The sequence below is a fragment of the Brevibacterium oceani genome (assembly GCF_017948325.1).
GTDB classification, from domain to species: Bacteria; Actinomycetota; Actinomycetes; order Actinomycetales; family Brevibacteriaceae; genus Brevibacterium; species Brevibacterium oceani.
Genome location: NZ_CP072846.1, coordinates 632,719 through 690,389, shown reverse-complemented (window position 1 = coordinate 690,389; position 57,671 = coordinate 632,719). Strand labels below are relative to the sequence as shown.

Below are 57,671 nucleotides of genomic sequence, written 5' to 3'. Positions count from 1 at the left end.
GTCCGCCCGAGCACGGAGGTTGCGCCGGCAGCCTTGTCAGTCGAAATGTGCACGAAGGAATCGACATCATTGGCCACGGCGGCGTTGAGGAGATCGAGGCTGGCTCCCACATTGGTGCGCACGGCCTGTTCCGGGAAGCGTTCGAGGAACGTGAGATGTTTGAGCGCCGCGGCGTGGAAGATGATGTCCGGCTTCGCCTCTGCGACGAGGGCATCGACGAACGCGGGGTCGCGCAGGTCTCCGAGGACGAGATCGTCGCTGGTCAGCAGCGCGGACCCTTCGAGACCGAGTTCCGTGGCGTGCAGACCGGATTCGTCCCGATCGGTCATGACGAGTCTGGCCGGGTCGAAGCGAAAGACCTGGCGGCACAGCTGGGAGCCGATGGAACCGCCGGCGCCGGTGACGAGAACGACCTTGCCGGTGATCGCTGTGGCGATGTCGTCGATGTTGGTCGAGATCGGTTTGCGTCCGATGAGGTCTTCGAGGTTGACGTCGCGGAATCCGCGATGGCGCAGGCCGGCCACGTCATGAGAGTCTGGTTCGGGCCGGGAGACTTGGGTGTCCGAGAGCTTCGGCATGATCTTGATCTCGACCGGGCGGGATTCGAGGTTCGATGCGATCCGAGACAGTTCTTCCGGCGGGAGGTCCGCGATGGCGATGATGACCACGCCGGCACCCGTGCGGTCGACATGTGTGCCGATGTCGCTGATCGGCCCGAGAACGCGGGTGCCGTTGTAACGCAGGTGCCGTTTCGCTGGGTCGTCGTCGAGGATGCCCACGGCAACGTATTCGTTCCGGGTGTCCTGCGCGATCATGTCGAGGGCAAGTGTCCCCTGATTGCCGGCACCGACGACGAGAGTCGGCCGTGAGGACCCCGATGACGTGAGAGTTCGCTGCCGCAGATTTCGGCGCACCCAGTTCTCGAGGCTCTTGCCCACAATCATCAACGCACCGGCGGCGATCGGCACACTGGTAGGGATGAGCAGGCTGCTGGCGAAGGCGAATTCGGCCACCCACATGAGGCCCACGCCCAGGGCAACCGTTCCGACGATGGCTGCGAACTGGTCGGTCGATCCGCGACGGTAGCGGCCGCGGTAGATGGCCAGCGGTCCGCCGATGAGGAAGACGACCAGAGCGATCGCCGAACAGACGAACATCCCGGGCGCATTGACCATGTATGTATGGAAGTCGTATCGCACCAGTGTCATCGCCACGACGAGGAAGGCGAAGACGAAACCGTCGATGAGCGAGAGCGCCAGTGCCCTGCCATGACGTTTCATTGGGGTCCGTGAGGGAATGGGCTCAGAATTGCTTCCCACTGTCCTCTTTTCATCCGTTTCCCATGACCTGGCTCGGTGCGTGCGCCACACAGCGCGAACTACACCGTCGGCAGTTCCTCTGCCGAGTGCAACGTCACGATTGTACTATTGGCCCTAACAGGATTCACACATCAAGAACGATGCGAAGATTAAGAATTGATTGCGTTTTCAACAGCCTGAGGCAAGGTTCTCTGTCGTTTACCTGCGAGCCTCCATCAGGTCGTTCGAATGACATACTCTGTGTTTCGCGGCCGAGTCTCTGATCTGTTCCCTGGCCCCCGACTGCTGTTGAGAGGACCTGTTCGTGCCCCGTACACCGCTTCGCACCGTGAGGACAGCTCTGTGGCACCTGCGCAAGGGCGGCCTTTCCCAGATGTCACAGTGGCGACGTCGCCGGTCGATCACTCAGGGTGCAGCGGACACCTCTGCCGAGGTGGCAACCGGCAGCCTGTCGGCAGAAGTGCTTGCCGAGCTGTTCCCTCCCCTCCCGAAACCCCACCGCACGCCCGTCTTCGACCGACTCCAGGTCGGTGTCATCCTCGATGAGTTCTCTGCCGAGAGCTTCGGCTTCGAATGGTCGACCCGACCGCTGTCGCCGACCGGGTGGGCAAACGAGCTCGACAGCCTCGACTTCGTCTTTCTCGAATCGGCGTGGAACGGCAACGGCGGGCTGTGGAAGTTCAAGCTCACAGGCCCGTCCGGCCCGAGCTCCGAGGTCACCGAGCTGTTAGACGAATGCCGAAGCCGGGACATTCCGACGGTCTTCTGGAACAAGGAAGATCCCCCGCATTTCGAGGACTTCCTGCCGCTGGCGGCTCTCTGCGATGTCGTGTTCACCAGCGATGTCCGGCTGGTTCCGGAGTATCAGTCGCGGCTGGGCCACGACCGTGTCGCAGCTCTGCCGTTTGCGGCGCAGCCAGCGATTCACAATCCTTCTCGTCCCTCTCGCGATGTCGCCGCCCGCGACATCGCCTTCGCGGGTATGTACTTCGCCCACAAGTACCCCGAGCGCCGAGCACAGATGGACCTGCTGCTCGGTGCTGCCGAGGCCGTCTCAGGACGGATGCAGCACGGACTGGAGATCTTCTCCCGTTTCCTCGGCAATGACGAGCGCTACCAGTTCCCCGGAGCGCTGGCCGATCGGGTCGTGGGATCGCTGCCGTACCGGAATCTGCTCACCGCCTACAAGCACTTCAAGGTCTTCCTCAACGTCAATTCTGTGACCGACTCCCCCAGCATGTGCGCCAGGAGGATCTTCGAGATCACTGCCGCAGGCACTCCCGTCGTCACCACACCCAGCGCGGCGACACGGGAGTTCTTCCCCACCGACGAAGTACCGCAGCCGGAAACGAAGGAGGATTCGGAATGGGTGCTTCGCGCCTATGTCCGCAGCCCGGAGCTGCGCGATCGCAGCGTCCACCTGGCTCAGCGGCGCATCTGGGCCGAACACACCTACACGCACCGGGCGATGACGGTGATGGATTCGCTCGGTCTCGACTATGCCCAGCCGTTCCCCACATCGGTGTCGGCGGTTGTGTCGACGAACCGGCCGGACCACCTCGGCGAGGTTCTGACTACTCATGCCGAACAGCTGCACGCGGACAAGGAACTCGTCCTCGTCGCGCACGGCTTCGAGGTGCCCGCGGATCTGCGGGACCGGGCGGCGAGCGCTGGCATCGAGCACCTGCAGATCGTCGAAGTCGACTCCTCACAGCCGCTGGGCGTCTGCCTCAACCGCGGCATCGAGGCGGCCTCCGGCGAAGTGATCGCGAAGATGGACGACGACGACGTCTACGGCGCGCACTACCTCGGCGATCAGCTCGCGGCACTGCGCTACTCGAATGCGGATCTCGTCGGCAAGCAGGCGCACTATCTCCACATCCGTGGCCGCGACATCGTGATCCGTCGGTTCCCCGAACGCGAGCATCGCTTCACCGATCTCGTCATGGGCCCGACCCTGATGACCTACCGGTCGACGCTGCTGGACAATCCCTTCGCCGAACGCACCCTCGGCGAGGACACAGAACTGCAGCAGCGGCTCGTCGCTGGTGGCGCGCGCATCTATTCGGCCGACCGGTTCAACTTCGTCCAGGTCCGCGGGGACCATGCGCATACGTGGAGTGTCGATGACGACCTGCTGCTGGCGAATGGGGACGTCCATGCGTTCGGATATGCACCAGGGCACTACTGCTTCTGAGCGCGCCTGCGGAACTCTTCGTATGCGGCAGGTGAACGGTTGGTGAAATAGGGGATTCCGTCCTCCGGCGCCCAGTAGCGTGACCTTCAAGCTGTGAAGTTTTGTCAGTGGAACGCCTTTGATTCAGAAGGTTCCGCTGTGCACGTTGGACAACTGGAGCCCACTTGAAGACCACCCCGACCGGGACCGAGGATATCGGTTCCGTCCGCGACAATGTCTCTCGCGTCATCGATGAGACCGCATCGCTCAATGCCGACCTCGCCCAGGAGCTCATCAGTGCCTATGACCGCGAGTCGAAGCTCCTCGGCGGCATCGGCAAACGCGAGAGGGAGATCGCTCGGCTGAAGATCGAACTCGCGAAGCGGGATGCGAAGCTCGCATCGGTCAATGAGCGGCTCGAACGCCTGCTCGGGTCGAAGGCGATGCAGGTTCAGCGTGCGTACTGGCGTCTTCGCCGTCCCCAGCGTGGCGACTCGCAGCAGTCAGGGGGTCGACGATGAAGCAAGCGGACATCAAGAAGCGGCAGGCCGAGCTCGATTCCCGAATCAAGCAGCTGAAATCGACCCGCACGCGGCAGAAGTCGCTGCACGTGCACACGCAGTCGGACTACTTCCTCGACGGACTTCTCGGGCGGCATCCCTACATCGACCTGGCGGCGGACCGTGACGAATATCTGGAACGCCAACGTGCCTTCGCCGCTCCGGTCGAGAGCAAGATCTCTGCCCTCATGGCAGAGGCCGAGCAACTGCCCACGACCTCCGGCCAGCATTGGGATCCTCGCCGGAAGCTGCGCATCGGGATCATCGCCGACAGGTTCCTCTTCGATTCACTCAAAGACGCCGCCCACGTGGTGCCGATCGACCCTGAGACCTATGCCGACGACATGGCAGACATCGACCTTCTGCTCATCACGTCTGCCTGGCGCGGACTCGACGACGAATGGTTCAACGTCGCACTGTCCGGTTCTCCGGCACGTCAGACCCTCGAATCAAAGGTCGTGCCCTTCGCTCGTGAGAACGATATTCCGATCGCCTTCTATTCGAAGGAGGATCCGCCGAACTACGTCCAGTTCGCGTCCTTGGCGAAGTTCGCCGACCACGTGTTCACCAGCGCCGTCGAATGCGTGCCGAAATACCGCAAGTATCTCAACGGCCGAGTGCCGGTGTCGGTTCTGCCTTTCGCGGTGAACTTCGTTCATCACCACCCGCTCGGGAGCATGCGCCATACCGGACGCGAGTTCGTCTTCGCTGGATCCTGGTTCGAACACAAATATCCGGAACGGAAGTCGTCGGCCCAGCGGATCTTCGACGGACTCCTGTCCGCCGGGGCCGATCTCACCATCGTCGACCGCAACCTCGAGCTCGACACCGCCAAGTTCGCCAAGGCCGAGCGCTACCTGTTCCCCGAACGGTATCTGCCGCATCTGCACCGGCCGATCGAACATGAGGCGCTGCTCGACCTGCAGCGGCTCCTGCCGGTGGGCATCAACCTCAACTCGGTGGTGAACTCCCAATCGATGTATGCCAATCGCATCATCGAGCTGCAGGCGATGGGCACCTTCGTCGTGTCGAACTACAACGCCGGAGTGAACTCCCTCTATCCGCAGGTGTGTATGCCCGACTCGTCGCTCGACATGCAGCAGACGTATCGGGCTCTGACCCAGCGCAGCATCCGCGAAGCTCAGGTCGCGGGTATTCGCGCCGCCTTCACAGCGAACACGGCCTTCGACCGCATCGACACGATCGCCGAGGCGATGGAGCTCGATTCCGGAGCTCCCGAACACACTGTGCACATCGCCGGACTGTCCGAGCCCGGTTTCGAGGAGTTCCGTTCGACGCAGACCTACACCGGCCCGATGGTCGCGCTGGAGGACGACGACAGGATCGTCGACAGCGACGGCGACGTCGTCATCGATCTCACCGGGCACTCCGGTTTCGGCCCCAATCTCGTTCAGGACGCGGTGAACGCCTTCCGCTACACCGATGTCGACGAGGTCCGGATTCTGCCGATCGATACCACCGAGGCTGTCTACGAATACGTCGATCCGATCGACTCCGACCAGCAGATCACTGCCACATGGCACCCTGCCGGCAGCCGCCTCGGCGATGGTGTCGGACCTGAACGAACCACGCTCGCGATCGCCTCCGACCTCGTCCTCGAACGGATCGAGACGATCGAGGTCACAGCCGAACCCGAGATCAGCGTGATCGTGCCCGTGTACAACAACGGTCCGCATCTGAAGTTCAAGTGCTTCGAATCCCTGCGCCGGTCCTCGATCTTCGACCGCAGCGAGATCCTCCTCATCGATGACGGGTCGACCGACATCGCAACGCCCGCGATCCTCGACGAACTCGACCGTGCCTACCCCAACGTTCGAGTCCACCGCTTCCCGGCCGGCGGGTCGGGCAGTGCCTCACGTCCGCGGAACAAGGGTCTCGAACTCACGCGAACCCCGTACGTGACCTACCTCGATCCGGACAACGAACAGACGAACGACGGTTATGCACTGCTGCTTGAGATGGTCGACGAACACGGCTTCGACTTCGCCATCGGAAACATGGTGCGGTTCAAGGACAAACGGACCATGATCAAGAACGCAGGCATTCTGCGCCCCGTCGTGGGCGAGGACGGTCTGCTCGAGGACAATGCTCTGTCCCGAGTGAAGTTCCAGCCGATGAGCATTCAGGCACTCGCGGCGAACACCGAGTGGTTGAAGGGCCTCGGCATCTATCAGCCGATCGGGGCTGTCGGACAGGATTCCTACTTCTTCCAGCAGATGCTCTTCCACGCCCGGAGGATCGGCCTGTCCTCGACACCGATCCACACCTACTATGCGGCGGTGACGAACTCGACGGTCAATGCGATCGGTCCGCGCTTCTATGAGAAGTATCTGCCTCTGGAAGAAGACCGGTCGGCATGGCTGCGGGAGGTCGGCCTGCTCGAGGACTACAACGCCAAACGGCTTGAGCCCTTCGTCAAGGGATGGTTCGTCCAGAAGCTCGCCTTCGCCGCTGACGAGGACATCGACGAGTGCAAGAACCTCATCCGCCGACTCACGCAGTTCTACGGCAAGACGACGTGGACGGACTCGGAGCTCGCCGAACTCCATGCCGTGACGCATGTCTGAAGCTCTGCTGACCGAAGGGCCCCATGTACAGACGGATGCGAATGGGACTGTCGAGGAACCGCCGTTCCAGAGACTGGGCACACTGCTGCCCGGAGACCGCATCGAGCGTCGTCCCGGGGTCTTCCAACGCTTCGATTTCCACGCGGGCACGGTTCGGGTTCCCGCGCTGCTGTGGTCTCGGAAAGAGGCGACGAACCGGCTGGTCATCGCCTTCAATGGAGCCGTCCGACGCTCACCGGAGAAGGACCCGCAGGAGGTCTTCCAGCGTCGAACCTGGGTCGATGACATCGATGCCGACGTCCTCTTCATCGCCGATCCGACCCTGCGCACCGACAATCGGATCAGCATCGGGTGGGGGCAGGGGACACCGGGACGCTATGCCATTCCCGCCATGGCTCAGACCGCTCGCTTAGTTGCGGAATGCCTCGGAATACCCGCTGCCGCACGCTTGTACTTCGGCACCAGTGCCGGAGGGTTCCAGGCGCTTCAAGCCGCGGCCCGTGACGAGGACAGCCGGGCGTTGGTGAACAATCCGCAGATCGACTGGACGCTCTATATGGAGAAGTTCGTCGGAATGATCGCCCGGTACTCTTACGGGGATCGACCGACCGAGGACATCGCCGTCGACTACCCGGACAGGACCTCGGTCGCCCACGCTTTCGCATCGTTCGGTCATATTCCGCGAACACGCTGTCTCATCAACGCCGCCAGCAGAAATGACGCGTTGGCCCAGTTGCCGGCGCTCGTCGACGCATTCCCTGCACAGAAGGGGGAGCTCTCCTGCTTCGATGTGTCCCTGTATTCCGATGCCAGAGCCGGTCACAATCCCATGCCCAGGCTCGCCACCACCACCGCGATCAACACCATCCTCAGAGAAGCCATTGATGACTGAGACCATCAGGATCGACGCCCCTGAACCTGTCAATGCCCCCGAATCGAACTCCTTGGTGTCCGGGCTCGAAGCCGCCGCACGGACCCTGACCGACCATGCCGACGATATCGGGACGGCCGCGCGGCGAGTCTGCGCCGAGCTCAAGGACCTCACAGGCTCTGCCACGGTCAGTCGAGCCCTGTTCCATATTGCGGTGGCCGAGGGATCGTCGTTGAGGTCACGATTCGTAGCGGACCATCTTTCCACCCACGGTGACCGCCGACTGGCCCGCTTCGTGTCCGAGCATGCGCTCGCCAACGGTGCCAAGCGCTGGCAGAAACTACGCTTGGAACCGTTGCTGGAGGAAGCGCCGAGCAGCGATTTCGGTGAGGGGGTCCGTACGAGGTTCGACCTGACCGTCACCACCGACGGCGTCGTCACTATCCGCGACCCCGACCCTTCGTCGCCTGTGGAGGCCGACGCTCACTGGTTCAACACACTCATCAGCCACCTCGATGACGCTCCGGTCGGCATCCACCATGACGTCGTCCGCATCCGCTGCGCTTCGACTGCGACGGCTCATGCCTCACTGAGGTCGGTGCTCGAGCGTCTTGCGGTCCTGCCCGTCGTTGCCGCCGTCATCGCCGAATCGATCGATGCGGCGTCGGCGATCTCCGAGCTGGTGGGAGCGACATTGCTCGATCGGGCGCGGACCGTGCTGCTCACCCCGAACCGATCCGGTCAGTATGCGATCGTCTCCGTTCGCGGTGTCGAACTGCTCGATGCAGGTCCGACCATCGGCTTCGTGCTCCCGACGGACACTGCGATCACGGCTCTGGCCGCGGCTCTCGGACTCGTGGCAATCATCGACTCTCCGGCGTTGAACAGACACGTTCGAATCGTCGTCGATGCCTTCCGCGTGGAGTCGTCCCGCCTGCTGCCGCTGTCCTCGACCGGCCGCTTCTTCACTTCGCTGCTGCGTTTCCGAGGGACTCGAGGTCAGACGGCAGAAGTGAGGAATCTTCTGACCGGCCATCTTCTGGCCGCCGGCTTCTATGACGAGGCGTTGGGTCTTGTCGAGATTGCCCGTCCCTCCGAGCGGGAAAAGGTCTTTCGGGCGCGGCGGGTTCGGGCGCTCTACGGCACAGGCAGGTTCGACGAGATCGCCGCTGTTTCCGATTCGGCCACCGCTTCGACTTCAGACAAGCCTCTCATCCGTGAGGCGACGGCGGCGTCGGCGATGTTGGCTGAGCTCGCCGAGGTGGCCGAGAACACTCGGATCCCGTTCTCCCCCGTTCCGGAGAAGGTGCTCACCATCCTGCACGCAAGTGTGCCCGAGCAGAGCGGTGGCTATGCTGTTCGCGCCCACAGCGTCCTCAAGACCATCGCCGCCTGCGGCTATACCGTCACCGCGCTCACCCGCCCAGGGTTCCCAGAGTCCACAAATGTTCTGGAGCCGGGCTCCGTCACCGAGGCGGCTCACGACGGAATCCGTTACCTGCGAATGGGCAGCGACAGCTCCCGAGCAGACGGTGAGTTCGCGTATATGCACGAATCCGTCGACCATTTCGCTGAAGTGATCCGACGCGAACGTCCGTCAGCGGTACATCTGCGCTCGACTTATGTGTCGGCGCTTCCGGGGCTGATTGCGGCCAAACGCTTCGGGCTTCCCGTTGTCTACGAGGTCTCTGGTATGTGGGAACTCGTCTATGAGGCCGCGAACACCGATCGCATGGAAGGACGTCGTGCACGCACCGTGGCGTTGGAGAATGCAGTGCTCGAGCACTCGGATGCCGTCGTCACGATCACAGATGCGATGCGCGACCTCATTGACACCCGGGTCCGAACGCGCAGCCCCATCGCAATCATGCCCAATGCAGTCGACACCTCGGCCTTCGCCGCCCGGCCGAAAGATCTCGGTGTGCTCTCACAGTTCGGCTGGGGCGCCGACGACCCGGTCATCGGGTACATCGGTTCGTTCGTCGGTTACGAAGGACTCGATGTCCTTGTCCGTGCGATCGACCTCGTTCGCCGTCGCGGCCTCCCTATGCGTGCACTGCTCGTCGGGGACGGTGCCGAGTCGACACGGGTCCGCGCCCTGGCAGCCGATCTGGGTCTCGACGAGTCGACCCTCGTCTTCACCGGACGGGTCTCACATGAGCAGGTCGCCGACCTCTATTCGGTCATCGACGTCTGTGCCTATCCGCGGCTTCTCACTCCGGCGACCCGTGCGGTCTCCCCGCTCAAACCGTTCGAAGCGATGGCTGCAAAGAAGTCCGTCATCGTCTCCGACGTTCCGGCGCTGGCGGAGATCGTCGGATACGGCGAGCGCGGACTCGTCGTGCCCAGCGGAGATCCAGAGGCCCTCGCCGAGGCGATCACGGCCGCCATCGTCAATCCGACTGCGACCCAGCACAGAGTCGAGGCCGCGGCCGCGTGGACGGAGTCGGAACGAAGCTGGGAAGCGGTCGGAACGGTCATGGACTCGGTGTTGGCTAGGCTGACGTCATGACACGGACGATGTTGTTCTACGGGCATGTCGCCTCGAGCTGGGGCGACCTCGCCATCAACGCCGGAGCACTCGAGCTGATGCGTCGGGCCGATATCGACGTCGAGAACTCGACGGCGGTTCTCCTCGCTCCCTCCGACCAGTTCCGCAGACAGTCGAGCTTCACCCTCAAAGGGATGGAATTGACGACGGTCCCGACGGATGGCACGTCGCGAGGCGGTAAGGACGAGATCGAACTGCTCATCGACTATGTCGCCCATCCGCAGCGGTTCGCCGACGACACCGGCATGACTGATGTCGACCTCGTCGTCCTCAACGCCGGTGAGCATCTCTTCGAATCTGCGACCGGCGAGAACCTCGTCGACCTGGTCTGGCGCATCCTCCCTGCACTCGCCGCGCGAGAGCTGAACAAACCTGTCATTCTGCTCCCGTCGACTGTCGGGCCCTTCCGCACGGCGTTCGGAACCGCACTGGAGGAGTTCCTCCATCAGGGACTCAACGCTGCGGCGTTCCGCGATACCGAGTCCCGACGGCTCGAATCGACACGATTGCGTCCCGAACTTCCGGTCCTGCTCGACCCTGGTTTCTTCGTCCCGGGACTCCGAGCGCGGGCCGAAGCAGATCGGGACACGGATGTTCTCGGAATCGTCGTGCGCCCCGAGGACATGGGGATCCGACCGGGATCACGACGATCCGCATTCGTGCAGAACAAGCTTCGCGGATCGCAGTTCCAGCACTCCCAAGCATTCCAGCTGTTCGCCTCGGTCGCTGAAGCTCATCTGGCTGACGGCGGGCGGGTAAAGGTCATCGTTCAGACTCGAGCCGACCGTGAGATCTCCATGGCCCTCATTGATCACCTGATCTCGGTCGCAGGATCTGAACGTGTCGACCTCATCGACCCGCAGGGGTTCCGGACCTTCATCGACGAACTCGGCCGCCTCGGCGCATTGGTGACCTCCCGGTTCCATTCGGTCATCCTCGCCTCCGCTCAGGCCGTCCCGAGCGTCGGAGTCTATTCGGAGACTCATGGACACAAGATGCCCGGACTCTTCGAGCTCCTGAAATTCGCCGAATGTGCCGTGCGACTGGATGATCGAACCATTGCGTCGGTACGACAGGAGGTCGACGCTGCGCTGACAACTGCGCGCGGGGGCATCGACGAGATCCACAACCGAATCAGAGCGAACCGAAGTCTGGCTCGCCGGTGGTTGTCCGAGGCTCTGGAACCCGGTGGGTTACAGTCATTCGACTCTTCACCGCTTCAGATCGAAGCGTTGGCGCTGCTCTACCGGGAGGGCTTGCGTCGAATGGAGAACGGTTTTGTGGCTCAGGCGCTGCAGGCCATCGACAAAGAGCCGAATACATGATCGTACCTGTCTTCTTGGATGAAGCACGCCATCACGACGAATCGCTTGGTGCCGGTTCGCGTCAGTCAGCTTAGGACGTAGGTCGGCATAGGACGTCAGTCGGCGTAGGCGACGTCGGGTGCGAATTCCGCAACCCGTTCGCCGACGCCGAGCAGCGATTCGATGGCAGCCACGGACCGCTCGGCGGCGCGTCCGTCACCGTAGGGGTTGACCGCCTTCGCCATGGCTTCGTAGGCCAGGGAATCATCGAAGAGACGGGACACCTCGGCGACGATCGCGGTTTTATCAGTTCCGACCAGTTTGACGGATCCTGCGGTGACGGCCTCGGGGCGCTCGGTGTTCTCCCGCATGACGAGGACAGGCTTACCGAGGCTCGGGGCTTCTTCCTGGATTCCGCCGGAGTCGGTGAGGACAACGTCGGAGGCGGCCATGACGGTGGTGAACTCGCCGTAGGACAGCGGCTCTGTGACGAGCACATTGTCGAACTTCTCGACGCGAGGCAGGACTGCTTCGCGCACGAGCGGATTTCGGTGGGCTGGGAGCAGAATGAGCAGGTCGGGGCGTGCCGCGGCCAGTTCGGCCAGAGCATCACCGATGTTCTCCATCGACGAGCCGAGGTTCTCTCTGCGGTGAGTCGTCACCAGCAACTTCGGGCGATTGGTGGCGACATAGTCAGCGACGACCGGGTCGGTGGGAGCGACGTTCATGTCGACGGCGATATGGAGGGCATCGATGACGGTGTTGCCGGTGACGACGACATCGGCGGGGTTGATGCTCTCTGCCAGCAGGTTATCCCGCGAGCGTGCGGTCGGGGCCAGGTGGAGAGCCGAGATCTGACTGGTGAGCTTTCGATTGGCCTCTTCGGGGAAGGGACTGAGCAGGTTGCCCGAGCGCAGTCCTGCCTCAAGGTGAATGACGGGAATTCCCCTGTTGAAGGCAGCGATGGAAGCACCCATCACGGTAGTGGTGTCTCCTTGGACAAGCACCGCCGCTGGAGTCTCTTCGGCCAGCACTGCGTCGAGTTCGCCGATGACCCGGGAGGCGATTGCGTTGAGTGTCTGTCCCTGCGCCATGATGTTGAGGTCCACGTCGGGGACGATCCCGAACAGGTCGTTGACCTGGTCGAGCATCTCCCGGTGCTGTGCTGTGACGACGGTGCGGGAGCGCAGGGTCGAGCTCGATTCGATCGCCCGGATGAGAGGGGCCACCTTGATGGCTTCCGGCCTGGTGCCGAAAACGGTGAGGACTGTGGGGGTCACGCACAAACTCCTGGTCGGGAGAACCGCGGGGGCCGCCTCGGCGGGTGGGGTTCTCGCATCAATGCCGATGTGGGTAATGGTATGCAGTTCCATCGAACTTGGACACACCATCTCCGGCTATCTCATCATGGCCGGTCCACTGCCTCTGACAGAATCCGCAGACCTTTACGACTCGTTCACCCAGAATTGATGTCGAGGTCACATGCACGGCGACTTCGTGGGTCATTGTGGTCAGGTTGCCCCGAGTCATCCTCGGGTAACATCAGAAGTCGTTCATCTTCAGTTTGGAGCACCGCACACATGCCGCCCACCGCTGCCTCACAACGCCCCTCGGTCGCCGTCATCGGCCTCGGATACATCGGCCTGCCGACCGCAGCGGTCCTGGCCAGTTCGGGCGCGGATGTGGTCGGTGTCGACATCAACGCCGATGCCGTGGCGACAATCAACGAGGGCAAGGTCCCGTTCGTCGAACCGGATATGGCGACCACGGTGGCCGGCGTCGTGTCACAGGGATATCTGCGGGCGACGACCGAGACCCCGCATGCGGACAACTACATCGTCGCAGTGCCGACGCCGTTCAAGGACGGTCACGAGCCGGATCTGTCGTACATCGAAACTGCCGGCAAGCAGATCGCTCCTCTGCTCGAGGGCAATGAGCTCATCATCCTCGAGTCGACTTCTCCTCCCGGGGCCACAGAGTTCCTCGCTGAGACGATTCTGTCGGCTCGACCGGATCTCACGCTCAAATCGGGCAGCGCTCAGACGATCTACTTCGCCCACTGCCCGGAGCGAGTCCTGCCGGGTCGCATCATGATCGAGCTGCGCACGAACGACCGGATCGTCGGCACGCTCAACGGCAATGCCGGCGAACGTGCTCGAGACCTCTATGAGCTGTTCTGTGAGGGCGAGTTCCTCATGACCGATGCTCGCACCGCGGAGATGGCGAAGCTGACCGAGAACGCCTACCGCGACGTCAACATCGCCTTCGCCAACGAGCTGTCGGTGATCTCCGACGGGCTCGACATCAACGTGTGGGAGCTCATCAAGCTCGCCAACCACCACCCTCGCGTGAACATCCTGCAGCCGGGGCCTGGCGTCGGCGGCCACTGCATCGCCGTCGACCCGTGGTTCATCGTCGCCACCGCGCCGGACCAGTCTTCGCTTATCAGGACCGCTCGCGAGGTCAACGATGCGAAGCCCGGTTTCGTGCTCGACAAGCTGCTTCCGCAGGCTCGCCGCATCGCCGACGTGCAGATCGCGGCGCTCGGGCTGGCGTTCAAGCCGAATATCGATGACCTCCGGGAGAGCCCTGCCCGTCAGATCGTCGGTCAGCTTGCCGACGAGCTTCCGCAGGCCAATATCATGGCCGTCGAGCCGAATATCGACCAGTTGCCTTCGGAACTCGAGGCACGCGACAATGTCACCCTCACTGAGGTGAACGAGGCCATTCGCGCCGCCGATATCGTGCTCCTGCTGGTCGACCACAACGAGTTCACGCGGATCGACCGGACTCTGCTCACGCAGAAGATCGTGCATGACACGCGTGGCGTGTGGGGTTGAGGCTGATCTATCTTCCTATCGGCTACGTCGCTGAGAGTTCTCAGCGGCGCAGCTACTTTTCAGGTGGCCGAAAGAGTTTTCGGTGTTTCAGACGAAAGCTCCACTGGGGCGCCGTGAAGTGAATGCCCTCAAATGGAATGCACTCACCACTCCATTGACTCGATTGGGTTCAAGTTCGCAGGGCTCACCGTCTCTCGTGGCTATCCTTTACTTAAACGGCGCTTGACCGTCTACTGTCAAAAGTGGCCGTCACATCACGGGCCGTCAGCCAATCTTCGTAAATTTCGTCATACCTTGCCACTCTGTCTGCCCTCGGCTCGATCAAGCTGAAACGAACACATAATCTGTCTCGCGCTTCATCCAAATCGCCGACAACTCCCGCAGCTATAAGCGCAAGTCCAGCCGCACCGACTAGCGTGACATCGGGGTCATTCGCGACAAGCAGAGGTCGACCGAACGAATCCGCGCGCATCTGCGCGACAGCCCGTGAGCGAACTGATCCACCAGCGATCTTAACCGGGCGGGTTCTCGATGGATCAAGCAGGTCAAGTCCTTCCCGCACCGCGAAACACGCCGCTTCCTGTGCAGCACGAAGCAAATGAGCAGGACCATGGTCGAAGTTGCGACCGAGGACGGCGCCTCTAGTAGCCGGATTCCAGCGAGGAAAGCGCTCTCCAGACATCGCTGGCAAGACACGAAGACCATCGCAGCCGGAAGCAATAGCATTCAGCTCTCCCTCTTCTACTGATCCGACAAGTGACCGCCAATTGGCTACGGCACCGCCGGTCAACCCTGTGGGACCGCCGATCGTCCAGCGTCCAGGGACAAGCGACGGGTTGATGATCGCAGCGCTCGGCTGATCCTTCGCGTCGTCGACGAGCATACCCAGGACATCCGTGGTACCTGCGATGTCAGCGATGCTCCTCTCGTCGCTGCCCAAGAGTAGCCCCAAGCCCACAGAACCGTCGGGCCCTCCAGCAATGACAGGAGTCCGTGCTGGCAATCCGCAGGCGAGCCCGCCCTCAGGACTGACGACGGCAACAACATCGGACGGCTGAGCTACCGCAGGGAATAGGGACGGAGCGACTCCGAGCCGAGCCAGTGCGTCTTTCTGCCAATCTCCAGATCGGATATCAAAGGCAAGCGTGTATGCGGCATCAACGATGTCGGTGCACAATTGCCCCGTCAACCTCGCGATGACGAAGTCTTTAGGACTAAGCAGCACGTGCATCTGATCGCCCAGGCCCTGCTTATAGAGGTCGAGAGCGAGCGCCAGAGCACTGCCCGCGGTGACAGGACGACCGGAGGAACTCAGCATCCGGCCGACCAGTGCCTGGTCTTCAGCATTGAGACTAGCCAGACCCCGCACGTCGGCCCAGCCCCCTCCATTTGCCACCGGCATCAATGTTTCGTCGACAGCGACGGTTCCGATGTGCGCCGACACTGACACAGAGGCAATATCCGTATCAGCAACTTCGAGAGAGCGGAGCGTCGATCGAACATCACCCCAAAGCGCTTCGGCGTCGAAGAACACGCCTCCGAGGTCGGTGGTCCGCGGTCGCCTCACTGCGTAAAGGGACTGACCTTCAACAGAGAAAAGCGCCGCCCTCACCGCTGAGGTGCCGATATCGACGGCGATGACTGGTGAGTCCTCACAGCTCATTCAGCATCGATCCTCAATAGGAGTGGGAAGTCCGGCAGGGTCCAGCCTCGCGTGTACTCCACCGGTTGCCCACCGGCCGAATAGGTCGTGCGCAGACCGTAGAGGGCCGCGACTCCCGGAGTAGTGCCGAGCAGATCGGCCTCCTCCTTCTCGAGCAGAGTCGCCGTCATCGACTGATCGGCCCAGCGCAGGTCCACACCGTGCTTCTCGGTCAGCGTGCGGTACAGGGAATTGTTCACCAGCGGATCGCGCACGATTCCCGGTGCAACCGCGTAGGGGATCCATGCGTCCTGCAGCGCGGCCGGCTCGCCGTTGACCCGACGGACTCGAGTGAGCCTGCTCACGGAATCGTCGGTGCCGAGAGCTAGAGCGGCAGCGATGTCGGAAGGAGGATTGACCAGTTCGGCCCTGACAACTTCGCTCGACACATGCTGCGGAGAAGCCGCAAGCTCCTCGGAGAACGAACGCAGACGATTGAGACGTCGTCCGCGTCGCGACTGTTCCGAAACAAAGGTGCCGATCCCCTGTCTGCGAGAGACGAGGTCATCGCTGACCAGGATATCCAGGGCCTGCCGCACGGTCATCCGACTCACTCCGTATTTTTTGGCCAGCTCATGCTCATTGGGCAGCTGTTCACCTGCGGAGAGCTGACCCGCATGGATCTGCGTAGCCAGATCCTCGTTGATCACCCGGTACATGGGTCGCCGCTGCATCAGATTGCTCCTTGTGCTCTCAGTTCCGCAATGTCATCGTCACTGAGACCAAGGATATTCCGATAGACGCTCTCGTTGTCCTCGCCGGCGCTCGGCGGGGCCTTACGAACCGTCGGAGGACTCTTCTCCATGTGAATGGGGTTCGCGGGCATTCGAATTCTGCCGTACTGAGGATGCTCAGCCTCTGCGATCATCCCTCGCGCCGCGATCTGGGGCGATTGAGCGACCTCGCGAACGCTCGCGACCTTCGCATACGGCACTCCGGCCTCATCGAGTCGGCGGGCAATCTCGTCCCGCGAGCGCCCGCCCACCCACTCCTGAATGATCCCCTCCAGGTATTCCTGCTCGCGCATCCGCCCCTCGACGGTGACGAACTGCTCGTCTGCACTGAGATCCTCGCGATCCATGACCCCACACAGCTTCGGAAACAGCGAAGCCGTACCGGCTTGGATGTAGATCGGCCCATCGGCGGCTTCGTAGACGTTGACCGGAGCAGTGAGCAGGTCACGCGACCCCGAGCGAGGCATTTCAAGACCCAACATGAGCTCTGCCACGAGCCGGATGCCGAGAGCGGAGAACATCGTGTCGAAGCTGGCGATGTCGACCAGCTGCCCCTCGCCGGTCCGGTCCCGGTGCATGAGCGCCGCCATCGCGCCCATGGCACCCTGATAGCCGGTCGTGTAGTCAGCGATGTAGGTTCCCGACAGCGTCGGTTTGCCGTCCGGCTCCCCTGTCATGCTCATCAGTCCGGAGGAAGCCTGGGAGATCGCGTCGAAGAGCGCTCGACGCGAATCCGGTCCCGTCTGACCGAAACCGGAGAGGGAGACGAGGACGACATCGGGATTGAGCTCCTTCATCCGCTCGTAGCCGATGCCCATCTTCTCGATCGTTCCCGGCCGGAAATTCTCCACCACGACGTCCGCCCACGCCACCAGTTTCTCCAGGATCACCAACGCCCGTTCGTGACGGGTGTCGAGAGTGATGGCCTGCTTATTGCGATGGTAGAGGAACATGTAGATGCTCTCGCCCTGCCAGTACGGACCGTGGTGACGGGAATCCTCTCCGTTCGGCCGTTCGACCTTGACCACCTCGGCACCGAAATCGCCGAGGATCTGGGCACACAGCGGTCCGGCGATGAAGCGGGAGAGATCGAGGACCTTCACCCCGCTCAGTGGCCCGGACTGGGTCGTATCCTCGGTGGTAGGTGAATCAGCCATGAAGAGTTCTCCTTCGATCTTGTATCGGCAGGATGCGCACGAGCAGCGCTCAGCCCTTATGCGGCTCGAACGCGGGGTAGGTCCACGCATTCGCAGCACGGTCGAGGACGACGTCGATGACGACGGGTTCACCGGCAGCGAAGCCCTTGCGCACGGCATCGACGAGTTCATCGACCTCGGTCACTCGTTTCGCGGCCAGGCCCATGCCTCGCGCGACAGCGGCGAAATCGACACCGAGGAAATCGACGCCGATCGTGCGACCGTCGAAGTGCAGCTCCTGTTCCTGCCTGATGTTGCCATAGCTCGAGTCATTCAGCACGATGACGACGGCGGAGCCGCCGACGCGCTTGAGCGTCTCGAGTTCGCCCAAGCTCATTCCCATCGAGCCGTCGCCGATGAGAGCGAGCACGGGCAGCGACGGATCCTCGGACACCGAGGCGATTGCCGCCGGCAGAGCGAAGCCCATGTTTCCGAAACCGACGGGCTTGATGTACCGATAGGGCACCGGCATCTCCCAGAGGAAGGACCACACCCCAGGGTTCCCGGCATCGGGAATGAGCACCGTGTCCTCGGGCGTGACGTCGCGGAGCGCGCGGACGACGACCGCCGGAGAGACGGTGCCTGCGGTCTCCGGTTCGAGGTCGGCCGAGAGCTCCCACCAGTCGACCTCGGCCCTCTGCAGCCCCTCGACCCATCCGCTCCGTGATTTCCGCGCCGGCTCGGCTCGAGGAGCCGTCGCAGTCACTAGGTCTCGAGCAAAACTGCCGAGATCCCCGACCACGCCGGTGGTCACCTCGGCGTAGTAACGTCCGATCATCGTCGGATCGACATCGACCTGGATGACCTCGGGCAGTTCCAGACGCCACCTCGAGGTCGAGACTGCGTTGAGACTGTTGCCGAGTGCGAGGACGAGATCCGCCTCCTGAATGATCCGCGTCGTGAGGTGGGTACCCATACGGCTGAGCGCGCCGAACACGAGCGGGTGTGTGGTCGGAACTGCGCCCATTCCATTGAAGGTAGTGATCACCGGGATGCTGAGCGCCTCGGCGAGGTCGAGCACCGCTTGCGAAGCCCGACCGCGATTGCCGCCGTTGCCCACCCAGATCACCGGTTTGTGTGCCGAGAGAACGCGTTCGGCGATAGCGGAAATCGTCTCGGATCCGGCGACCGGACGGTTGCTCACCCAATCACGCAACGGATGCACCGAAGGAACGGCAGGGGGGTTGTCGACAGGCAGTTCGATGGTGTCCCGTGCGAAGTCGAGGTGCACCGGTCCAGGATTGCCGGTCATGGCATTGACATAGGCTTCCTCCATCGCCTGTTTGATGCTCGAGGCATGGGCGACGAGGCGCGCATACTTGGTGAACGGCTTGAAGATCTCCACATGGTCGGCGTTCTGAGCGTCGTCCTTGTGGATGTTCTCACCGTTGTTGTTGCACGTGATGATGAAAGCGGGACTCGAATCCCGAAAGGCCCCGCCCACTCCGGTGAGGAGATTGGTGGCGCCCGGGCCAGTGGTCGAGATCGCCACGGCGGGCTTCCCTGTGAGACGGCCGTACGCGTCGGCCATCACTGCCGCAGCGTTCTCGTGGCGTGTGTGGACGAACTCGATCGACGGAGTGTCGATGATGGCGTCGCTGATCGCCAGCGTCTGACCGCCCACGACGCCGAAGACCTTGGTGACACCCAACGATTCGAGCATCTGGACGACCAACTGACCGCCTGTGACTGTCCCTGCCATTGCTTGCTCACTTTCTCTGTGACTGATTCGGATCGGGCAGCGGCATCTCCGCCCACCCTGCGGCGCTCAGGGCACCGTCTGCTCTGCGGACCCAGACCTCGAGGTCGACATGGTCCTCGTCCACTCCGGTGACCACTCCCGCGGCCTCGACCGGCTCGTGGACCTCGACAGTGTTGAGGAACTTCGACCTCAGACGTCCACCGTTGAACAGCGCCGTGCCGAAGGCGCGGGTAAGCGCCTCGGCGAGCAGACCGTACTGCTGCTGACCCTGGACGATGGGCGCCCTGAGGCCCCCGGCGCGGGCGATGTCGAGATCGTTGTGGATGTTGCGCACGTACTCGCCGATCCGGGAGAATACCGCGGCCTGCTCGGTGGAGAAGGCCTTCGTCAGCGTGGGCAGCACTTGGCCGAAAGCCGGCGCCGCGGCGTCGAACGACGGCGAACCTGGCGCGACCTCGCCGGTGATCCGCTTCTTCGGTGCAGCGCTGCCGCGTCCGGCGACGTCCGCCGGCCGAGTCCGGAAGATCTCGACACCCCGATGGCGCAGGATGCTTCGGCCGTCCTCACCGGTGGCTTTCGCCTCCATGACGACATACCCCTGGCCGCGCCGTTCATAGGCTTTGGTGTACGCACCGTGGAGGGTGACCTCTTCGCCGAGGTAGGCCGGGGAGTCGAACCAGAGCTGCTCCTCTGTGTGGAGACCCACCACCTGGCTCGCCGCATAGACCGTCGTGAAGAGTTGGACGAGATCGTTGCCGAGCAGCGAGGCGTGCGCGATCCGCCGACCACCGAAGGGGCTCGACTCAAGGTGCCATGGATGATAGTCATCCTGGGTGAATGCGTAGCGCTTGATCTTGTGATCATCGATTCTCACGGTGACCGGGCCGAGTTCTTCCGGAATCGCGAGATTCTCGAACAGGGGCTCCTTGAGTCCCGCTTCGATGTCGTCGACCTTGGCGGCGCGCCGAGGATCAGTGAGGTCTCTGCTAATCGAGGTCATCACTTGTCTTCTTCTCCTATTCTCGACATTTCGGCTCTGTTCGTCTCCGGCGCCAACCACGCGCACACGAGACCGAGGATGAGGGCGGCCACGGTGATGAGAGCGATGGGCCAGGGGTCGCCACCGGTCCATGCCAGCAGGGCCGTCGACGCCATCGGCCACAAGCCGATGAGCACGGAGGGAAGCTGCGCCGCCAGCGACACTCCGGTGTAACGGACCTTCGTGCCGAAGAGTTCGCTGAAGAACGCGGGCTCGACACCATAGACGGCGCCGACTCCGATCGCATAGGCGATCGCATAGATCACGTACATGAGGAAGACATTGTCGGCATCGAGGATCCAGAAGAAGGGGAACGACACCACTGCCCCGACCACGGAGCCGATGATGAACACAGCCCGGCGGCCGATCCGATCGCTCAGCCTGCCGAAGAAGTAGTACGTGTAGATCGCGATGGCAGCGGCAATCGTCGAAGCGATGAGCACATGCGTTCGCGGGATGTCCGTGTAGTTCGTCGCGTAGGTCAGGCCGATGGTGAGGATGATGTAGCCGAACACCGCTTCGCCGAACCGCATCCCCATGGCGAGCAGAAGCGGCTTCTTGAAGCGGCGGAACAGTTCGGTCAGCGGCAGCCGCTCCTTGACCTCACGGTCTTCCGTCTGCTTCTCCAGCTCCTCCTGCGCCGCCTGGAAGGCAGGGGTCTCCGTGAGTCTGAACCTGATGAAGAGACCGACAGCGATGAGCACGGCGCTGAGTAGGAACGGCAGACGCCATCCCCAACTGAGAAGCTGGTCATCGGGCAGCAGTGAGACGATTGCAAAGATGCTCGTCGCGAAGACCAGTCCGACGGCGTTGCCGATCTGAGGAAAGCTGCCATAGGCACCTCGCTTGTTCGCCGGGGCGTATTCCACGGCCACGAGAGATGCCCCTCCCCATTCACCGCCGACGCCGAATCCTTGAAGGAGTCGGAGGATAACGAGCAGCACCGGAGCGAGCATCCCGATCTGCTCAGTCGACGGCAGCAGCCCGATGAGGAACGTCGAGGTCCCCATCAGCATGAGTGTTGTGATGAGCGCGACCTTCCTTCCGAATCGGTCGCCGAAGTGGCCGAACACGATCCCGCCCAGCGGTCGGGCGAAGAAGCCCACGCCGAACACGGCGAACGCCGAGAGCGTGCCGATGATCGGATTCTCCGGGTTCGGGAAGAAGAGATCGCCGAAGACCAGGGCCGACGCCGTACCGAAGATGAAGTAGTCGTACCATTCGACGGCCGTGCCCACGAGGCTCGCCACTGCGGCACGGCGCGCAAGTGTGGTCCGCGCACCGTCGGACTGCGGCACCATCGGCGCTTGATTCTCGATCATTCGCTGACTCCTTCGTCATGCGTGAGTTTTCATGTGTTCTGTTACTGGGCGAGAGGAAGCGGACCGAGGGGTTCAGAGCAGCGCTCGCGGACGAGCGAGGTCCTCGGAGATCTCCGCCGAAGCCCAACCGACGGCGGTCTTGGTACCGTCCTGGTTCTCAATCCAGACCTCGACCTCCAGACGACCGTCCCGCTCATCGATGACCGCTCCCGAGGTCGTCAGTATGTCCCCGACGAAGGCCGGAGAGACGAAGCGAAGGTCGAGATCACCGGAGGTGAACCAGGTGGCGCCGAAGAGGTCGACGAGGTTGGACACAATGAGGCCAGTCTGCTGCTGAGCCTGGACGATAGTGCGGTCCAGCCCCGCAGCCGCGGCTTTCTCCCTGCTCGTATGGACATTCTCATAGCCTCGTCCCGCCCAGGAGAACACCGACATCTGATCCTGTGTGAAATGGGCGCGCCGAGTGGGCAGCGGGGCACGTTCGGACAGACCGTGGCGGGCAAGAGCCGCGATTTCGGCGTCTGGGTCGACGGTGGCGAGCACCGTCCGCTCGCGCTTCTCGTCCTTCGCCCGCCCCTTTCCGACAACCTCGCCGGCGACGGTCCGCATGATCTCTCTGCCGACATGCTCAACGAGAATACGACCATCCTCCCCGCGAGCAGTGGCTTCAAGCGTCACATACCCCTGCCCGCGCCGTTCGTACTTCTCCGTATAGCCGCCGTCGACGGTGACGGTCTCCCCCACTCGAACAGGTGAGCGGAACCGAAGCCGCTCATGAGTGTGCAGCCCCTGCGCCGTGTTGCCGTCGTATTTGTCGTAGAAGAGGAAGAGCAGTTCGTTCGCCAGCACCAGGGGATGGCCAACCGGGCCACCGAAGGGCGAATCGACGAAGTACCAGTCACGAAAGTCATCCTGCGCGTAGGCATAGTCGAGCACGAATCTCCTGTCGACAACCTGAGTCACTGGGCCCATCAGCTCGGGCACCTCGACGAGTTCGAACAGGGCTTCCTTGAGAGACTTCATCGTCTACCTCCTCTGTGCTGCGGATTGCGCAGTAATCGCTGTCTTCATAATATGTCTAGACGACTAGACCTATTCTAATTCGCTTGTCCTCCCGTGTCAAAGACCACGGGTTTTCGCCGACCCTCGGCTCAGATCACACCGGCCGATCTCAGCCGGGCGAGCTCGGCTTCACCGAGGCCGAGAAGTTCGCCGTAGATCGCCGCATTGTCCTCACCGGGCAGCGGCGGCGGCTTGCGCGCACTTCCGGGCGTCTGACTGAGCTTGATCGGGATCCCCGGCAGTCTCGTCAATCCGTACACCGGGTGCACCATGTCGATCATCATCTCCCTCGCCCTGACCTGCTCCGAATCGACAGCCTCGGCGACGGTGAGCACCGTCGAAGCGGGAATACCCGATGCGATCAGCTGCGCCTCAACCTCAGCGCAGGGCAGCTGCGAGGTCCAGCCGGTGACGAGGGTCTCGAGCTCGTCTCGATGTTCGAGCCGCTCCGCCTGCCCGACGAATCGGGGGTCCTGCGCCAACTCCTCTCTGCCCATCAGGCGGCAGAGACGTGGAAACAGCGGATCGGTCCCCGCGTGCAGATAGACATGGCCGTCGGCGCAGGGATAGGCGTTCGCCGGCATCGTCACCTGGTCCCGGGATCCGGTCCGCTCCGAGAGGTGGCCATTCATCGCGTAGTCGCTCGGATGAGTGTTGAGGATGCCGAAGAGGGCATCGACCGCGGCGATGTCGACGTGCTGGCCCACTCCGGTGGACTCGCGGGACCAGAGTGCGAACATTGTGCCCATCACCGCATGGAATGCGCCGAGGTAGTCGGCGATGTAGGTGCCGGTGAGCAGCGGCGGATCCTCGGGCCCGCCAGTGAGACTCATCAGCCCGGACGCGGCCTGCGCGATCGCATCGAACATGGCCCGGTGCGAGTTTGGCCCGCTCTGCCCGAACCCCGAGATCGAAGTGAGAACGGCCCGCGGGTTGATCTCCTGGATCCGCTCGAACGACAGACCCATCGATTCCATGGTGCCCGGTCGATAGTTCTCGACGATCACATCAGACTCAACGATGAGTCGTTCGAGCAGGTCCACCGCCTCCGGAGCTCGGGTATTGAGAGTGATGCCGTGTTTGTTGCGGTTGTAGATCATCGCGTAGATGCTGTGCTCCCCCGCGAATGGACGGTTGCGACGAGCGTCTTCGCCACCTGGCCGTTCGACCTTGATGACCGTCGCACCCATATCGCCGAGGATCTGTGCGCACATCGGCCCCGCGATGAATCTGCTGAGATCGAGCACGCGCAGTCCCGCCAAGGGCTGAGGTTGCTCACCGCTCATCGGTCGGCCTCCCTTTCGGACGGCGGGCCGGCGGTCGCTCCAAGCTGCACTCCGGCCCCGGTGATGAGGGCAACGATCTCGTGCTCAGTCACGGCTGCAGCAGGGGTATCGGCCACCTTCCGGCCCTTGCGGAGCACCACGATCCGCTCGGCCAGTTCCTTGACCATCGGGATGTCGTGGCTGATGACGATCACCGCCACCCCGTCCGCATGGAGCCGCTGGATCGTCTCCACCACCCGTCGACTCTCCTGCACTCCGAGCGCAGCCGTGGGTTCATCGAGGATGACCATGCTGCTCTTCCACAGTTTGCAGCGGGAGATCGCCACCGCCTGTCGTTGGCCGCCGGAGAGTTCGCCGACCTTCGAGTCGGTGGCCGGGACGTTGATCGAGATCGTGCGCAGAACCTCGCTGAGCTCCGCATGCATCCTGCTCCGGTCGACATACCGAAACGGCCCCCACCCTTTCGTCGGCTCTCGGCCCAGATAGACGTTCTCGGAGACAGTGAGGTTCTCGCAGAGGCCGAGATCCTGATAGACGGTCTCGATTCCGAGACTCCGTGCATCATTCGGCGAATGCAACTCGACCTCGCGCCCGAGGAAGTGCATCGAGCCGGAACTGATCTCACTGACGCCGGACAGCGATTTGATGAAGGTGCTCTTGCCTGCACCATTGTCGCCCACGATCGCCACCAACTCGCCGGAGCGAATCGAGAAGTCAATGCCGTCGAGTGCCTTCACTGCACCATAGTGCTTGCACACCCCACGTACTTCGAGCAGCGTGTCAACCTGTGCGTTCACGTGTAGCTCCTGCCCTTTCGTTGGAGTGCGCTGTACCAGACCGCCGCGATGACCACGAGGCCCTGGGCGATGAGGAAGACATAGGGAGAGACACCAAGCAGCGTGAGACCGTTGGCCAGCACTGCGATGAAGAAGATGCCGAGAACTGTCCCGATCGGTCTTCCTACACCGCCGAAGAGAGCAACCCCGCCGACAACGACCCCCGCAATGACGTTGAGTTCCGACTGCTGCCCCACAGTGGCGTTTCCCGCGTTCAGCTGGGCGGAATAGAGGATCCCACCGACCACGGCGAGAACTTGGACGAGCACGAAGACGCTGATGCGCAGAGTGCGGACTCGGACACCGTAGCGGCGAGCCGTTTCAGGATTGCCCCCGACGGCGTAGAGGTGCCGGCCGAACCGTGTCGACCTGAGGACCCAGATCGCACCGGCGACAATGATCGCCATGATCCAGATCGGAGTCGGGACGAAGAGGATTCGGCCGTTCCAGAGCTCGGCGATGCCGCGCTCGATTGGGGAGATCGTCACCCCGTCGCTGATGGTGAAGGCGAGACCCTGCAGCGCCGTGAGCAGCCCGAGAGTCACTATGAAGGACGGGATCTGCCACACCACCCTGAGGATGCCGGTGAAGAGCCCAATGAGCGCCCCGGCCAACAGGACGAGAAAGATGCCCGGAATGAGACCGATGCCGAGCTTGACAGTGAACGCAGCGAGGAGCACCGTCGTGAGACCGATCGTCGAACCGACCGACAGATCGATATCACCGGTGAGGATGACAAAGGTCATCCCGACCGCCACGATCATGAGGACCGATGTCTGCTGCAGCAGGAGGACGATGTTCGTCACGCTCAGGAAATTCGGGGCAAGAAGGGCCCAGAGGACCGCCAGCACGAGGATCCCCGTCCCGACCCCGATCTCCGATCTCCAGGAGCCGAACACGGTTCCGAGGCTCGCACCTCGCCGTGCGGAGGTGCTCGATTGTGCCGCTCCGATGCGCTCCTTCACGTCTCCTCCTTCCCGGCTCATCACTGCCCTGCCAGCTCGTCGAGGTACTTCTGCAACCCAGACTCGTCACCGGCGGAGAAGACTGCGGGCGGCACGCTCTCCACCTTCTCGTAGGACTCACCCTTGGCCTCAGAGACCCCCATCTTCACTGCTTCGTAACCGATGTCATAAGCATGCTGATCGGCTACCGATTCCACCGGGGACTTCTCGCCCTGCATCATCTCGGCCACCTGCTTGCTCATATCGATCCCGATGATCTTCGCGGTCGAGCCCGACTGCTTCGCCGCGGTCGCGGCTCCTTGGAGCGCAGCGCCATTCCAGGCCCAGACGACATCGACGTCGGGATGACTCTGCATGAGAGTGTCGAAAGCCTTGGATCCGGCCTCGGGTGAGCCGACTGCCTCTGTCGAGGTCATAATTTCTCCCAGCCCGTCGGTTTCCGCGAGGAAGGCCTTCTTCCGGGGCGGTCCGTTCGGCTCCGTGTCACCGGTGAGTAGTGCGATCTTCGCGTCGCCGTCGAGAGAGTCCTCGATGTACTTCGCGGCGCTCTCGCCACTCGCCCTGCCCATTTCTGCCTGGTCCGCGCCGACGAAGTTCTCGAAGCTGTCGTCATCGACCCGGTTATCGATCTGAACGACCGTCATCGACTTCTGCCGCGCCTGCTCGAGAGTGGAGACCGAAGCCGTCGTGTCGAGAGGTGCGATCACGAGGATGTCGTCCCCGCGTGCGGTGATTGTGTTAACGACCTGCGCCTCAGTCTGCAGCTGCCGATTGGACACATCGACACTGACGTCGACATCGAGTTCGTCTGCCGCCGCATTCATCCCCGCCTCTACAAGCTGCCAGTATTCGAGGTCACGGGCGTAGATGACCGCGCCCACTTTGAGCGGACCGTCCTGTTCTTCGCCTGCACCTTGCTCGTCAGATGCTTTGGACGTACATCCGGTCAAGACGAGAGCGACGGCTGCGGCCGACGCGACTACACTGCGCCACTTCAGCGATTTTGAACGGACTCTGTTGATCCGCGCTCCGTGTTCTTCATCCGGACCTGTTTTATCCAACTGCATGTACATCGACCCCTTTGTCGAGCTCCGGGCTGAGACGCCCGCCGCATTCATAGTTGTATAGTTGTATAGTTGTATAGACCATTCTTAACCTCAAAGGTGCGTCCGTCAAGGGAAGCCAGTAGATCCGATTCGCCTATTACAAATGTGCGGCCTCAATCCGACCGCAACTTCTCCCGAACGGATCCCAGAACACTGACTTCGATCATCGGCAACCGGATCAAAGGACGCCCGCACAATGTATGTAACCCCTCGTGAGGCTGAGCTCATCCGTACAGCTGAATTCGCGGGTCTAAGGTGGACACAAATATGCAATTGCAGAACGAGTTATCTCACTCGACCTGCCGCCCGCCGAAGTGCTGAGGAGAAGAATTGACCGCTGAACCGATCTGGCGTCCCGACCCCGACCAGTCGCCGCGCCCGCAGATTCTCGACTTCACCGACTTCGCCAACAAGCGCATCGGTCGGCACATGGCCAGCTACGACGACCTGTGGCGCTGGTCGACCGGCGACCTCGACGGCTTCTGGGGTGCGATCTGGGACTACTTCGACGTCATCGCCGACGAACCGTATACGGAAGTCCTCGCCGACCGTTCCATGCCCGGCGCCACCTGGTTCCCCGGCACCCGCCTCAACTACGCCGAACACGCTCTCCGTGCTGCACTCGACGAGAATCTCGCCGATCAGCCAGCCATCATCACCATCACCGAAGCCGGCGACCGTTCGGAGACCACCTGGCGCGAGCTGCGTCGCCAGGTCGGATCCGTCGCCGCCTGGCTGCGCAGCCTCGGCGTGGGTCAAGGTGACCGCGTCGTCGGCTACCTTCCGAACACCCACCACACCCTCATCGCTTTCCTCGCCTCCGCTTCGATCGGTGCCATCTGGTCCGCCTGCGCCCAGGACTACGCCGCCGAAGGAGCCGCCGCGAAACTCGGGCAGCTCGAGCCGGCCGTCCTCTTCGCCGCCGACGGCTACCTCTGGAACGGCACCGCCCACGATCGCCGCGACCAGGTCGCGGGCCTGGCGTCACGGATCCCGAGCCTGCGAGCTGTCGTGGGGGTCGGCAACCTCGGCGTGGGTGCCCTCGATGAACACCACACGATTGCGAACCTCTCCACCTGGGACGACGTCGCCTCCGGCGATACCCCGCCCGAGTTCGTGCGCGTCGATTTCGACACCCCGCTGTGGGTGCTCTACTCCTCGGGCACGACGGGGATCCCCAAGGGGATCGTGCACAGCCACGGCGGAGTCGTCGTCGACCACCTGCGCATGTTCGGCCTGCACATGGACATCAGGCCCGGCGACCGCTTCTTCTGGTACACGAACACGAACTGGATGATGTGGAACTTCGTCGTCTCCGCACTCGTGGCAGGAGGCACCACCGTCTGCTTCGACGGCAGCCCCCTCTACCCCGGCCCAGCACGACTGTGGGAGATCGCCGCAGACACGCAGGCCAACGTGCTCGGGCTCAGCCCGGGGATCCTCCTGGCGGGGATGAAGGCCAGGCTCGAACCCGGCCGGGATCTCGACCTTTCACACCTGCGGCTCATCGGAGCCACCGGCGCACCCGTGCCCGCGAACTGCTTCCCTTGGGTCCGCGACGCCATCGGCGAGCGCGTGCAGCTGGCTTCAACGAGCGGCGGCACTGACGTAGTCAGCGGATTCGCCGGCTCCGCACCGAACCTCGAGGTGTGGGCGGGCGAGCTCTCGGCGCCGAACCTCGGCGTGGCACTGGAATCCTGGGACGACTCTGGTCATCCACTCATCGGCGAGGTCGGGGAGATGGTCATCACCGCCCCGATGCCGTCGATGCCGGTGAAGTTCTGGAACGACCCCGGCGGACAGCGCTACCGCGACACGTACTTCTCGATGTTCCCCGGAGTGTGGCGCCACGGTGACTGGATCACCATCACCGACCACGGCAGCGTCATCATCTCCGGGCGCTCGGACGCCACCCTCAACCGGCACGGCGTGCGCCTGGGCAGCGCGGACATCTACGACATCGTCGACGACATCGCCGAGGTGGCCGAATCCCTCGTCATCGGTGCCGAGCAGCCGAACGGCGGGTATTGGATGCCGCTGTTCGTGGTGTTGGCACCGGGAGTTTCGTTGGATTCCGGGTTGCGGGAGCGGATTTCTGGGGATCTGCGTTCGAAGGCCTCGCCGCGGCACGTGCCGGATGACATCATCGCCGTGCCTGCGATCCCGCACACCCGCACGGGTAAGAAGCTCGAGGTGCCGGTGAAGCGGCTCATTCAGGGGCATCCGTTGGATCGCGTGGCGAATCCGGATGCTGTGGATTCGTTCGAGGCGTTGGAGTACTTTGCGCGGTTTGCGGGTGGGGGTGCCGGTAACTGAGCGTCTTTTGTCGAGTGCTGCGGGCACGGGATGGACATGATGCGGTTTCGCTCGGCTCCGGGGAACCCATCGTTCTCCGTCTCTGGCACGTCTCGGTTCTACCGTTTGACGGGTGTCTCCTGCAGAGTCGTCTGCATTGCTGTCCCGCTCTCCCACGAGTTCGCGCCTGGGGCCACCTCCGGCATCGGGATGTCTTCGCGGCGTGCACGGTTGCGCTGCGTCGAAACGCCGACCTCGCCGTCGCGCTCTCGGACCAGCTCTTCGCGGACTTGCCCATCCTCGGTGAAGCCCATCATCAGCTGCGGGGCACCGTAGGGGAAGTCGTGAACGTCGTACTGCCAGGTGTGGAAGGTCTTGCCGTAGGTCTTCACCAAGTCTTCGAAGTAGGCGTGTTCGGCGATCTCCGGAACGCCAGGGGCGGTGAGGATTCCTGACTTGATCTCATAATGGTGGCTGTGCCAGAGTTTCTTCTCCTCTTCGGGCAGGGCGCGGAAGCGGTCTTCGCTGATGATGTACTCGATGCCGATCAGACGCGCGTCATGGGCGTTGCGGTCGAAGATGACGCACTGGTGCAGGTCATGCTCTAAGTGGATGCAGAAGTGGGCGGCGTGGACCTGACGTCCGGTGTCATCGGCATAGATGTGCAGGCCGTCGAGGTATGTGCTCATCGCGCTCAGCGGATACCTTCGCTGCAGAAATGCGGAGCCCAGGTCCAACACTCGGTGCTTCCAGGGATGGCCTCTGCTGGTTTTGAGATTGCTTACGGCCTTACGCCCGGCAAGAGCCGCTGCGGTGCCGCCGATGCCGAGTGTGAGTCCGGTGGTGAAGCTCTTCAAATGTGTCAGTTCCATAATTCATCGTAAGGCGGATGGTGACGCGGTTGAACCCCCTGCAGAGGGCCTGAGGACTATCGCGTGAGCCGATTCTTCAAACGTCCCCGTCTTGGAACACTCTTCGAACTGCTCGTCCTCCGCTTCGTCAGCGTCAGCTTCCCCGGCTTCCGTCTTTTCCTTGTCTTCCCCCGTGTTCCGATCGTCAGGATGCTCCACGGCGTCCGGAACTGCTTCTTCCCCATCCTGGGCCTCCTCGAATCGTGCCCCGAAGTGAAGCCCCTCCGGCCTCAACTGTCACAAGCCACCGAGCGGCGACTTCATTTCATCGTGGGCTCCAGGCCGAGCGCCGTCAATCCCCCATCCCGACTCAGACAATCTGATCTCGCCACGCGCTTCACCTCACTTGGCCGCGTAGAGAAGACCACCAATGATCCGCTGCCCGAAATCTCTGTTTCGACCCAGTTCGCAGGCACGGAACGTGGCGGGGCCGAGCCGGGGCAACGATAGGTCATGGGCCGCAGCGTCAGTGAGTTCCGACGCTGCGGCCCGTCTTGCTCGGACGAACGATCATTCCCCGTCGATGTGTTCGGCGCTGGCCTCCTTGGTGTTCTCGACATTGGCGACCACGTCTTCCGACTTCAGGCGGAACTTGATCCCGACGTAGAAGACGATCGCGGTGAAGATCGTGCACACCAGCTCGCCCCAGCCGAAGGTGAGCACGCCCAGGGCGCCTTCGCCATAGTTGCTCAGCAGGCTGAGCACGGCCAGACCGCCGAGCCACAGGACCATCCACCAACCGGACCTGAACTGCAGCGGCGGGATCGTCTTGCGGTCGCTGAACACGTAGTGCAGGCCGAGGACGACGTAGCCGAGCGCCATCGCGAGGAACAGCTTCCAGTTCGTGTCCCACCCGGTCCAGAACACGATGAGGTTCGCGGCGAGGAATCCGAGGAACGGCAGGACGTCTCCGCCGGGCAGGCGGAAAGGTCGCTCCTGATCGGGCAGCTGACGGCGCAGGGCCGCCACCGTGATCGGGCCGGAGCCGAAGGAGATGACGGTGCCGGAGGTGATGAATCCGACCATCTTCGCCCATGACGGGAACGGGAAGAACAGGAAGCACGCGACGATGAATGTCACGAGCAGTCCGAACCACGGAATTCCGCGCTTGTTGAGCTTCGTCAGCGCCTTCGGGGCGTTGCCGACGCGTGCCTGTGAGTACGACAGGCGCGGGGTGAGCGCAGTGAAGATCAGACCGGTGTCGGCAGGCGAGACGACGGCGTCGATGTAGAGGATGATCGCCAGCCACATCGCACCGAGCATGATCGCGATCTCTGCCCACGGGCCGGCCGAGTTCGAGAACGACAGTCCGCCCCAGCCGTCCTTGAGCAGATCGGTGGGGATGGCGCCGATGAACGCGACCTGCAGGAGGATGTAGATGATGCCGGTGAGCACGATCGAGCCGATGACAGCGAAGGGCACGTTCTTCTGCGGGTTCTTCGTCTCCCCGGCGAACTCCACGCCCTGCCGGAATCCGAGGTAGGAGAAGACGATGCCGGCCGCGGGCAGGGCCGCGAAGATCGGGGCGATGCCGTTGGGGGCGAAGCCGCCGAACTCGGGCATGTGGAAGTGACCGGGGTTGAACGCCAGCAGCGCGAGCCCCACGAACACGAGGACGATGACGGCGAGCTTCCACCATACGAGCACGTTGTTGAAGTGCGCGAAGAACTTCACGCCGAACATGTTGATGACGCAGAAGACTGCGACCATCGCGATGGACACGAAGATGCCCGGAACGGTGAGGACGAGGACGCCTTCCTTCGACTCCATCAGCCACGGCATATAGCTCGACGCATACTGGACGGCCGCGAGCACCTCGATGCCGACGGTGCCGGCCGCCGAGAGCCACGTGATCCACCCGCTGGTGTAACTGGCGAACGAACCGAACGCATAGTGCGGGTAGCGCACGACACCCCCGGCGACGGGGAACATCACCCCGAGCTCGGAGTAGTTGAGTGCGACGAAGATGATGAGGATGGCGCCGATGGCCCAGGACAGGATCGCGGCCGGACCGGCCATGCTCGCGGCATCGAAGGCACCGAAGAGCCATCCGGAGCCGATGATCGACCCGACTCCGGTGAAGAGCAGCCCGGTCTTGCCGATATCGCGTTTGAGGCCTTTGTCGTGGACGACCTTCACGCTCGTGGGCGCGCCGGACGATACGGGGATTTGTGAGGGCACCATGGCCTCCAGGGGTAGACGGCAGTAGTTCCGCGGACAGTCTTCTCCTGAAGAGGGGTGATGTCAATCACATAACCCGGTTATCCATCGAAGGCACAGACACAGACGATCCCGAGGGCCGGATTGATGCCCTCGGGGTCGAATGGTGGAACGTTTCGGGTCACTATGTGGGGTTTGCAGTGGTGAAGAGGTGTGTTCGGAAGTCGGCGCGGAAGCTCTTGTATAGCGCATTCACGGTAAATTGCATATACGCAATCAACGAGAGGATTGCACGTGGAAGCACTTGTAATCGCCAAGAAGGTCCGAGCTTCGTCTGGGAGCACCCGCAAGGAGCTCGCCCGCGTCGCTGACGTCTCGCCGTCGACCATCGGCCTCGTCGAACGTGGAGAGATGGATCCGACTTAAACAACGATGCAGAAGATCCTTGCCGCAACTGGGTATCAGATCAACGGAACGACTGTCGTTTCCAGTGGAGATACCTCGGCAATACTCTCGGCCGTTGCTCTCTTCACGGCGCTGTTTCTGCGAGCCGAGATGAGGACTGCGGAGGCAACCGGTTCATTAGCCGCCGCTGTCGACGCCGTCGACGAGCCTTGGACAAAGCGGTGGAGGCGAGCAGGGTTGCTCAATGACTCGATCAGCGCGGACGATCTGATTGCGATTGCCGTGTCGACAGGAAACACCGGGGCGGTCGCACGGCGCCCGTGAGTTCGGTTCCCAGTTCCGATTTAAGGCGGTTGGCGAACGATTGTCGACCGAATGGAAGCGAATAACGTCAACTATGCCGTGACGGGGCTTGTCGCGACTCGGCCAGACCGGCCCGAACAGACCATCGGCACTTCGTTCATCTACGTCAGTGATCCTCAAGAAGCACCAGAACACATAGGCCCGTCGAGAGCACGCGCCGGACAGGGCGTTCTCCTGCTCGAGGCCGAGTCCGACGTCCTCAGTCAGGTCGACGTCGAAGGAAGAATCTGCTTCGTTCCGAAAGCACGAGCACTGCTCGACGCATTCTCCGGCCCTGGCCGCGGACCGGACGAAGCCGAAGACCTGCTCCGCGCTCTGTGGGAGTGTGCCCTCTGACCTCGGATTTGCAGAAGCAGTACCAAATCAGCTCGGTCCCGCAATGCTATGTCAGTGGTCATGAGTAGATTGAACTCACCACCTTCACTCATCTGCAAAGGGCACCGATGGCAGCCGATAGAGATACAGAAATACAGCGATCTGGATTATCAGAGCCCGTGAAATACCGCGCATGGGGACGCGCGGCCGCACGCTGCGTGCTCTGCTCCCAGTGGCTAATCAACGATCAACACTTCTGGCATGAAATTCCTGTCGGGGAACTAGCTCACATAGTGGCGGCGTCCTCTGGAAAGAATGCACCGCGCGGCGATAGCGCACTCGATACGAACGACCGAGCCCTCGAAGCAAACATCTTGTTACTATGCCATTCCTGTCATCGAGCAATTGACTCAAAGGCGCATCGAGACGAATACTCCGTCGAATTCCTTCGCGCGCGGAAGGCAGAACACGAAAAGCGAGTGCGCGAGGTCACTGATTTTCCTACCCTGCGCCCTGCAACCGTACTTCGCGTGCATGGTCCCATAAGATCTTCAATCAGTCCGCCAACGGCTGAGCAGATTTCCCACGCGCTATTGCACTCTGGTCTGACTGGCCTCGACGCGGATACACGGAACGGGAGATTTGACGTATCACTCGACCACAGCGAAAAGGAAGAGTGGAGCTGGCAAGCCGCTCGCTCGCAGATCGACAAGCGAGTGGCGCAAATATACGAAGCAATAGCCGGAGAAGACACCCGAGTAGTCGCAGTATTCGCTATCGCGCCCATCCCTACACTTGTGTACCTCGGATCGCGTCTCGACGACAAAGTCGAGACTGTGCTGCTTCCACGTCAACGTGTTGACAACTACTCGACGTGGTCATGGCCCAAGAACCCCCCTCCGCCTGTGAGATTTGAAACGAGCTGTGAAGCTAAATCGTCAGTTCCGGATGACATCGTCGCCGTCATAAATGTGAGCGGGACCGTCAACCCTAGTCGAATTCCTACACACCTCCAGAACATCCCAGTCATTACAGTTGCCCCTGTCGACGAGATACCTCGACCAGATTTAGTTGAGTCGCTAGATACGCTCAATGAATTCGGTTCGGCTTGGCGGGCGGCACTCGCGACCGTCGAGGCAAAGTGGCCTCAGGCACAAAGGATTCATATCATTGCGGCAGCACCCACTACAGTGGCGATCATGATTGGGCGATATCGAATGCGTGACGCTCACCCGGCGTTCTTCCTTTACCAGCGCACCGACACAAACACATATGAAAACGTGATGGAGATCTCAGAATGACTGCGCGAGTAAGAGACTTCAACGAATTCTTACGTGACCATGTAAATCTAAATCAGTCGCGAGTGGAGTCACTTCAAAAGCGAGTTTCCTCGCTCGACGACTTCATCTCAGAGAGATCATCGCTTACAGATATGGTTAACGGTGACATCATCCCCCAAGGCTCGTTCGCTCACAGAACCATTATAAAGCCTTATAGTGGGAACGATTTTGATGCTGACGTGCTACTTCCGCTTGAGGAACAGCCCGACTGGACGCCCAAGAAGTACATCTTGGAACTCAACCGCGCACTTGGTGCTTCGTCCAACTATGCGGGCAAGACCGTTCTCGGCAAACGGTGCGTAACTATTGACTACGCCAACGACTTTCACATTGACGTAGTGCCCTTTGTTACTCGATCCGACGGTCTGACTTACATTACCCATCGAATTGATAACGAGTTTGTCAGGCAGGACCCTGTTGCATTCACTGATTGGATCAGAGAAAGCGCACGAACAACAAACGGCCACCTAATCCGAGTCGTTCGTCTCGTAAAGTATCTGAGAGATCGTAGCTCAATTGAGGTACCGTCAGTCGTAATCGCAGCGCTTCTCACTGAACGAGTTCGAATTTTCTCAGTCCATGGGGAGTACTCGAATGTCGCGTCGACGCTGACCGCTCTTCTGGAAGACCTGAATGATTACATCGGCCCGCTGCAATCTCCCCCATTCATCAATGATCGCATCGGAGGAAATATCGCGGATCGTGTGACGCAGACTGGGTTCAAAAATCTGCAGAGTCAAGTATCCACGTGGGCGAGAAAGGCACGTCAGGCGCTTGACGCGAAATCAGAAGAGAGCGTTGAGGAATGGCAGAAGCTTTTTGGTACTGCATTCGGTAACGCGCGGGTGTCCAATGCGATCGACGAGTCCGTTGTTGCGGCCGCCAACACGCCTCATATCGAGACTTACGAATACACCATGGCACCCGGTGAACAGACTCTCGAAGGCTCTCACGGCATTGAAACCCGTATTGACCCCAACTATCACATGCGACTAGTGGGGCGTTTCAGTCCTCGGTCGACCCCCAAGGGACGCCCACGACCAATGGATTCCAACGGAGGTTTCGTACCAATAGGTCGCGAGCTCGTATTCACTGTGGAGGAATGCAATGTGCCTGGGGACTACGACATCTACTGGAAGGTTCGAAATGCTGGTCCGGAGGCCGCCCGACTACAGAACTTCCGAGGCGAGATCCGAAAGGCCGGTGCAACGATTACCGAGAACAGCATGTTCTACGGGCCACATTGGGTAGAAGCTTGGGCAGTCAAACGGGGAGTTGCGGTTGCAACTGCGCGACAAGACGTAACCATCATGCAAAACTGATCTTCGAATCAAGGCGTAGCTACCCGCAACCGTCACTGTTGCTCCAACGCGGCGATCTGTACAACTTCGACGTCCGCGGAAATAGCCGAAGACCTGTACCACACACTGTTGGAACAGGTCTTCGGATGAAACCTACGGGCTGATCAATTCACCGCGGCCTGATCAGCTACCCGCGTTCGCCTCCGCGGTCAGGTGTGCGCGTGCTTCGGCGAGCATGGCCTCGCGGGTTGCGAGCTTCACTCGCTCACGCCCCTCGGCCTCGCCGAGTGCCTTCTCCGCGGCCTCGAGCCGGTGATAGCCCTCCCAATCCGCAAAGTCGACGCCCTTGGACTCGAGGAGTTCGACGATCGACTCCTGACCCGGATACACCGGTTCGGTCAGCGCACCAGCGGCCTGATCGGTCAGGATGTGCCCGATCGTCTCCAGGGCATCACCCTTCGTGTGCCCGATGAGCCCCACCGGTCCGCGCTTGATCCATCCGGTCGCATACACGCCGGGGATCACGTCCGCCTCGGCGGCCTGGCTCTGATCGTCGGTGTCGACGACACGACCCTCATGATTGGGGATGACGCGCTTGACCTCATCGAAGGGCAGCTGCGGCAGCTTGGTGCCCGCATAGCCGACCGCCCGGTAGACGGCGTCGATCTCCCAGTCGTGGAAATCGCCCGTCCCGGTGACCCCACCGGTGCCGTCGAGTTCCTGACGTTCCGTGCGCAGCCCCGTCACCTTCTCCTCGCCGAGGACGGCGACCGGTGCGTGGAGGAAGTGCAGGTGCAGACGCCGCTTCGCTCCGGTCTCCTCGCGCATCGCGAAGTCCGTGAGCGTCTTCGTCACCTGCTTGACCTGGTTGCTCGACTCGATCGCCTCGAGCGAACCCTGGTCGAACTCGTAGTCCTCGGGGTAGACGATGATGTCGACATCGGCGACCTGCCCGAGCTCACGCAGCTCCAGCGGAGTGAACTTCGCCTGCGCGGGACCTCTGCGACCGAACACGTGCACGTCGGTGACGGCGGAGGACTTCAGACCCTCGTAGACATGGTCCGGGATCTCCGTGGTGTGCAGGTCATCGGCCTGCTTCGCAAGCACCCGGGCCACGTCGAGGGCGACGTTGCCGTTGCCGAGCACGGCGACCTTCTCCGCATCCAGCGGCCACGTCTGCGGCACATCCGGATGCGAGTCATACCAGTTGACGAAGTCCGCGGCCCCGTACGATCCGGGCAGATCGATGCCCGGCAGCTCGAGCGGCGCATCGACGAAGCACCCGGTGGAGAAGATCACCGCATCGTAGCGATCGGTGAGCTCGCCGAGGCTGATGTCCGCCCCGTACTCGACGTTGCTGAACAGGCGGATGTCCCCGCGGTCGAGGACCTTGATGAGCGCATTGATGATGCCCTTGATCCGCGGATGGTCCGGGGCCACACCATAGCGGACGAGCCCGAAGGGTGAGGGCAGGCGCTCGAACAGGTCGATGCTCAAGTCCAGGTCGTGTTCGGCCTTCGTCAGCAGGTCCGCGGCATAGATGCCGGCGGGTCCCGCGCCGATGATGGCCACTCTCAGTGGTGTCGTCATGGGTGTTCCTCGATCAGTCGTCAGTATTCGTCAGTCGTCGGTGTTCTGCGGGGGCAGAGCCGCGATGAAGGGATGGTCTTTGTCGATGACCCCGTGTGCGGCAGCCCCGCCCGGGGAGCCGATGTCGTCGAAGAAGTCGACGTTCGCCGCGTGGTAGTCCTCCCACTCATCGGGCACATCGTCTTCGTAGAAGATCGCCTCGACCGGGCACACGGGTTCGCATGCCCCGCAGTCGACGCATTCCTCGGGGTGGATGTACAGGGAGCGTTTGCCCTCGTAGATGCAGTCGACCGGGCATTCCTCGATGCAGGCGCGGTCCTTCACGTCGACGCAGGGCTGAGCGATGATGTAGGTCATGGGTTCCTTGCCAGCTTCGGTTCGGGTGTGACCGCGGCGTCGAAGGCGCCGGCGGCGTAGGGGCTGTGGGTGACGACATCGCCGATGACGACGATGGCCGGTGAGCGCACGCTGCGGCGTGCGGCGTGGAAGGCGATCGTGGACAGCGTGCCGATCGTCACCCGCTGGTTCGCACCGTAGCCGTCCTCGATGATCGCGACGGGGCAGTCGCTGCCGCGTTCACCGCGGGCGAGCACTCCCGCCGTATGGACGAGGGTGCCGATGCCCATGAGCACGACGACCGTGTGGTCGCGTCCCCCGCCGATCTGCTCGATCTGGTCATGACCGGTGACCACTGTGTACGCGGTGGCCACACCTCGGTGGGTCAGCGGGATCCCGGCGAGCGCGGGAACCGAGTTCGCGCTGGTCACTCCCGGGACCACTTGGGTGTCGATGCCGGCCTCACGGCAGGCGAAGACCTCTTCTCCCCCACGTCCGAAGACGAAGGGGTCCCCGCCCTTGAGGCGGACGACGCGGCGGCCGAGTCTCGCCTGTTCGATGAGGATCTCGTTGATCCTCGACTGCGGGACCGGGTGGTGGCCCGGCTGTTTGCCGACATCGATGATCTCCGCATCCAGGGGCGCGCCCCGATCCTCGGCGAGCTGATCGATGATCGCACGCGCGCCGAGGCGGTCGGCCACGATGACATCGGCCCGCTCCAAGGCGCGCAGACCGGTGACAGTGAGCAGCCCGAGGTCGCCGGGTCCGGCACCGACGAGCAGCACACTGCCCGCGGCCTGGGTGGGGAAGAGACTCATGCGGTCTCCTCGGGAGTGTGGATGCCCGCCGCGAGCGTATTTCCCGACTGCGGGTCGATGATGACGAACGCCCCGGCCGAACCGTGGGCACGGAAGTCCGCCACCGGCAGTTCGGCAGAGAGCTTCACCGTGGCCTGGCCGATGTCGTTGCCCGCGAGCACCTCGGCGGCCTCCGTCTGCGCGGTCGCGAGGTTGCGTTTGGTTTCGATCGTGACGATGCCCTTGACGGTCGTCGTCCCGGTCTTCACCAGCACCCGATCGCCCGTGCGCAGCCCCTCGGAAGTGAAGGGGAACACCTCGGCGCGCAATTCCTTCCGGGCCGGCGGCAGGGTTCCGGCACCGGCGATGACGGTGCCGCGTGCGGTGTCGATGTCATCGGCGAGCCGCAGCGCCACCGACTGCGGGGCGCCCGCGGTCTGCAGCGGCCCGTCGGCGGTGTCGATGCCGGTGACTGTCGTGCGGATCCCGGCCGGGTGGACGTCGATCTCATCGCCGAGGCTGACCCGCCCTGAGGTGATCTGACCGGCCACGGCCCGGTAGTCCCGGAAATCATCGGCGTCGAGTCCCGGTGCGAGTCCGCCCTGGGGGCGCAGCACGGTCTGGACGTCGAGGCGGAAGGGTTCGAGATCCGCGGTGTCCTCGTCCTTGCTCGGCAGGGTCTCGAGCAGGTCGAGCAGTGCCGGGCCTTGGTACCAGGGGGTGTTGTCCGAGGTGGTGGCGATGTTGTCGCCGGCCAGCGCGGACATCGGGATGATGTGCGGGGACTCGAGCCCCACCTCGGCGGCGATGTTCGCGACCTCACGTTCGACGGCCTCGATCGCGGTCTGATCGTAGTCGAGGAGGTCGATCTTGTTCACGGCGATGATGACGTGGCGGATGCCCAGCCGGGAGACCACGGTCAGGTGCCGGCGGGTCTGCTCGGTGGGGCGGTTGCGGGCGTCGATGAGGACGACGACGGCATCGGCGGTCGTGGCTCCGGTGACCATGTTCCGGGTGTACTGCACATGCCCGGGGCAGTCGGCGAGGATGAACGACCGGCGGTCGGTCGCGAAGTAGCGGTACGCGACGTCGATGGTGATGCCCTGTTCGCGTTCGGCCCGCAGACCGTCGGTGAGCAGGGCGAAGTCGAATTCGCCGCCGAGGAAGCCGCGTTCCCGGCTGGTCGCGGTCACGGCTTCGAGCTGGTCGGCGAGGATCGCCTTCGCGTCATGGAGGAGTCGGCCGACGAGGGTGGACTTGCCGTCGTCGACGGATCCGGCCGTGGCAAAGCGCAGCAGCGTCTTCGTCTTCGCGTCCACGACGGCGGTGGTCGGTTCCGGGGTTGTGGTTTCTGCGGTGGTTGCAGTCTCTGCGGTGGTGGTTGTCGTCATCAGAAGTATCCGTCCTTCTTGCGGTCTTCCATGGCCGCGGCCGAGATCCGGTCGTCGGCGCGTGTGGCACCGCGCTCGGTCACGGTGGTGGCGGCCACCTCGGCGAGGATGGAGTCGAAGTCGGCGGCGTCGGATTCGACGGCGCCGGTGCAGCTCATGTCGCCGACGGTGCGGTAGCGGACGGTGCGGCGGATGACGTCCTCGTCCTCGCGGGGGACGGAGAATTCGCCGGTGGCCCACCACATGTTGTCGCGGTTGAAGACCTCGCGTTCGTGGGCGAAGTAGAGCTCGGGCAGGTCGATGTTCTCCCGGGCGATGTAGCTCCACACGTCGAGTTCGGTGAAGTTCGAGATGGGGAACACGCGCACGTGCTCGCCGGGCAGGTGGCGGCCGTTGTAGATGTTCCACAGCTCGGGGCGCTGGTTGCTCGGGTTCCAGCCGCCGAACTCATCGCGCAGCGACAGGATCCGCTCCTTCGCCCGGGCTTTGTCCTCGTCCCGGCGGGCCCCGCCGAACACGGCGTCGAATCCGCCGTCGGCGATCGCGTCGAGCAGCGGCTGGGTCTGCAGGGTGTTCCGGGTCCCGTCGGGGCGTTCGCGCAGGCGACCGTCGTCGATGTAGTCCTGGACCTTCGCGACCGTGAGGTCGAGGCCGAAGCGTTCGGCGGTCTCGTCACGGAAGCGGATGATCTCCGGAAAGTTGTGGCCGGTGTCGACGTGGAGGAGCCCGAAGGGGATCTTCGCCGGCCAGAAGGCCTTCGCCGCGAGGTGAAGGACCGTCACGGAGTCCTTGCCGCCGGAGAACAGCAGCACGGGCTTCTCGAACTCGGCGGCGACCTCACGGATGATGTGGATCGCCTCGGATTCCAAGACGTCGAGGGTCGACAGGGCGGTGCCTGCGCTTGGGGTTGTCTGGGCTGTCTGGGCTGTCTGGCCGGTCTGGGCTGTCTGGCCGGTCTGGGCTGTCTGGGTTCGGGGTGCGTGGTCGATGCTCATGTGTGGAGTCCGCATTCTGTTTTGTTCGTTCCTGCCCACCGGCCGGCGCGGGGGTCTTCACCCTCGGCGACGGGGCGGGTGCAGGGCTGGCATCCGATCGACGGGTAGCCCTGCGACAACAGTGGGTTGACGGGTACGTCGAAGGCGCGTGCGTAGTCGAGGAGGTCATCGAACGACCACGAAGCCAAGGGGTTGACCTTGACCAGGCCGTTCTTGTCATCGAAGGTGATCAGCGGGGTGTTCGCCCTGGTCGGAGCCTCGTCGCGGCGGACCCCGGTGAACCAGAGCTCGTAGCCTTCCAGCGACTTCTTCAGGGGTGCGACCTTGCGGCGGGCGCAGCACAGTCCGGGGTCGCGGGCGAAGAGGTCCTTGCCGAATTCGGCGTCCTGTTCGGGCACGGTCTGCTCCGGGAGGACGTCGACGATGTGGACATCGACGCGGCGGGCCACCTCGTTGCGGGTGGTGTAGGTCTCCGGGAAGTGATAGCCGGTGTCGAGGAAGAGGACGTCGACGCCGGGCAGGTACTGGGCGACGTAGTGCGGCAGGGCGGCGTCGGCCATCGAGCAGGCCACGGCGCAGGCCGCGGTGTCGAAGTGTCGCGAGACCCAGCGGATGACGTCGGCGGGGTTGGCCTCGGCCACCCCGTTGTCCGGGTCACCGCCGAGCTCACGGGCCCCCGCCTCGGCGATGGCTTTGAGCTCCTCGATCGGGCGCGGTTCGGGACGGTGGCGGTCGGTCGCGGTGGGGGTGCTTGGGGTGGTGGGGCTCGTGGCGGTGTTCGTGTTCGTGCTCATGTCAGTTCCTCCTCGTCGACGCGGTGGGCCCATTCGGAGAACGTCTCGGTCTCGGTGCGGCCGGCGAGGAACCGGCGCACGAGTGTCTCGACGTAGTCGCTGAGGTGATCGGCGGTGACCTTGAGGCCACGGACGGTGCGGCCGAGTCCGGCCTCATCACGGTCCTTCGAGGCCAGTCCCCCGCCGACGTGGACCTGGAAGCCGGGGGCCTGCTCGCCGTCGTCGGTGGTGACGATCTGGCCTTTCAGCCCGATGTCGGCGGTCTGGATGCGGGCGCACGAGTTCGGGCAGCCGTTGAGGTGGAGGCTGATCGGGTGCGGCAGGTCGTCGATGTCGGCCAGGCGCTCTTCGAGCTTCGTGATGGTGTCGGCGGCGGTCTGCTTGGTCTCGACGATGGCGAGTTTGCAGTATTCGATGCCGGTGCACGCCATCGTCGAACGGCGGAAGAGGTCCTTGCGGCTGGACAGGCCGAGTTCGTCGAGTTCGGCGACGACGGCGTCGACATCGGATTCCTCGATGTCGAGCAGCAGGATCTTCTGGTGCGGTGTCGTGCGCAGGCGGGTCGAGCCGTACTTGTCGGCGAGGTCGGCGATCTGACCGAGCAGGGTTCCCGAGACGCGACCGACGATGGGGCTGACACCGATGTAGTAGCGGCCGTCCTTCTGCTTGTGCACGCCGACGTGGTCACCGGCGGTGACCGGCTTGGTCGGTGCCGGTCCGTCGGCGAGCTGGTAGCCGAGGTATTCGGTCTCGAGGATCTCGCGGAACTTCTCCGGACCCCAGTCGGCGAGCAGGAACTTCAGGCGGGCCTTATTGCGCAGGCGGCGGAAGCCGTAGTCGCGGAAGATCGAGGTCACGCCGAGCCAGGTCTCGACGACCTGGTCGGGGGCGACCCAGGTGCCGAGGCGTTCGGCGAAGCGGGGGACGACGGACAGGGCGCCGCCGACCCAGAGGTCGTAGCCGATGCCGTGTTCGGGGTGGTCGACGGCGACGAAGGAGCAGTCGTTGATCTCGTGGACGACGTCCTGGCTGGGGTGGCCGGTGATCGCGGTCTTGTACTTGCGCGGCAGGTTCGACAGGGACTGGTCGCCGATGTAGCGGCGCGAGATCTCTTCGATCGCCGGGGTCGGGTCGATGAGTTCGTCGGCGGCGACGCCGGCTACGGGTGAGCCGAGGATGACGCGCGGGACGTCGCCGCAGGCTTCGGTGGTCTGCAGGCCGACGGCTTCGAGGCGGTTCCAGACCTCGGGGACGTTCTCGATCTCGATCCAGTGCAGCTGGATGTTCTGCCGGTCGGTGAGATCGGCGGAGTCGCGGGCGAAGTCCTTCGAGATGTCGGCGATTGTGCGCAGCTGCTCGGTGGTGAGCTTCCCGCCGTCGATGCGGACCCGGAGCATGAAGTATTCGTCTTCGAGCTCATGGGGTTCGAGCTTCGCGGTGCGGCCGCCGTCGATGCCGGGCTTGCGCTGGGTGTACAGGCCCCACCAGCGGAAGCGGCCGTGGAGATCGGATGGGTCGATCGAGGCGAAGCCCTGCTTCGAGTAGGTCTCCTCGATGCGGGCGCGGACGTTGAGGCCGTTGTCCTCGGCCTTATCGACCTCATTTTTGTTCAACGGTTCGTGGCCGTCGACCTTCCACTGACCGTTGGACTTCTTCGGTCGGGCAGGCTTCTTCGCGCGCGGCGATTCGGCTGCGGGGTTCGTGTGCTCTTCCACCTTGGTGGACATCGATCGTCTCCAAACGCTGATGGGAGTCAGTGATAGGCCACGCTACAAGAGGAGGCGATTGCTCAACACTTTGCCTTACCTAACTTCCGACACATTGCGACACATGCCGTCATAGAACGGAAGAATTCACGCGGGCAGGAGGCACGATGGAGTGATAGGTTCGTCAGGCTTTCTGTCGGCGGCCCGCACGCTCGGCAAAGGCGTCGATCGCGAACAGCACCTCGTCACTGCGCCAGAACGGCCCAAGCTTGTGCTCATTCTTCGACTTGAGGATCCCTGCTTCAACGAGAGCTTTGAGAGGTGGGTAGACGTTCGGCTGCGCGACCCCCAACTCGTCGGCGGCCGCTGCCGAGTTGAGCACTGGGCGGGCGACGAGCACATCGAGCAAGCGCCAGGCATTCGAATGCCTTCTCGCTGTCAGCGTCGAATTCCACCGCTCCCTGATTTCGCGCAGGTCAGCCACGAGCTGAGTGCTGTTTTCGATCGCCCGGAAAGCTGCCTCGGCGAAGATCCGAACGATCTGGTTGATGTTGCCCTCTCGGTATTCCGTCAGCGCACGGTGATAACGCTTCACATCCGTGAGCAGCCCAGCAGAGACAGGAACAGCGACATTTCGAGTAATGCCTCTCTGCCTCAGCATAGCCTGCACGATTGCTCGACCGGTTCGGCCGTTGCCGTCGGTAAACGGGTGGATCGTTTCGAACTGGGCGTGGGTGATGGCGATCGACGTCATCGCCGGGATATCCGAGCGACGGGCGAACAGGGCCAGATCGCCGATGAGTTCCGCAACCCGGCTGTGATGGGGCGGCACGAATTCCGCACCGATCGGCGAATCCGACCGTGTGCCGATCCATACTTGCTCTGCTCTGAACTCTCCCGGCGTGTGGCGCGGGTCCACTTCCATGAGCACTTCATGTATTGATCGCACCGATGCTCCGGTCAGCGCCCGCACAGCGCTGAGCGCGGAGAGCAGCGCCCTGGTGTTGGCGGTGATCAGTTCCGCGTTGCTGCCCGAACGCGATCCCAGCTCAGCCGAGAAGATCGCGCGGGCACTGGCCGTAAGATTCTCGATCTGCGATGACGAAGCAGCTTCCGAGCGCAGGAGGACGGGGCTGAAACCGGCCAAGTCGAGCCCCAGCTCGGCGTCGAACCTGCTGAGCCCGCGAGCCGCTTCTTCAGCAAGGGCATTCACTTCGCGGTCGATGACCGGAGTGAGATCGGAGATCCTGGGAGGAACCGAAGCTTCAGAACTCATAATCACCGCCTCCAGTTTTTATGAGTTTCTCCAGTTTCTCATAAAATCGAGGGTAGTGAGTTATGAGTTCAGGAACCGGTCGCGGACGATATCGACGAGCAGGTCGGGGACTGTATGGCGCTGAAACTCGGCAGCTTCCGCAACTGACTGCGGATCAGACTCTGGAAGTCGCTGGTGCTCGCCCGAGGTCAGCAGGGGTGAGCTGAGGACATTCTGCGTGTCGGCGATGAGGCCCCGGGCGAGGTCGTCAAAGAAGCCGGGAGCGAGCAGATAGTTGGCCAGAACGAGGCGATTCATCGCATGTTCATTCTGCTCAACAAAGCCTGTGAGCGGAGTCCCTGCGCCGGCGAGGAATCCGACGTCGACGGGGCGTCCGAGTTCCTGCGCCAGGAGTTCCCCCATCTCGCGACAGGACTCGTTGGCGCGCTCGTCACTCGAACCCGCTGCAGCGAGCACGATCTCGTCGTCAGCGCGCAGCGTCGGGAGACGTTCGGCGAGAACCCTCGCAAGTCGGGGGTCTGGCCCCAGTGTCGGGGTCAGGCGGATGTCGCGGGCGGGAGTGCCGGTCTCACCGGCGCCGGCGTTCTCGGAGGTGACCGCCTCGGCGGGGCTCGTGTCATCGGCACGATCGGCCGCCTCGGCGGGGTTCGCGTCATCGGCACGATCGGCTTTCTGCGCACGATCGACCGCCTCGGCGAGGTCGACGTGGACGTGGTATCCCGGCGAAAGAAGGAGCGGGACGAGAATGACGGGGCGGTCGTGCGGGAGGCGGTCGACCACCTCGGCGACGGAGGGCTCCTGCACATCGACGTGACCGAGCATCACCTCGTCGACGAGCCCGCGCTCGCGCAGATCACGAGCAACCTCGGCGGCGAGCGCCTCGATGAGTGCCTGTCCCTGGGTCGACGATGTGCCGTGGGAGATGAGGCCCACCGACGGCAGGCCCCTCGATGGCCCGCCCGTCACCGCAGGCGCCCCTGTGACGACCGAACGGCTGCCCGCATGGCGCTCCGCCTCGGCGAAAGGCCAACGACCCTCGGGTTGAGGCGAGCACGGGCGACTCCGGTTGCGTTCATCCGAATAGGGTATCCGACCCGACGCGGTGCCGGTGGGCGAAGTGTCATCTCCGGCCCCTCGATCAAGGGCCCGTGCACATATCGACCGGCGCCGCACCCCGCCACCCGCGATCAAGGCCGCGCGCACATTTCGACCCCTCGACGATTCCACATCCGCGCTGCCGCTTGATCGAGCGGATTCGCAGCGCCACCTCGGCGGGGAAACACCGCGCCGAGCGGGGCGACGATGGTGACGACGCCCCACTCGGTGGGGGCGACTCAGCGCTGCTTGTACACTTTTCGAGCCACGATGACGCCGATGAGCGAGAGCAGGGACAGTGCCGCGTAGTAGAAGCCGGGCACGGTCAGCTCGCCGGTCGCGCTGAGCAGGGCGGTGAGGATGAGCGGGGCGAAGCCGCCGAAGATCGCGACACCGAAGCTGTAGGCGATGGTCATGCCCGAGCTGCGGACGCGGACGGGGAACAGTTCGGACAGCAGCGCCGGCATCGGGCCGAAGTAGAAGACCATGAACAGGCCGACGATCGCCTCGCACAGGGTGAGGACTGGAATCGAGGGATTCGCGGTCAGGAGCATGAACATCGGCCACGCGATGATGATGCCCACGATCGTCGTCGGGATCATCACGGTCGTCGGGCCCACCTTGTCGGCCAGGCTGCCGGCGAACGGCGAGCCGATCAGGGTGATGATGCCGGCGACGACGGCGCCGGGGAACGCCGCCCACGGTTCGAGGCCGAGGTTGCCGACGGCGAACTGCGGCAGGAACGTGATGAGGTAGACCGAGATCGTGGCCATGGCGATGATGAGGAACGCGGAGAACAGGCGGCCGAAGTTCTGGCCGAGGAGGACGCGCAGCGGGTTGTCGGTCTTCTCGGCGGCCTTGAACTCAGGAGTGTCATCCATCTTCGAACGGATGTACCAGCCGACGGGGCCGATGAGCAGACCGACCGCGAAGGCCACGCGCCAGCCCCACGAGTGCAGGGCCTCTTCGCTCAGTGCCGAGCTGAAGATCCACGAGATGCCGGCGGCCAGGAACATCGAAATGCCCTGCGTCGCGGTCTGGAAGGAGGCGTAGAAGGCCTTGCCGCGCTTGGCGTTCTCGGTGAGGAAGGCGGTGGCCGAACCGAACTCGCCGCCGGCCGAGATGCCTTGGATGATGCGGGCGATGATGAGGCCGATCGCGCCCCAGATGCCGATCGTCGCCTCGCCGGGCAGGACGACGATGATGAACACGCCGAGCGTCATCAGACCGATTGTCAGCGACAGCGCAGACTTGCGGCCATGCTTGTCGGCGTAGCGTCCGATGAGGACGGCGCCCAGCGGCCGGACGACGAAGGTGATGGCGAACGTCGCCCAAGTCATCAGCTGCGCCGACAGTCCCTCGCCCGGGTAGAAGACTGCGGCGATGGAGGTCGCCATGAACCCGAAGAGGATGATGTCGTACCACTCGAGGGCATTGCCCAGTCCGGCCGCGAGGACGGCCTTCCGTGCCCGCGACTTCTCTTCGCGGGAAACCTCGATCGTCTCACTCATTGCACGCCTCTTCTAATTTGTGCCCGATTGGCGGGATTGGCAGAGCCTGTGGTGGCTCGTTGGCTTACAGGATGCAGGCGCCGTTGCTCGTCATCCGGGGGCTGGGGTGTCTCTTGTTGGTGTCTCTGGTCTCACTAGCATGTCCCTGTAGTCGTCAGCGAAATGATTGTAGTCCGGTCTTATCCCACCGCAAGGGCCGTCTCAGCAGATGGCGAGCCATGTCACCCCCGCTTGTTACGATCGCGATATGTTGACCGAAGCTCAGAAGCACTCCCCTGCAAAACAGACCGAGACACAGAAAATCCGAGAATTGTTATAACTATGAGGATCACCGACGAAGTCGACATTCCCGATGAACTCATTGCAGCCGCCACCGACGGTGACTTAGTTCTATTCGTTGGCGCGGGGGTGTCAATGAACGCGCCCTCTAACCTTCCCTCATTCACAGAGCTCGTTACGCAAATTGCTGAGTCGATTGGAGCCTCCATCGACAAGCAAATGGAGCCGGATGCAGCCATCGGACGATTGTGCAATTCGGATCCCTCTGCAAGAGCACATCTCCGCGAGGTAATCGCCGACATAGAGTCTCAGCCAAATGACACTCACCGGGCAATAGTTCGACTAGGCAACGCGTGCGGCTCCGTCCGAATAGTTAGCACCAACTACGATGAGCACCTCTGCACGGCGGCTGGCGAACTCTCGATTGAACTGGGGGACACCTACATGGGCCCGGCAGTGCCCCTCGGCCGCAACTTTACGGGCCTGGTGTATTTGCACGGGCGTATATCGAGAGACCTGGAAGATCTTGTCATCACTGATGAAGACTTCGGTCGTGCTTACCTATTCGACGGCTGGGCGAGGCGGTTCGTCACTGACCTGTTTCTAACGCGAACCGTCCTTTTTATCGGCTACAGTCACGACGACGCCGTTATGAAGTATCTGGCCCGGGGACTTCCGCCCAGCACAAAGCGGTTTGCGCTTACCAGTAGGCCGTGCGACCGGAAGTGGAAAGATCTTCGCATCACCCCCGTCGAATATTCCGACAAGTCTAATCACGCGGCGCTACCAAAAGCGCTAAATGCTTGGGCGCAGCGGCTGGAAATGAAACAATTGGACCACAGCGCGAGAGTGAAGGAGATCGCTGCTGGCGGTCCGCCGAAGGTGCCAGTAGAAGATGACTATCTTGCATCGACACTGTCCACGCCAGCCGGCGTACGAGCGTTTAGTGAGATTGCGCGAGGACACGAATGGCTCCCGTGGATCGAGCAACTACCTGCATTCTTGTCACTATTCGATCCGCATAAACAGTGCACTGACACGAGTCAGATTCTCGCGCAATGGTTCGCAAACAACTACGCAGCCGACATCACGTTGTCAGATCTAGCACTAGCAACCCTGGCAAGGCATGGACCCGTGGTCAATGCTCGATTGCTCGAAGCGATCGCATTCGCGGCCTTCGACTTACGGGACATCTCGACCGACTTGTCAACCAAGTGGTCAACGATTGCGACTCATGCTTTACGGACGCACCACGGAACCCTTGAACCACCATGGGGAATTGCGGCAAACGCCTCCTTATCCAATGCATCGGTGCTTCCGCTATTGAGACAGGCTCTGCAACCCCGCCTACAGCTACGTATCGAGCAGCCATGGTACCTCGATCAGCAAGCAGCAGGCGATAGAGTCAAGATCGACATCAGATGGGCAGGCTCGGATCACGATCTCGAGGAACTCCTTGAACGAGCGTGGAAAAGTCCGTCAATTGATGCGACCTCCGTACTTCAGATAGTCGAACAATGCATGACCGATGCGCACGAATTACTTGCCGCCTGCGGCATAAACACCCCTGGGGCCAACTGGTCGTATAGGCGCTCGGCAATTGAACCGCATGAGCAAGATAGTGCTGGCTATTTCGAGGACACGCTAATCGATGCTCTCCGCGACGCGAGTACCGAACTCATGAACGTAGACCACTCGATCATGCTCCGCTGGCTTCACAGCGAATTCGTTCTGTTCCGCCGTATTGGGCTACACCTTGTCACTGAAAATTCAGCTCTCAGCGTCGATGAGAAGCTCGATCTCTTCCTTCAGGGCCCGCACCTCTACGACCTCCTATGCAAACACGAGACCTTCCGATTGCTTGCGACCGTTGCTCCCGACCTGGATGAAAATGGGCGTCGTTTACTTCTCAGCCATGTCCTAGAAGGACCGCCGCAATTCAAAACTGGGAAGGACGAAGAAGGGGTACTTCACGACAGATGGATCTTCGACATCGTTGACTGGCTCTCCCGATATGTGAGTGGGTGGAGCCAAGTTGATGAGTCAATTGACGCCATTCTTCACCGTCGGCCAATGTTCCAAGCCCGCAATCACCCCGATTTCAACAGCTGGATGGAATCTGGCTGGGTAGAGGATAAGGCACCCTTCACTGCTCAGGAACTCATTGACACTTATGAACAGCACGGACCCAAGTACACAATCTCCACCATCACCGAGCAGGACTATGAGACGGATAGTTTCGACGGACCAACCTGGCGAGGTGCCTCCAACACCATCCGTGATGCCGTGAAAAATCGACCTGAAGTAGGGTTAGGACTGCTTGAAGAAGCTGCGCTCTTCGAACCGACGTCCCAGACTGCAGACTTCGACATCGCGCTTATTGCTGGACTCAGCGAGGCAGAGCTAGATAATAGACATCTTCAGACTGCCCTACACTATCTTTCTAGCCTCGCACCCCGTAGACAACTTGCACGCGCACTCAGTGACTTCTGCCTATCCGTTGTATCCAAGAAAGAAACTCAGCTCTTTGACTGCACAATGCAGCAAGTCGATGACCTAGCCGAACAGTTAGTTGAGAATCATATTCAGGACGAAGAAGGATACGAATCCGATGATTGGCTAATGCTCGGGCTGAACAGGTGGCCAGGGGTACTGACTCAGTACTGGATCGAACGAATACGTTTTCAGTGGAAAGTTGAAGGAAGCAACTGGCAGGGGATACCCTCCACAGCCCAGAACGCGATAATGAATCTCTTGAAAGCAAACAGCCAAGCTACACGCCCCAGCAAAGCAATAATTTCTTCCGAGGCCTACTTCATATTTGGCGCTGACTCTGACTTTGCTACAAACACGGTCTTCCCGTTATTTGCCGAATCTCTCGGTGAGCCCGCATCTCAAGCATGGAAGAGTTACCTTAATCATCCACGAGTGGACGACGCTATGCTTGATTCAGGATTCTGGAAGTTGTTGTCTTCGGCACGTAACCAAGTATCCATGTTAGATCCAGATTCGCATGAAACGAGACAATATTGGCAGCTTATAGCTCTCGTCTGCCTTCGATCGAGCTCAGAGATTGTTGATGCAACTGCTTTCTTCGATCTTCTTTCCACAACAGACCAAAGATGCGCATTTATTGATGCATTGGCAGAATTATTCAGCCAAATCGATGAGGCTGAAGCCGCGATAGCCTGGAATACCTGGGTATCCACACTGGCCAGAGCTCGCCTCGACCGATCCATTTCCACTGTTTCCGCTCAGGAACGCACTTGTTGGGGCGATATGGCCCTAGGGATGCCCGCTTCGCTTAGCATCGAGGCGCTCGAAATCAGCGACAAATCACCTGGCCCCCTTGGGAATAATTCCACATTAGTAGATCTACCATCTGGCCTGCTTGAAGCGCATTCGGACTGGATTGCAGGTCTGATTATTCGGCGACTCGAGCTGATGACCCAATCTGATTGGAGTATTGCGCGGGAGCTTGAACGGTTTGCGTATTTACTTCGACAAAACGGCGCCCAAGATGAAACTCTCAATAATCTCGCCGAACGAGCGCTAACCATCGGTATTCATACAGCAATCAAGTGGGTATAAGTCTTTTGCTGCTGTGTCACACCCTCTTGTTACGATCACGATATGTCGACCGAAGCACGGAACCCTGCCCCTGCCGCTGCGGTGGAAGTCCGCGGCGCACGCGTGCACAACCTGCAGGGCATCGACATCGACGTGCCTCTGAATACCCTCGTCGCCATCGCCGGAGTCTCCGGTTCGGGCAAGTCGTCCCTGGCCATGGGCGTCCTCTACGCCGAGGGCTCGCGCCGCTACATCGAAGCCCTGTCCACCTACACGCGCCGCAGGATGGGGCAGGCCGCACGTGCCGAGGTCGACAGTGTCCGCCACATTCCCGCGGCCCTGGCCCTGCGCCAGCGCCCGGGAGTCCCCGGGGTCCGCTCGACGTTCGGCACCTCGACCGAGTTGCTCAACGTCGTCCGGCTGATGTTTTCCCGGCTGGCCTCCCATGTCTGCCCGAACGGGCACCGGCAGGAACCGACACTCGACGTCGCCGCCGAAGAACCGTTCGACTGCCCCGAATGCGGTGAGACCGTCCAGGCTCCCGGCGCCGAGGCGCTGGCCTTCAATTCCGGTGGGGCGTGTCCCCGCTGCGAGGGCATCGGCACGATCAGAGAGGTCGATGACGCCTCCCTCATCCGCGACCCTGATATGAGCATCGACGACGGCACCGTCATCCCCTGGCAGATGTTCGGCTTCAACGTCCAACCCCAGATCGCCCGCGAATTCGGTGTCCGCACCGACGTGCCCTGGCGCGACCTGAAGGAGTGGGAACGGGACATCGTCTTCGCCGGCCCCGAGGAGAAGAAGCACATCACGGTCACCTCGAAGAAGGGCCTGCACGACCTCGACTTCACCTTCCGCAATGCCCGACTGACGGTGACCGAAGAGCTCAAACGCGCCGACACTGACAAACGCCTGGCCAGAGTCAGCCGCTTCCTCAGCGAACGTGTGTGCCCCGACTGCCACGGCACCCGCCTCTCCCCCACCGCCCGGGCACCGCGCATCGGCGAACTCGGCCTCGCCGAGGCGACCGCGATGACCCTCGAGGAACTCGTCGACTGGGCCGCTGACGTCCCTGCTGGACTTCCCGCACCGATGCGTCCGATGGCGCAGGCCCTGGTCGACACGCTTCTCGGTATGGCCCGTCGCCTGCTCGACCTGGGCCTCGGGTACCTCGCCCTCGACCGGGCAGGTTCGTCGCTGTCGACCGGTGAACGCCAGCGCGTTCAGCTTGCCCGCGCCGTGCGCAACGAGACGACTGGAGTCCTCTACGTCCTTGATGAACCCTCGATCGGCCTGCACCCGTCGAACATCGGCGGACTGCAGGGCGTCATCGCCGACCTCCTCGACGAAGGCAATTCCGTCGTCATGGTCGATCACGACCCGCTCGTCCTCCGTGAAGCGGGCCACCTCATCGAAATCGGGCCCGGTTCGGGCAAGGACGGCGGCACCGTCGTGGCCACCGGCACCGTCGCCGACCTCGGGGGCGCTCCGGACTCCCGCATCGGCCCTTACCTCACCGGTCGCGCCGACAGCCTTGTGCGCACTCCGGCACCCGAGTCCGAGGTCTTCGACCACGGCCGGATCCGACTGAGCACCGCACCGCTCCACACGGTCCATGCCCTCGAGACGGAGATCCCACGGCAGCGGCTGACCGTGGTGACCGGGGTGTCCGGTTCAGGCAAGAGCACACTCGTCCTCGACAGCCTCGTCCCCGCTCTCAAGGCCGACGGAGAACGGTCGATGCCAGCCCATGTGCGCGAGCTCGATGCCGGTGGGATCGAACGCGTCAACGTCGTCGATGCCACTCCGATCGGCATCAACGTCCGGTCCACGGTGGCGACCTACTCCGGCGTCCTCGACGACCTCCGCCGAACGTATGCCCGCCTCGATTCGGCTGAGGAGGCCGGGCTGGGCGCCGGGGACTTCTCCTACAACACGGGTTCGCTGCGCTGTCCGCGGTGCGAAGGCACCGGCGAGATCAAGCTCGACGTGCAGTTCCTGCCCGATGTCGACATTCCCTGCCCCGAGTGCGAGGGGCGCCGTTACAGCCCCGATGCCGACGAGTACCGTCGCCCCTCCGATGAGGACGACCAGCCGTGGTCGCTGCCGGACCTGTTGGCCCTCACCGTCGCCGAGGCGGTCCCCCACCTTGCCGGAATGCGCAAGGTCCGCGATCGCCTCCTTGCTCTGCAGGACGTGGGGCTCGGATATCTCACCCTCCACGAGGCGACTCCCACCCTCTCCGGTGGAGAGGCTCAGCGTCTCAAGCTCGCCACCGAGCTGGGGAAGTCACAGAAGCGCACCCTCTTCGTCTTCGACGAACCGACGGTGGGTCTTCATCCCGATGACGTCCGAGTGCTCGTCGGAGTCTTTCAGCAACTGATCGATCAGGGTGGAACGGTGCTCGTCATCGAACACGACCTCGACATGATCGCCAACGCCGACCACATCATCGATCTGGGGCCCGGCGGAGGCGAAGACGGAGGTCGGATCGTCGCTGTCGGAACGCCGCAGCAGGTCGCCGGCGACCCGCACAGCGTGACCGGTGAGTACCTCAGAGTTCACCTGAAGCCGAACTCCGCCGAATAGTGACAGAGCCGACTCGTGCGCTCGAGCACACTTCCCGGCTCACCTGAGCGACTTCAAGCCCCGCCTGCGGCAGCGCCCACACAGAGGACGAGTCCGATGAGCGAGGCTACGGCCATGCCGATCATTGCACCGGCCATGACCCACAGACGCACTCGGCCCGGTCGAAAGACGAAGCGGGCGATGAGCAGGATCAGGTAGAGCACTCCCGCTATGACGATCGTGGTGATCGCTGTGGGCACCGCCGTGCTGCCGGTGACGATGATCGCCGTGAGCACACCGCCGACGACGATGAGGAAGATCCCACCTGCCACGATCCAGATAGTGCCCGACGAACTGCGCAGTGCAGGCTGATCACTGATACGACGTGACTCGATCGGTTCGCGTGAACTGTTGTCCATGCCGTCGAATCTACCGAGCGAACTGTGACTCGGCTAGGGGGTGCGATGCCTCAGCCCGGCTCTTCCTCGGTTTCCTTCGCCTTCTCGGCCTTGGTGAAGGCCTGGTACTTCCGAATCACTTCAAGCGCCGGACCGTCGGCGATCAGTTCGCCCTTTTCGATCCACAGCGCGCGGTTGCACGTGTCCTTGATCGTGCGCATCGAGTGCGAGACGAGGAAGACGGTACCGGCATTCTCACGGATCTCCCGGATACGGCCCTCGGAACGATCACGGAACTTCTTGTCACCGACGTTGAGCGCCTCGTCGACGATGAGGATCTCATGCTGCACCGAGGTCGCGATCGCGAACTTCAGTCGCTGGGACATGCCCGAGGAGTACGTGCGCATCGGCAGGTCGATGAAGTCCTCGAGCCCGGTGAACTCGACGATGTCGTCGAACTTCGCATCGATCTCGTCATGAGTGAGCCCCAGAGCCAGAGAACCGAGGATGATGTTGCGGGCACCCGAGAGGTCAGGGATCAGAGCGGCACCGACGCCGAGGAGGTTCGGCCGTGACGTCGCATAGATCGCGCCCTCCGACGTCGGAGTCAGCCCGGTGATCGACCGCATGAGAGTGGACTTGCCGGAGCCGTTGCTGCCGATGATGCCGATCGATTCGTTCTTGTGCGCGACGAAGCTGATGCCCTTGAGGGCGTGAACCTCTCGCAGCTCCCGCTTCCGCCCCATCACGTTCTTACTGCCCAGCTTGAGCTTCTTACCCGTGGCCAGAGTCTTGTAGCGGACGTGCACGTTGTCGCAGACGACGACGGGTGGGTTGTTCCGAGTCACCTCGGGGAGGCTGCCGGTGTCGAACGAATTCTCGTCACTCATCACGCCCGAACCTTTCCTCGGCCTGCCAGAAGAACACGAAGCCGATGATGAAGATGCCGAATGCCCAGATGGCCAGGTGCCAGAAGTAGTCGTAGGGAACGACCCCATCCTTCATGAGAATGCCGCGAGCGATGGACAGCACATTGTTGATCGGCTGCCAGTCAGCGAAGGGCTGCAGGGACGGATCGATCTTGTCGACCATCACCTTGAGATCGAAGAAGACGCCCGAGGTATAGAAGATCATTCGGGAGATGAATGGGGTGACCTGCGACAGGTCACGGAAGTGAACCGTTGCGCGGGCAAAGATGAACGCCACACCCTGGTTGAAGACCCAGAACAGGAAGACCAACGGGATGAGAAGGAACCAGTCCCAATCAGGACGCGCGCCGAAGATGATGACGATGAGCGCCATGAAGATGAGGGTGGGGATGAAGTCGAGGAGGTTCTGGAACACCTTGGCGATGGGCAGAACGATGCGCGGAAACGGCAGCGATTGGACGAGTGAGGCATTCGAGATGATCGACTTCGCACCGCCGTTCATCGAGGTGTTGAAGAATTCGAGGATGAAGACGCCGATGACGACGAATGGCGCGAAGTCCGGCGGTCGAGCAGTCGCTCCCTGCATGATGAGGCCGAAGACCGTGCCGTAGATCAGAGCCGAGAATGATGGGCGCAGGAGCACCCAAGCCATGCCGAGGCGGTTACGTTCGTTCTCGGACTGCATCCGGTACTTCGCCAGCGTGTACGTGAAGTCGCTTCGGTTGAGAAGCTGTTTGACGTACTCGGGCAACGACGGCCGTCCACCAACTCTCTCAAGTCCGTGCTCGGCAGCAAGCCTGGCCATATCCATGAACAGAAGATTCTCTCGTCGGCGACTGGGGATCGAACAGATGAAAAGTCTACGTGATGAGACTAGCGCAGACTCACAGTCGGCTGTGAGCCTTGAAGTCGAAATCGGGGTCATCGATCTGAGCCCGAGTTGGGATGTGGCTACCGCCGAGAACTCGCCTGGCGGCGGCCTGCATCGGCGGCCAATTGAGCGTTTCGACGCCGATGAGCGTCGACTCCGGGTCCGAACCGTCGAAGTGGAAGACCTGGAACTTCGCCCCGGACGGGTCATGCCGGATGATCGTGTCGGTGGCATCGGGGCTGGTCATGCCTGCAGTGAAGACCTTCTCCGGGCCTTGGAAGCTCCAGTGCCAGGGGACGTCTGACCAGGTTGTGGCGCGCATCTCTGTCGTACTCTCGGCGCCACTGACGACGGTGTCGGCGTCACTGTCGGCCACCTCGGCGGGGGTGTCGGCCATCGTGTCGGCGAGCAGTTCCGCGAGGAACTGACCGTGGCTTTCGGCCACCGGTTCGCAGGCCCATGGGTGATCGAGAGCATAGGGACCGGCGGTCACGATGGCACAGTCACCGGCGGCGAAGATGCCGGGATGGGATGTTGCCAAGCTCTCATCGACCTCCCACGCTTCGGCGGGTCGGTCGCCGTCGATGGGGATGAGCCGGGGTCGGGCTCCGACGCTGGTGATGAACAGAGCATGAACATCTGCGGGAATGTCGTCGGGGCTCGAGGTGTGCGTGACGAATTCGACACCTGCGGCCTTGTGCTTTTCGAGCAAAGCCTGCCGGACCGGAGCCGAGAGCTGTCGGCGCAGGGGTTCGTCCCCGCGCAGGTAGACGGTGGCCTGATGTCCGGCGGCGACCGCCGAGGTGGCGACCTCCATTCCGAGGTATCCGGAGCCGAGAACCCCGATGTTGAGCGGCTGCGTGGCCTGCTCCACCCGGTCGAGGATCCATTCGGCATCGCCGAGGTCGTACACCGGCAGCGCGTCCGGATAGTTCGGGATCTGCGGGCGGTTGGCCTCCATCCCGGTGGCGAGGATGCAGTGAGTGAAGTCGATGGACTCCCCCGACGCCAGATGGACGGTGCCCGCGGTCGCGTGATGGCCGGCGAGCGTATGGGGGTGCCGCTGGGTCTCTGCGGTGTAGCGGGAGTCCGCGGCCGCCTCGGCGAGGGTGATGTCCTCTGCCCAATCACGGATGAAGGTGATGTGCTCGGTCGATTCGAGGTGGTAGGGCAGGTGGTGGCGGGCACCGTCGAAGAGGTGCTTCGACAGGGGCGGGCGTTCGCAGGTCTCGCCTGCCCGCGGATCGATGATGGTGACCGCCTGCCCGCGCGCGTTCAGCTCCCGCGCCGCCGTGGTCCCGGCCAGTCCCCCA

Annotated in this window: 45 protein-coding genes (2 of these 45 only partly in view); 16 read left to right on the top strand and 29 right to left on the bottom strand. The window is 62.5% G+C overall.

Annotated elements, in window-relative coordinates; all coding sequences use genetic code 11:
* Positions 1-1,280, bottom strand: the 5' portion of a protein-coding gene (locus tag J9314_RS03045) for a nucleoside-diphosphate sugar epimerase/dehydratase (protein WP_210604457.1). Its footprint begins 598 nt before the window's first position; only the first 1,280 of its 1,878 coding nucleotides appear in the window; the start codon lies at positions 1,278-1,280; its stop codon lies beyond the left edge, outside the window.
* Positions 1,281-1,623: 343 nt separating this feature from the next.
* On the opposite strand from J9314_RS03045, the gene J9314_RS03040 reads away from it, so the two are divergent.
* The 6 genes from J9314_RS03040 to J9314_RS03015 all read left to right on the top strand — a co-directional run bounded on the left by J9314_RS03040 (position 1,624) and on the right by J9314_RS03015 (position 11,390).
* Positions 1,624-3,516 carry a glycosyltransferase family protein gene (locus J9314_RS03040; protein ID WP_246490580.1) on the top strand — a complete coding sequence of 631 codons (1,893 nt, stop codon included), beginning with the start codon at positions 1,624-1,626 and terminating at the stop codon, positions 3,514-3,516.
* Between the two features lie 164 nt (positions 3,517-3,680).
* Positions 3,681-4,016, top strand: a complete 336-nt coding sequence (locus tag J9314_RS03035) for a hypothetical protein (protein WP_210604456.1) — start codon at positions 3,681-3,683, stop codon at positions 4,014-4,016.
* Positions 4,013-6,643, top strand: coding sequence for a glycosyltransferase (locus tag J9314_RS03030; RefSeq protein WP_210604455.1), 2,631 nt, complete (start codon positions 4,013-4,015; stop codon positions 6,641-6,643). The genes J9314_RS03035 and J9314_RS03030 overlap by 4 nt, the downstream gene beginning before the upstream one ends.
* Complete coding sequence (locus tag J9314_RS03025; RefSeq protein ID WP_210604454.1) at positions 6,636-7,535, top strand: hypothetical protein; 900 nt, start codon at positions 6,636-6,638, stop codon at positions 7,533-7,535. Before J9314_RS03030 ends, J9314_RS03025 begins: the two co-directional genes overlap by 8 nt.
* Positions 7,528-10,026 carry a glycosyltransferase family 4 protein gene (locus J9314_RS03020; RefSeq protein ID WP_210604453.1) on the top strand — a complete coding sequence of 833 codons (2,499 nt, stop codon included), beginning with the start codon at positions 7,528-7,530 and terminating at the stop codon, positions 10,024-10,026. The genes J9314_RS03025 and J9314_RS03020 overlap by 8 nt, the downstream gene beginning before the upstream one ends.
* Positions 10,023-11,390 (top strand): polysaccharide pyruvyl transferase family protein, encoded by a 1,368-nt coding sequence (locus J9314_RS03015; RefSeq protein ID WP_210604451.1) that lies wholly within the window; start codon positions 10,023-10,025, stop codon positions 11,388-11,390. The genes J9314_RS03020 and J9314_RS03015 overlap by 4 nt, the downstream gene beginning before the upstream one ends.
* Positions 11,391-11,485: 95 nt before the next feature.
* On the opposite strand, the gene wecB is transcribed toward J9314_RS03015, so the two are convergent.
* Positions 11,486-12,649, bottom strand: a complete 1,164-nt coding sequence (gene wecB / locus J9314_RS03010; RefSeq protein ID WP_210604450.1) for a non-hydrolyzing UDP-N-acetylglucosamine 2-epimerase — start codon at positions 12,647-12,649, stop codon at positions 11,486-11,488.
* Positions 12,650-12,949: 300 nt separating this feature from the next.
* Between wecB and wecC the strand changes: the two genes are divergently transcribed.
* Positions 12,950-14,209 carry a UDP-N-acetyl-D-mannosamine dehydrogenase gene (gene wecC, locus J9314_RS03005; protein ID WP_210604448.1) on the top strand — a complete coding sequence of 420 codons (1,260 nt, stop codon included), beginning with the start codon at positions 12,950-12,952 and terminating at the stop codon, positions 14,207-14,209.
* A gap of 211 nt (positions 14,210-14,420) precedes the next feature.
* Here the strand turns inward: wecC and J9314_RS03000 are convergent, their stop codons facing one another.
* From J9314_RS03000 to J9314_RS02950, 11 genes are all read right to left on the bottom strand, one after another.
* The gene (locus J9314_RS03000) at positions 14,421-15,872 is read right to left on the bottom strand and encodes a xylulokinase (RefSeq protein ID WP_210604446.1); all 1,452 of its coding nucleotides are present in this window, start codon (positions 15,870-15,872) and stop codon (positions 14,421-14,423) included.
* Positions 15,869-16,585, bottom strand: a complete 717-nt coding sequence (locus tag J9314_RS02995) for a GntR family transcriptional regulator (RefSeq protein WP_210604445.1) — start codon at positions 16,583-16,585, stop codon at positions 15,869-15,871. Before J9314_RS02995 ends, J9314_RS03000 begins: the two co-directional genes overlap by 4 nt.
* Positions 16,585-17,802, bottom strand: coding sequence for a CaiB/BaiF CoA transferase family protein (locus tag J9314_RS02990; protein ID WP_210604443.1), 1,218 nt, complete (start codon positions 17,800-17,802; stop codon positions 16,585-16,587). Before J9314_RS02990 ends, J9314_RS02995 begins: the two co-directional genes overlap by 1 nt.
* A 49-nt stretch (positions 17,803-17,851) precedes the next feature.
* Positions 17,852-19,543, bottom strand: a complete 1,692-nt coding sequence (locus J9314_RS02985; RefSeq protein ID WP_210604441.1) for a thiamine pyrophosphate-binding protein — start codon at positions 19,541-19,543, stop codon at positions 17,852-17,854.
* Positions 19,544-19,550: 7 nt separating this feature from the next.
* Positions 19,551-20,543, bottom strand: a complete 993-nt coding sequence (locus J9314_RS02980; RefSeq protein ID WP_210604439.1) for a hotdog family protein — start codon at positions 20,541-20,543, stop codon at positions 19,551-19,553.
* Positions 20,543-21,904, bottom strand: a complete 1,362-nt coding sequence (locus J9314_RS02975; RefSeq protein ID WP_210604437.1) for an MFS transporter — start codon at positions 21,902-21,904, stop codon at positions 20,543-20,545. The genes J9314_RS02980 and J9314_RS02975 overlap by 1 nt, the downstream gene beginning before the upstream one ends.
* A 72-nt stretch (positions 21,905-21,976) precedes the next feature.
* Positions 21,977-22,927, bottom strand: coding sequence for a MaoC/PaaZ C-terminal domain-containing protein (locus J9314_RS02970; RefSeq protein ID WP_210604436.1), 951 nt, complete (start codon positions 22,925-22,927; stop codon positions 21,977-21,979).
* 128 nt (positions 22,928-23,055) lie between these two features.
* Positions 23,056-24,252: a CaiB/BaiF CoA transferase family protein gene (locus J9314_RS02965; RefSeq protein ID WP_210604435.1), complete on the bottom strand. Its 1,197-nt coding sequence runs from the start codon at positions 24,250-24,252 to the stop codon at positions 23,056-23,058.
* Positions 24,249-25,049, bottom strand: coding sequence for an ATP-binding cassette domain-containing protein (locus tag J9314_RS02960; RefSeq protein ID WP_210604434.1), 801 nt, complete (start codon positions 25,047-25,049; stop codon positions 24,249-24,251). The genes J9314_RS02965 and J9314_RS02960 overlap by 4 nt, the downstream gene beginning before the upstream one ends.
* Positions 25,046-26,053: an ABC transporter permease gene (locus J9314_RS02955; protein ID WP_210604433.1), complete on the bottom strand. Its 1,008-nt coding sequence runs from the start codon at positions 26,051-26,053 to the stop codon at positions 25,046-25,048. The genes J9314_RS02960 and J9314_RS02955 overlap by 4 nt, the downstream gene beginning before the upstream one ends.
* Positions 26,054-26,073: 20 nt before the next feature.
* Positions 26,074-26,934, bottom strand: coding sequence for a sugar ABC transporter substrate-binding protein (locus J9314_RS02950; protein ID WP_210604431.1), 861 nt, complete (start codon positions 26,932-26,934; stop codon positions 26,074-26,076).
* A gap of 555 nt (positions 26,935-27,489) precedes the next feature.
* On the opposite strand from J9314_RS02950, the gene J9314_RS02945 reads away from it, so the two are divergent.
* Positions 27,490-29,475 (top strand): acetoacetate--CoA ligase, encoded by a 1,986-nt coding sequence (locus tag J9314_RS02945; RefSeq protein WP_210604429.1) that lies wholly within the window; start codon positions 27,490-27,492, stop codon positions 29,473-29,475.
* A gap of 98 nt (positions 29,476-29,573) precedes the next feature.
* On the opposite strand, the gene J9314_RS02940 is transcribed toward J9314_RS02945, so the two are convergent.
* The gene (locus J9314_RS02940) at positions 29,574-30,326 is read right to left on the bottom strand and encodes an OBAP family protein (protein WP_210604428.1); all 753 of its coding nucleotides are present in this window, start codon (positions 30,324-30,326) and stop codon (positions 29,574-29,576) included.
* Between the two features lie 63 nt (positions 30,327-30,389).
* Here J9314_RS02940 and J9314_RS02935 point away from each other — a divergent pair, with 63 nt between their 5' ends.
* Positions 30,390-30,815 carry a hypothetical protein gene (locus J9314_RS02935; RefSeq protein WP_210604427.1) on the top strand — a complete coding sequence of 142 codons (426 nt, stop codon included), beginning with the start codon at positions 30,390-30,392 and terminating at the stop codon, positions 30,813-30,815.
* Between the two features lie 60 nt (positions 30,816-30,875).
* On the opposite strand, the gene J9314_RS02930 is transcribed toward J9314_RS02935, so the two are convergent.
* Complete coding sequence (locus J9314_RS02930) at positions 30,876-32,549, bottom strand: APC family permease (protein WP_210604426.1); 1,674 nt, start codon at positions 32,547-32,549, stop codon at positions 30,876-30,878.
* Between the two features lie 270 nt (positions 32,550-32,819).
* Here J9314_RS02930 and J9314_RS02925 point away from each other — a divergent pair, with 270 nt between their 5' ends.
* The 5 genes from J9314_RS02925 (at position 32,820) to J9314_RS02905 (ending at position 36,270) form a co-directional block, all read left to right on the top strand.
* A complete protein-coding gene (locus J9314_RS02925; RefSeq protein ID WP_210604425.1) occupies positions 32,820-32,951 on the top strand; it encodes a helix-turn-helix domain-containing protein in 132 nt (43 codons plus the stop codon).
* A 6-nt stretch (positions 32,952-32,957) separates the two neighbouring features.
* On the top strand, positions 32,958-33,254 hold the full coding sequence (locus J9314_RS02920; protein WP_210604424.1) for a hypothetical protein: 297 nt from the start codon (positions 32,958-32,960) through the stop codon (positions 33,252-33,254).
* 51 nt (positions 33,255-33,305) lie between these two features.
* A complete protein-coding gene (locus J9314_RS02915) occupies positions 33,306-33,629 on the top strand; it encodes a hypothetical protein (RefSeq protein ID WP_210604423.1) in 324 nt (107 codons plus the stop codon).
* A 107-nt stretch (positions 33,630-33,736) separates the two neighbouring features.
* Positions 33,737-34,909 (top strand): SAVED domain-containing protein, encoded by a 1,173-nt coding sequence (locus J9314_RS19415; protein ID WP_425514172.1) that lies wholly within the window; start codon positions 33,737-33,739, stop codon positions 34,907-34,909.
* Entirely contained in the window at positions 34,906-36,270 is a 1,365-nt protein-coding gene (locus J9314_RS02905; RefSeq protein ID WP_210604421.1) for an SMODS domain-containing nucleotidyltransferase, read from the top strand. Before J9314_RS19415 ends, J9314_RS02905 begins: the two co-directional genes overlap by 4 nt.
* A 162-nt stretch (positions 36,271-36,432) precedes the next feature.
* Here the strand turns inward: J9314_RS02905 and J9314_RS02900 are convergent, their stop codons facing one another.
* The 10 genes from J9314_RS02900 to J9314_RS02855 form a co-directional block, all read right to left on the bottom strand.
* Positions 36,433-37,839 (bottom strand): FAD-dependent oxidoreductase, encoded by a 1,407-nt coding sequence (locus J9314_RS02900; RefSeq protein ID WP_210604420.1) that lies wholly within the window; start codon positions 37,837-37,839, stop codon positions 36,433-36,435.
* Between the two features lie 30 nt (positions 37,840-37,869).
* Positions 37,870-38,196, bottom strand: coding sequence for a ferredoxin (fdxA, locus tag J9314_RS02895; protein WP_166969623.1), 327 nt, complete (start codon positions 38,194-38,196; stop codon positions 37,870-37,872).
* Complete coding sequence (gene cobA / locus J9314_RS02890; RefSeq protein ID WP_210604419.1) at positions 38,193-38,993, bottom strand: uroporphyrinogen-III C-methyltransferase; 801 nt, start codon at positions 38,991-38,993, stop codon at positions 38,193-38,195. The genes fdxA and cobA overlap by 4 nt, the downstream gene beginning before the upstream one ends.
* Complete coding sequence (locus J9314_RS02885) at positions 38,990-40,363, bottom strand: sulfate adenylyltransferase subunit 1 (protein ID WP_210604417.1); 1,374 nt, start codon at positions 40,361-40,363, stop codon at positions 38,990-38,992. Before J9314_RS02885 ends, cobA begins: the two co-directional genes overlap by 4 nt.
* The gene (cysD, locus tag J9314_RS02880; protein ID WP_210604415.1) at positions 40,363-41,358 is read right to left on the bottom strand and encodes a sulfate adenylyltransferase subunit CysD; all 996 of its coding nucleotides are present in this window, start codon (positions 41,356-41,358) and stop codon (positions 40,363-40,365) included. The genes J9314_RS02885 and cysD overlap by 1 nt, the downstream gene beginning before the upstream one ends.
* A complete protein-coding gene (locus J9314_RS02875; protein WP_210604413.1) occupies positions 41,355-42,152 on the bottom strand; it encodes a phosphoadenylyl-sulfate reductase in 798 nt (265 codons plus the stop codon). Before J9314_RS02875 ends, cysD begins: the two co-directional genes overlap by 4 nt.
* Entirely contained in the window at positions 42,149-43,879 is a 1,731-nt protein-coding gene (locus tag J9314_RS02870) for a nitrite/sulfite reductase (protein ID WP_210604411.1), read from the bottom strand. The genes J9314_RS02875 and J9314_RS02870 overlap by 4 nt, the downstream gene beginning before the upstream one ends.
* Before the next feature lie 163 nt (positions 43,880-44,042).
* Positions 44,043-45,134 (bottom strand): Fic family protein, encoded by a 1,092-nt coding sequence (locus tag J9314_RS02865; protein ID WP_210604410.1) that lies wholly within the window; start codon positions 45,132-45,134, stop codon positions 44,043-44,045.
* A gap of 60 nt (positions 45,135-45,194) precedes the next feature.
* Positions 45,195-46,067, bottom strand: a complete 873-nt coding sequence (locus tag J9314_RS02860) for a sirohydrochlorin chelatase (protein WP_246490579.1) — start codon at positions 46,065-46,067, stop codon at positions 45,195-45,197.
* Positions 46,068-46,468: 401 nt separating this feature from the next.
* Complete coding sequence (locus J9314_RS02855; RefSeq protein WP_210604408.1) at positions 46,469-47,740, bottom strand: MFS transporter; 1,272 nt, start codon at positions 47,738-47,740, stop codon at positions 46,469-46,471.
* 321 nt (positions 47,741-48,061) lie between these two features.
* Between J9314_RS02855 and J9314_RS02850 the strand changes: the two genes are divergently transcribed.
* Complete coding sequence (locus tag J9314_RS02850) at positions 48,062-51,610, top strand: SIR2 family protein (RefSeq protein WP_210604406.1); 3,549 nt, start codon at positions 48,062-48,064, stop codon at positions 51,608-51,610.
* A gap of 42 nt (positions 51,611-51,652) precedes the next feature.
* Complete coding sequence (locus J9314_RS02845) at positions 51,653-54,181, top strand: excinuclease ABC subunit UvrA (protein WP_210604404.1); 2,529 nt, start codon at positions 51,653-51,655, stop codon at positions 54,179-54,181.
* Positions 54,182-54,234: 53 nt separating this feature from the next.
* Here J9314_RS02845 and J9314_RS02840 read toward each other — a convergent pair whose 3' ends face one another.
* The 4 genes from J9314_RS02840 to J9314_RS02825 form a co-directional block, all read right to left on the bottom strand.
* Positions 54,235-54,579, bottom strand: coding sequence for a hypothetical protein (locus tag J9314_RS02840; RefSeq protein ID WP_210604402.1), 345 nt, complete (start codon positions 54,577-54,579; stop codon positions 54,235-54,237).
* Between the two features lie 50 nt (positions 54,580-54,629).
* Positions 54,630-55,448 carry an ABC transporter ATP-binding protein gene (locus J9314_RS02835; protein ID WP_210604400.1) on the bottom strand — a complete coding sequence of 273 codons (819 nt, stop codon included), beginning with the start codon at positions 55,446-55,448 and terminating at the stop codon, positions 54,630-54,632.
* Positions 55,441-56,238 (bottom strand): ABC transporter permease, encoded by a 798-nt coding sequence (locus tag J9314_RS02830; protein ID WP_343207041.1) that lies wholly within the window; start codon positions 56,236-56,238, stop codon positions 55,441-55,443. Before J9314_RS02830 ends, J9314_RS02835 begins: the two co-directional genes overlap by 8 nt.
* 133 nt (positions 56,239-56,371) lie before the next feature.
* Positions 56,372-57,671, bottom strand: the 3' portion of a protein-coding gene (locus J9314_RS02825) for an FAD-dependent oxidoreductase (protein WP_210604396.1). The gene runs 26 nt beyond the window's last position; the window shows 1,300 of its 1,326 coding nt (coding positions 27-1,326); the start codon falls outside the window, past its right edge — the gene reads right to left on this strand; the stop codon is at positions 56,372-56,374.

Coding starts and splice junctions, on each gene's coding strand:
- wecC (WP_210604448.1), top strand. CDS start 12,950: ATGCCGCCCACCGCTGCCTCACAACGCCCCTCGGTCGCCGTCATCGGC.
- J9314_RS02865 (WP_210604410.1), bottom strand. CDS start 45,134: ATGAGTTCTGAAGCTTCGGTTCCTCCCAGGATCTCCGATCTCACTCCG.
- J9314_RS02930 (WP_210604426.1), bottom strand. CDS start 32,549: ATGGTGCCCTCACAAATCCCCGTATCGTCCGGCGCGCCCACGAGCGTG.
- J9314_RS02905 (WP_210604421.1), top strand. CDS start 34,906: ATGACTGCGCGAGTAAGAGACTTCAACGAATTCTTACGTGACCATGTA.
- J9314_RS02980 (WP_210604439.1), bottom strand. CDS start 20,543: ATGACCTCGATTAGCAGAGACCTCACTGATCCTCGGCGCGCCGCCAAG.
- J9314_RS02990 (WP_210604443.1), bottom strand. CDS start 17,802: ATGGCTGATTCACCTACCACCGAGGATACGACCCAGTCCGGGCCACTG.
- J9314_RS02965 (WP_210604435.1), bottom strand. CDS start 24,252: ATGAGCGGTGAGCAACCTCAGCCCTTGGCGGGACTGCGCGTGCTCGAT.
- J9314_RS02970 (WP_210604436.1), bottom strand. CDS start 22,927: ATGAAGTCTCTCAAGGAAGCCCTGTTCGAACTCGTCGAGGTGCCCGAG.
- J9314_RS03025 (WP_210604454.1), top strand. CDS start 6,636: ATGTCTGAAGCTCTGCTGACCGAAGGGCCCCATGTACAGACGGATGCG.
- J9314_RS02875 (WP_210604413.1), bottom strand. CDS start 42,152: ATGAGCACGAACACGAACACCGCCACGAGCCCCACCACCCCAAGCACC.
- J9314_RS02845 (WP_210604404.1), top strand. CDS start 51,653: ATGTCGACCGAAGCACGGAACCCTGCCCCTGCCGCTGCGGTGGAAGTC.
- cobA (WP_210604419.1), bottom strand. CDS start 38,993: ATGAGTCTCTTCCCCACCCAGGCCGCGGGCAGTGTGCTGCTCGTCGGT.
- fdxA (WP_166969623.1), bottom strand. CDS start 38,196: ATGACCTACATCATCGCTCAGCCCTGCGTCGACGTGAAGGACCGCGCC.
- J9314_RS02920 (WP_210604424.1), top strand. CDS start 32,958: ATGCAGAAGATCCTTGCCGCAACTGGGTATCAGATCAACGGAACGACT.
- J9314_RS03015 (WP_210604451.1), top strand. CDS start 10,023: ATGACACGGACGATGTTGTTCTACGGGCATGTCGCCTCGAGCTGGGGC.
- J9314_RS02870 (WP_210604411.1), bottom strand. CDS start 43,879: ATGTCCACCAAGGTGGAAGAGCACACGAACCCCGCAGCCGAATCGCCG.
- J9314_RS02915 (WP_210604423.1), top strand. CDS start 33,306: ATGGAAGCGAATAACGTCAACTATGCCGTGACGGGGCTTGTCGCGACT.
- J9314_RS19415 (WP_425514172.1), top strand. CDS start 33,737: ATGGCAGCCGATAGAGATACAGAAATACAGCGATCTGGATTATCAGAG.
- J9314_RS02850 (WP_210604406.1), top strand. CDS start 48,062: ATGAGGATCACCGACGAAGTCGACATTCCCGATGAACTCATTGCAGCC.
- J9314_RS02835 (WP_210604400.1), bottom strand. CDS start 55,448: ATGAGTGACGAGAATTCGTTCGACACCGGCAGCCTCCCCGAGGTGACT.
- J9314_RS02995 (WP_210604445.1), bottom strand. CDS start 16,585: ATGCAGCGGCGACCCATGTACCGGGTGATCAACGAGGATCTGGCTACG.
- J9314_RS03000 (WP_210604446.1), bottom strand. CDS start 15,872: ATGAGCTGTGAGGACTCACCAGTCATCGCCGTCGATATCGGCACCTCA.
- J9314_RS02985 (WP_210604441.1), bottom strand. CDS start 19,543: ATGGCAGGGACAGTCACAGGCGGTCAGTTGGTCGTCCAGATGCTCGAA.
- J9314_RS02885 (WP_210604417.1), bottom strand. CDS start 40,363: ATGACGACAACCACCACCGCAGAGACTGCAACCACCGCAGAAACCACA.
- J9314_RS02900 (WP_210604420.1), bottom strand. CDS start 37,839: ATGACGACACCACTGAGAGTGGCCATCATCGGCGCGGGACCCGCCGGC.
- J9314_RS02855 (WP_210604408.1), bottom strand. CDS start 47,740: ATGAGTGAGACGATCGAGGTTTCCCGCGAAGAGAAGTCGCGGGCACGG.
- cysD (WP_210604415.1), bottom strand. CDS start 41,358: ATGAGCATCGACCACGCACCCCGAACCCAGACAGCCCAGACCGGCCAG.
- J9314_RS02975 (WP_210604437.1), bottom strand. CDS start 21,904: ATGATCGAGAATCAAGCGCCGATGGTGCCGCAGTCCGACGGTGCGCGG.
- J9314_RS03020 (WP_210604453.1), top strand. CDS start 7,528: ATGACTGAGACCATCAGGATCGACGCCCCTGAACCTGTCAATGCCCCC.
- J9314_RS02840 (WP_210604402.1), bottom strand. CDS start 54,579: ATGGACAACAGTTCACGCGAACCGATCGAGTCACGTCGTATCAGTGAT.
- J9314_RS02940 (WP_210604428.1), bottom strand. CDS start 30,326: ATGGAACTGACACATTTGAAGAGCTTCACCACCGGACTCACACTCGGC.
- J9314_RS03030 (WP_210604455.1), top strand. CDS start 4,013: ATGAAGCAAGCGGACATCAAGAAGCGGCAGGCCGAGCTCGATTCCCGA.